Annotated in this window: 59 protein-coding genes and 3 pseudogenes; 35 read left to right on the top strand and 27 right to left on the bottom strand. The window is 63.5% G+C overall.

Going from position 1 to position 54,760, the window contains the following annotated elements:
• Positions 1-17: 17 nt before the first annotated feature.
• From IAI59_RS22370 to IAI59_RS22360, 3 genes are all read left to right on the top strand, one after another.
• Positions 18-425 (top strand): LexA family protein, encoded by a 408-nt coding sequence (locus IAI59_RS22370; RefSeq protein WP_207419844.1) that lies wholly within the window; start codon positions 18-20, stop codon positions 423-425.
• Between the two features lies 1 nt (position 426).
• On the top strand, positions 427-1,686 hold the full coding sequence (locus IAI59_RS22365) for a Y-family DNA polymerase (RefSeq protein ID WP_207419845.1): 1,260 nt from the start codon (positions 427-429) through the stop codon (positions 1,684-1,686).
• Positions 1,687-1,948: 262 nt separating this feature from the next.
• The gene (locus tag IAI59_RS22360) at positions 1,949-2,536 is read left to right on the top strand and encodes a PEP-CTERM sorting domain-containing protein (protein ID WP_207419846.1); all 588 of its coding nucleotides are present in this window, start codon (positions 1,949-1,951) and stop codon (positions 2,534-2,536) included.
• Between the two features lie 51 nt (positions 2,537-2,587).
• Here the strand turns inward: IAI59_RS22360 and IAI59_RS22355 are convergent, their stop codons facing one another.
• From IAI59_RS22355 to IAI59_RS22345, 3 genes are all read right to left on the bottom strand, one after another.
• Positions 2,588-3,070, bottom strand: a complete 483-nt coding sequence (locus IAI59_RS22355) for a thermonuclease family protein (RefSeq protein ID WP_207419847.1) — start codon at positions 3,068-3,070, stop codon at positions 2,588-2,590.
• Between the two features lie 149 nt (positions 3,071-3,219).
• Positions 3,220-4,122 carry a hypothetical protein gene (locus IAI59_RS22350; protein ID WP_207419848.1) on the bottom strand — a complete coding sequence of 301 codons (903 nt, stop codon included), beginning with the start codon at positions 4,120-4,122 and terminating at the stop codon, positions 3,220-3,222.
• Complete coding sequence (locus IAI59_RS22345) at positions 4,119-4,469, bottom strand: hypothetical protein (protein ID WP_207419849.1); 351 nt, start codon at positions 4,467-4,469, stop codon at positions 4,119-4,121. Before IAI59_RS22345 ends, IAI59_RS22350 begins: the two co-directional genes overlap by 4 nt.
• A gap of 414 nt (positions 4,470-4,883) precedes the next feature.
• Between IAI59_RS22345 and IAI59_RS22340 the strand changes: the two genes are divergently transcribed.
• Positions 4,884-5,231 (top strand): nucleotidyltransferase family protein, encoded by a 348-nt coding sequence (locus IAI59_RS22340; protein ID WP_207419850.1) that lies wholly within the window; start codon positions 4,884-4,886, stop codon positions 5,229-5,231.
• Positions 5,225-5,599: a HepT-like ribonuclease domain-containing protein gene (locus IAI59_RS22335; protein ID WP_207419851.1), complete on the top strand. Its 375-nt coding sequence runs from the start codon at positions 5,225-5,227 to the stop codon at positions 5,597-5,599. The genes IAI59_RS22340 and IAI59_RS22335 overlap by 7 nt, the downstream gene beginning before the upstream one ends.
• 351 nt (positions 5,600-5,950) lie before the next feature.
• Here the strand turns inward: IAI59_RS22335 and IAI59_RS23505 are convergent, their stop codons facing one another.
• Together IAI59_RS23505 and IAI59_RS22325 are read right to left on the bottom strand one after the other, a co-directional pair.
• On the bottom strand, positions 5,951-8,281 hold the full coding sequence (locus IAI59_RS23505) for a transposase (RefSeq protein WP_207419852.1): 2,331 nt from the start codon (positions 8,279-8,281) through the stop codon (positions 5,951-5,953).
• Positions 8,278-9,636, bottom strand: a complete 1,359-nt coding sequence (locus IAI59_RS22325; RefSeq protein ID WP_207419853.1) for an SOS response-associated peptidase — start codon at positions 9,634-9,636, stop codon at positions 8,278-8,280. The genes IAI59_RS23505 and IAI59_RS22325 overlap by 4 nt, the downstream gene beginning before the upstream one ends.
• 610 nt (positions 9,637-10,246) lie before the next feature.
• On the opposite strand from IAI59_RS22325, the gene IAI59_RS22320 reads away from it, so the two are divergent.
• Positions 10,247-11,218 carry an ADP-ribosylglycohydrolase family protein gene (locus IAI59_RS22320; RefSeq protein ID WP_207419854.1) on the top strand — a complete coding sequence of 324 codons (972 nt, stop codon included), beginning with the start codon at positions 10,247-10,249 and terminating at the stop codon, positions 11,216-11,218.
• Entirely contained in the window at positions 11,215-11,769 is a 555-nt protein-coding gene (locus tag IAI59_RS22315; RefSeq protein ID WP_207419855.1) for a cyclin-dependent kinase inhibitor 3 family protein, read from the top strand. The genes IAI59_RS22320 and IAI59_RS22315 overlap by 4 nt, the downstream gene beginning before the upstream one ends.
• 45 nt (positions 11,770-11,814) lie before the next feature.
• Here IAI59_RS22315 and IAI59_RS22310 read toward each other — a convergent pair whose 3' ends face one another.
• A complete protein-coding gene (locus IAI59_RS22310; RefSeq protein WP_207419856.1) occupies positions 11,815-12,492 on the bottom strand; it encodes a uracil-DNA glycosylase family protein in 678 nt (225 codons plus the stop codon).
• Between the two features lie 622 nt (positions 12,493-13,114).
• Here IAI59_RS22310 and IAI59_RS22305 point away from each other — a divergent pair.
• From IAI59_RS22305 to IAI59_RS22270, 8 genes and pseudogenes are all read left to right on the top strand, one after another.
• The gene (locus tag IAI59_RS22305) at positions 13,115-13,297 is read left to right on the top strand and encodes a hypothetical protein (protein ID WP_207419858.1); all 183 of its coding nucleotides are present in this window, start codon (positions 13,115-13,117) and stop codon (positions 13,295-13,297) included.
• Positions 13,298-13,457: 160 nt separating this feature from the next.
• The gene (locus IAI59_RS22300; RefSeq protein ID WP_207419859.1) at positions 13,458-14,447 is read left to right on the top strand and encodes a PGN_0703 family putative restriction endonuclease; all 990 of its coding nucleotides are present in this window, start codon (positions 13,458-13,460) and stop codon (positions 14,445-14,447) included.
• Between the two features lie 64 nt (positions 14,448-14,511).
• Positions 14,512-14,973 (top strand): hypothetical protein, encoded by a 462-nt coding sequence (locus IAI59_RS22295; protein ID WP_207419860.1) that lies wholly within the window; start codon positions 14,512-14,514, stop codon positions 14,971-14,973.
• A gap of 282 nt (positions 14,974-15,255) precedes the next feature.
• Positions 15,256-15,591, top strand: a pseudogene (locus IAI59_RS23245) (transposase); the annotation flags it as partial.
• 741 nt (positions 15,592-16,332) lie between these two features.
• Positions 16,333-16,815 carry an HVO_A0114 family putative DNA-binding protein gene (locus IAI59_RS22285; RefSeq protein ID WP_336512634.1) on the top strand — a complete coding sequence of 161 codons (483 nt, stop codon included), beginning with the start codon at positions 16,333-16,335 and terminating at the stop codon, positions 16,813-16,815.
• A complete protein-coding gene (locus tag IAI59_RS22280) occupies positions 16,812-18,581 on the top strand; it encodes a restriction endonuclease subunit S (RefSeq protein ID WP_207419863.1) in 1,770 nt (589 codons plus the stop codon). Before IAI59_RS22285 ends, IAI59_RS22280 begins: the two co-directional genes overlap by 4 nt.
• Positions 18,568-20,241 (top strand): AAA family ATPase, encoded by a 1,674-nt coding sequence (locus IAI59_RS22275; RefSeq protein ID WP_207419864.1) that lies wholly within the window; start codon positions 18,568-18,570, stop codon positions 20,239-20,241. The genes IAI59_RS22280 and IAI59_RS22275 overlap by 14 nt, the downstream gene beginning before the upstream one ends.
• A gap of 858 nt (positions 20,242-21,099) precedes the next feature.
• Positions 21,100-22,602, top strand: a complete 1,503-nt coding sequence (locus IAI59_RS22270) for a class I SAM-dependent DNA methyltransferase (RefSeq protein WP_207419865.1) — start codon at positions 21,100-21,102, stop codon at positions 22,600-22,602.
• Positions 22,603-22,846: 244 nt separating this feature from the next.
• On the opposite strand, the gene IAI59_RS23500 is transcribed toward IAI59_RS22270, so the two are convergent.
• The 3 genes and pseudogenes from IAI59_RS23500 to IAI59_RS22260 all read right to left on the bottom strand — a co-directional run bounded on the left by IAI59_RS23500 (position 22,847) and on the right by IAI59_RS22260 (position 24,559).
• Positions 22,847-23,239, bottom strand: a complete 393-nt coding sequence (locus IAI59_RS23500; RefSeq protein WP_207419904.1) for a hypothetical protein — start codon at positions 23,237-23,239, stop codon at positions 22,847-22,849.
• The gene (locus IAI59_RS23495; RefSeq protein ID WP_207419866.1) at positions 23,199-23,366 is read right to left on the bottom strand and encodes a class I SAM-dependent methyltransferase; all 168 of its coding nucleotides are present in this window, start codon (positions 23,364-23,366) and stop codon (positions 23,199-23,201) included. The genes IAI59_RS23500 and IAI59_RS23495 overlap by 41 nt, the downstream gene beginning before the upstream one ends.
• A gap of 369 nt (positions 23,367-23,735) precedes the next feature.
• Positions 23,736-24,559 (bottom strand): annotated as a pseudogene (locus IAI59_RS22260) (helix-turn-helix transcriptional regulator).
• 315 nt (positions 24,560-24,874) lie between these two features.
• On the opposite strand from IAI59_RS22260, the gene IAI59_RS22255 reads away from it, so the two are divergent.
• Positions 24,875-25,294, top strand: coding sequence for a hypothetical protein (locus IAI59_RS22255; RefSeq protein ID WP_207419868.1), 420 nt, complete (start codon positions 24,875-24,877; stop codon positions 25,292-25,294).
• A gap of 207 nt (positions 25,295-25,501) precedes the next feature.
• Here the strand turns inward: IAI59_RS22255 and IAI59_RS22250 are convergent, their stop codons facing one another.
• Positions 25,502-27,103 (bottom strand): ABC transporter substrate-binding protein, encoded by a 1,602-nt coding sequence (locus IAI59_RS22250; protein ID WP_207419869.1) that lies wholly within the window; start codon positions 27,101-27,103, stop codon positions 25,502-25,504.
• Positions 27,104-27,388: 285 nt separating this feature from the next.
• Between IAI59_RS22250 and IAI59_RS22245 the strand changes: the two genes are divergently transcribed.
• The gene (locus IAI59_RS22245; protein WP_207419870.1) at positions 27,389-27,784 is read left to right on the top strand and encodes a VOC family protein; all 396 of its coding nucleotides are present in this window, start codon (positions 27,389-27,391) and stop codon (positions 27,782-27,784) included.
• A 142-nt stretch (positions 27,785-27,926) separates the two neighbouring features.
• On the opposite strand, the gene IAI59_RS22240 is transcribed toward IAI59_RS22245, so the two are convergent.
• From IAI59_RS22240 to IAI59_RS22225, 4 genes are all read right to left on the bottom strand, one after another.
• Entirely contained in the window at positions 27,927-28,862 is a 936-nt protein-coding gene (locus IAI59_RS22240) for a sigma-70 family RNA polymerase sigma factor (protein ID WP_207419871.1), read from the bottom strand.
• A gap of 2 nt (positions 28,863-28,864) precedes the next feature.
• Positions 28,865-29,326: a carboxymuconolactone decarboxylase family protein gene (locus IAI59_RS22235; protein ID WP_207419872.1), complete on the bottom strand. Its 462-nt coding sequence runs from the start codon at positions 29,324-29,326 to the stop codon at positions 28,865-28,867.
• A gap of 187 nt (positions 29,327-29,513) precedes the next feature.
• Positions 29,514-29,981 carry a hypothetical protein gene (locus tag IAI59_RS22230; RefSeq protein WP_207419873.1) on the bottom strand — a complete coding sequence of 156 codons (468 nt, stop codon included), beginning with the start codon at positions 29,979-29,981 and terminating at the stop codon, positions 29,514-29,516.
• A gap of 223 nt (positions 29,982-30,204) precedes the next feature.
• Entirely contained in the window at positions 30,205-30,444 is a 240-nt protein-coding gene (locus IAI59_RS22225) for a hypothetical protein (protein ID WP_207419874.1), read from the bottom strand.
• Between IAI59_RS22225 and IAI59_RS22220 the strand changes: the two genes are divergently transcribed.
• Entirely contained in the window at positions 30,443-31,141 is a 699-nt protein-coding gene (locus IAI59_RS22220; RefSeq protein ID WP_207419875.1) for a ParA family protein, read from the top strand. The genes IAI59_RS22225 and IAI59_RS22220 overlap by 2 nt on opposite strands.
• Positions 31,142-31,692: 551 nt before the next feature.
• On the opposite strand, the gene IAI59_RS22215 is transcribed toward IAI59_RS22220, so the two are convergent.
• From IAI59_RS22215 to IAI59_RS22200, 4 genes are all read right to left on the bottom strand, one after another.
• A complete protein-coding gene (locus IAI59_RS22215; RefSeq protein ID WP_207444046.1) occupies positions 31,693-31,968 on the bottom strand; it encodes a hypothetical protein in 276 nt (91 codons plus the stop codon).
• 371 nt (positions 31,969-32,339) lie between these two features.
• A complete protein-coding gene (locus IAI59_RS22210) occupies positions 32,340-32,834 on the bottom strand; it encodes a DUF427 domain-containing protein (RefSeq protein ID WP_207419877.1) in 495 nt (164 codons plus the stop codon).
• Positions 32,831-33,205, bottom strand: coding sequence for a thiol-disulfide oxidoreductase DCC family protein (locus tag IAI59_RS22205; RefSeq protein WP_207419878.1), 375 nt, complete (start codon positions 33,203-33,205; stop codon positions 32,831-32,833). The genes IAI59_RS22210 and IAI59_RS22205 overlap by 4 nt, the downstream gene beginning before the upstream one ends.
• Before the next feature lie 117 nt (positions 33,206-33,322).
• Positions 33,323-34,384 carry an Ldh family oxidoreductase gene (locus IAI59_RS22200; protein ID WP_207419879.1) on the bottom strand — a complete coding sequence of 354 codons (1,062 nt, stop codon included), beginning with the start codon at positions 34,382-34,384 and terminating at the stop codon, positions 33,323-33,325.
• A gap of 121 nt (positions 34,385-34,505) precedes the next feature.
• On the opposite strand from IAI59_RS22200, the gene IAI59_RS22195 reads away from it, so the two are divergent.
• Complete coding sequence (locus IAI59_RS22195) at positions 34,506-35,402, top strand: LysR family transcriptional regulator (RefSeq protein WP_207444044.1); 897 nt, start codon at positions 34,506-34,508, stop codon at positions 35,400-35,402.
• Between the two features lie 19 nt (positions 35,403-35,421).
• Here the strand turns inward: IAI59_RS22195 and IAI59_RS22190 are convergent, their stop codons facing one another.
• Entirely contained in the window at positions 35,422-36,393 is a 972-nt protein-coding gene (locus tag IAI59_RS22190) for a Bug family tripartite tricarboxylate transporter substrate binding protein (protein ID WP_207419881.1), read from the bottom strand.
• Positions 36,394-36,814: 421 nt separating this feature from the next.
• Here IAI59_RS22190 and IAI59_RS22185 point away from each other — a divergent pair, with 421 nt between their 5' ends.
• Entirely contained in the window at positions 36,815-37,210 is a 396-nt protein-coding gene (locus tag IAI59_RS22185) for a DUF4112 domain-containing protein (protein ID WP_207419882.1), read from the top strand.
• A 599-nt stretch (positions 37,211-37,809) separates the two neighbouring features.
• Here the strand turns inward: IAI59_RS22185 and IAI59_RS22180 are convergent.
• Complete coding sequence (locus tag IAI59_RS22180; RefSeq protein WP_207419883.1) at positions 37,810-38,004, bottom strand: hypothetical protein; 195 nt, start codon at positions 38,002-38,004, stop codon at positions 37,810-37,812.
• A 250-nt stretch (positions 38,005-38,254) separates the two neighbouring features.
• Between IAI59_RS22180 and IAI59_RS22175 the strand changes: the two genes are divergently transcribed.
• The 8 genes from IAI59_RS22175 to IAI59_RS22140 all read left to right on the top strand — a co-directional run bounded on the left by IAI59_RS22175 (position 38,255) and on the right by IAI59_RS22140 (position 44,737).
• Positions 38,255-39,070, top strand: coding sequence for a hypothetical protein (locus IAI59_RS22175; RefSeq protein ID WP_207419884.1), 816 nt, complete (start codon positions 38,255-38,257; stop codon positions 39,068-39,070).
• Between the two features lie 762 nt (positions 39,071-39,832).
• Complete coding sequence (locus IAI59_RS22170; protein ID WP_207419885.1) at positions 39,833-40,000, top strand: hypothetical protein; 168 nt, start codon at positions 39,833-39,835, stop codon at positions 39,998-40,000.
• A 56-nt stretch (positions 40,001-40,056) separates the two neighbouring features.
• Positions 40,057-40,317 (top strand): hypothetical protein, encoded by a 261-nt coding sequence (locus IAI59_RS22165; RefSeq protein ID WP_207419886.1) that lies wholly within the window; start codon positions 40,057-40,059, stop codon positions 40,315-40,317.
• Between the two features lie 316 nt (positions 40,318-40,633).
• Positions 40,634-40,987 carry an ArsR/SmtB family transcription factor gene (locus IAI59_RS22160; RefSeq protein ID WP_207419887.1) on the top strand — a complete coding sequence of 118 codons (354 nt, stop codon included), beginning with the start codon at positions 40,634-40,636 and terminating at the stop codon, positions 40,985-40,987.
• Positions 40,984-41,406, top strand: a complete 423-nt coding sequence (gene arsC / locus IAI59_RS22155; RefSeq protein ID WP_207419888.1) for an arsenate reductase (glutaredoxin) — start codon at positions 40,984-40,986, stop codon at positions 41,404-41,406. Before IAI59_RS22160 ends, arsC begins: the two co-directional genes overlap by 4 nt.
• 99 nt (positions 41,407-41,505) lie before the next feature.
• Positions 41,506-42,801, top strand: a complete 1,296-nt coding sequence (locus IAI59_RS22150; RefSeq protein ID WP_207419889.1) for an arsenic transporter — start codon at positions 41,506-41,508, stop codon at positions 42,799-42,801.
• Between the two features lie 41 nt (positions 42,802-42,842).
• Entirely contained in the window at positions 42,843-43,553 is a 711-nt protein-coding gene (gene arsH / locus IAI59_RS22145; protein WP_237181062.1) for an arsenical resistance protein ArsH, read from the top strand.
• Positions 43,553-44,737 carry an MFS transporter gene (locus tag IAI59_RS22140; protein WP_207419890.1) on the top strand — a complete coding sequence of 395 codons (1,185 nt, stop codon included), beginning with the start codon at positions 43,553-43,555 and terminating at the stop codon, positions 44,735-44,737. Before arsH ends, IAI59_RS22140 begins: the two co-directional genes overlap by 1 nt.
• 92 nt (positions 44,738-44,829) lie before the next feature.
• Here IAI59_RS22140 and IAI59_RS22135 read toward each other — a convergent pair whose 3' ends face one another.
• The 3 genes from IAI59_RS22135 to ampC all read right to left on the bottom strand — a co-directional run bounded on the left by IAI59_RS22135 (position 44,830) and on the right by ampC (position 48,187).
• On the bottom strand, positions 44,830-45,513 hold the full coding sequence (locus IAI59_RS22135) for a PEP-CTERM sorting domain-containing protein (RefSeq protein WP_207419891.1): 684 nt from the start codon (positions 45,511-45,513) through the stop codon (positions 44,830-44,832).
• A 125-nt stretch (positions 45,514-45,638) separates the two neighbouring features.
• The gene (locus IAI59_RS22130) at positions 45,639-46,715 is read right to left on the bottom strand and encodes a helix-turn-helix transcriptional regulator (RefSeq protein WP_207419892.1); all 1,077 of its coding nucleotides are present in this window, start codon (positions 46,713-46,715) and stop codon (positions 45,639-45,641) included.
• 281 nt (positions 46,716-46,996) lie between these two features.
• Positions 46,997-48,187 (bottom strand): class C beta-lactamase, encoded by a 1,191-nt coding sequence (gene ampC, locus IAI59_RS22125; RefSeq protein WP_207419893.1) that lies wholly within the window; start codon positions 48,185-48,187, stop codon positions 46,997-46,999.
• 30 nt (positions 48,188-48,217) lie between these two features.
• On the opposite strand from ampC, the gene IAI59_RS22120 reads away from it, so the two are divergent.
• Positions 48,218-48,778, top strand: coding sequence for a hypothetical protein (locus IAI59_RS22120; RefSeq protein ID WP_207419894.1), 561 nt, complete (start codon positions 48,218-48,220; stop codon positions 48,776-48,778).
• Positions 48,779-49,710: 932 nt separating this feature from the next.
• Here the strand turns inward: IAI59_RS22120 and IAI59_RS22115 are convergent.
• Positions 49,711-51,021 carry a hypothetical protein gene (locus IAI59_RS22115; protein ID WP_207419895.1) on the bottom strand — a complete coding sequence of 437 codons (1,311 nt, stop codon included), beginning with the start codon at positions 51,019-51,021 and terminating at the stop codon, positions 49,711-49,713.
• Between the two features lie 230 nt (positions 51,022-51,251).
• On the opposite strand from IAI59_RS22115, the gene IAI59_RS22110 reads away from it, so the two are divergent.
• The 6 genes from IAI59_RS22110 (at position 51,252) to IAI59_RS22085 (ending at position 53,130) form a co-directional block, all read left to right on the top strand.
• Positions 51,252-51,611 (top strand): hypothetical protein, encoded by a 360-nt coding sequence (locus IAI59_RS22110; protein ID WP_207419896.1) that lies wholly within the window; start codon positions 51,252-51,254, stop codon positions 51,609-51,611.
• Positions 51,608-51,898: a hypothetical protein gene (locus IAI59_RS22105; RefSeq protein WP_207419897.1), complete on the top strand. Its 291-nt coding sequence runs from the start codon at positions 51,608-51,610 to the stop codon at positions 51,896-51,898. Before IAI59_RS22110 ends, IAI59_RS22105 begins: the two co-directional genes overlap by 4 nt.
• Positions 51,895-52,146, top strand: coding sequence for a hypothetical protein (locus IAI59_RS22100; protein WP_207419898.1), 252 nt, complete (start codon positions 51,895-51,897; stop codon positions 52,144-52,146). The genes IAI59_RS22105 and IAI59_RS22100 overlap by 4 nt, the downstream gene beginning before the upstream one ends.
• An 18-nt stretch (positions 52,147-52,164) precedes the next feature.
• On the top strand, positions 52,165-52,410 hold the full coding sequence (locus IAI59_RS22095; RefSeq protein ID WP_207419899.1) for a hypothetical protein: 246 nt from the start codon (positions 52,165-52,167) through the stop codon (positions 52,408-52,410).
• Positions 52,411-52,474: 64 nt separating this feature from the next.
• On the top strand, positions 52,475-52,723 hold the full coding sequence (locus IAI59_RS22090; protein ID WP_207419900.1) for a type II toxin-antitoxin system RelE family toxin: 249 nt from the start codon (positions 52,475-52,477) through the stop codon (positions 52,721-52,723).
• The gene (locus tag IAI59_RS22085; protein ID WP_207419901.1) at positions 52,723-53,130 is read left to right on the top strand and encodes a helix-turn-helix domain-containing protein; all 408 of its coding nucleotides are present in this window, start codon (positions 52,723-52,725) and stop codon (positions 53,128-53,130) included. The genes IAI59_RS22090 and IAI59_RS22085 overlap by 1 nt, the downstream gene beginning before the upstream one ends.
• Here IAI59_RS22085 and IAI59_RS22080 read toward each other — a convergent pair.
• The 3 genes and pseudogenes from IAI59_RS22080 to IAI59_RS22070 all read right to left on the bottom strand — a co-directional run.
• Positions 53,127-53,708 (bottom strand): DNA adenine methylase, encoded by a 582-nt coding sequence (locus IAI59_RS22080; RefSeq protein ID WP_336512633.1) that lies wholly within the window; start codon positions 53,706-53,708, stop codon positions 53,127-53,129. The genes IAI59_RS22085 and IAI59_RS22080 overlap by 4 nt on opposite strands.
• Before the next feature lie 77 nt (positions 53,709-53,785).
• Positions 53,786-54,514 carry an IS21-like element helper ATPase IstB gene (istB, locus tag IAI59_RS22075; protein ID WP_207419048.1) on the bottom strand — a complete coding sequence of 243 codons (729 nt, stop codon included), beginning with the start codon at positions 54,512-54,514 and terminating at the stop codon, positions 53,786-53,788.
• Positions 54,447-54,760 (bottom strand): annotated as a pseudogene (locus IAI59_RS22070) (IS21 family transposase); the annotation flags it as partial. The gene istB and the pseudogene IAI59_RS22070, both read right to left, overlap by 68 nt.

Genomic DNA, 54,760 nt, shown 5'->3' with positions numbered 1-54,760 from the left:
CCGCTTGAGCGCGCAGCATGACCCCGCCGCGTCATCCCGACCTCCCTCCGGAGGGCGCCTACACCGGCGCCGAGACCACCGGCTTCGTGTCCCCCGCCGGCGACCACTTGGAGGGGCCGATCGACCTGTCCGACGTGCTCGATCTGCGCCGGCCCAACCGCTACCCGGTGCGCGTGCTGGGCGAAGCCCTGGCCCGGCGGGGCATCCTGCCCGGCGACGTGCTGATCGTCGACGCCGCGGCCGAGCCGCGCTCCGGCGTGGTGGCCATCATCATGATCGGCGGCGAGGTGCTGCTGGGCCAACTGCGCTGGCGCGCCGGCCAATGGTGGCTGCGTTCCGGCCAAGCCGACCGCGATCCATTGTTGCTGGGCGAGGAGGCCGAAATCTGGGCTGTGGTGGCCAGCCTGGTGCGCGAGCGGGTGTGAGATGCCCGCCGTCTATGGCCTGATCGACGGCAACAGCTTCTACTGCTCCGCCGAGCGCGCCTTCGCCCCGACCCTCCGAACGCAGCCCGTGGTGGTGCTGTCCAACAACGACGGCTGCGCCATCGCCCGCACCCCCGAGGCGAAGGCGCTCGGCATCAAAATGGGCGACGCCTGGCATCTGGTGCGTGACCGGCGCGACCTGCGCGGGGTGCAGTGGCTGTCGAGCAACTACAGCCTGTACGGCGACATGAGCCGGCGGGTGTACGACGTGCTGGTGTCCCGCGTCCCCCGGGTCGAGCCCTACAGCATCGATGAGATGTTCCTGGACCTCGACCTGCCGGGCGACCTCACGGTGTTCTGCGCGGCACTGCGGCGGGAGGTGCGGCAGGTCGCGAAGATCCCCACCTGCGTCGGCTGGGGCCCGACCAAGACCATCGCCAAGCTGGCCAATGGCATCGCCAAAGACCACGCAGAACTAGGCGGGCTGTGCGACCTCACCGATCCAGAGGTGCGCACCGACTGGTACCGCCGGCTGCCGGTGGACGAGGTCTGGGGCATCGGCCGGCGCACCACCGAGAAGCTGAAGGCCAGCGGCATCGAGACCATCGCCGACTTCATCGCACTGGATGCTCGGGCGGTGCGCGACGGCCTGACGGTGGTGGGCGCCCGGGTGCAGATGGAACTACGCGGCGTGTCCTGCCTGCCGCTGCAGCTGCTGGCGGCCACCCGCAAGGGGCTGGCCTGTACGCGCTCCTTCAGCCGGCCGGTGACCACCTGGGCTGACATGCGCGAGGCGGCCGCGGCCTACGCGGCCCGGGCAGCGGAGAAGCTGCGGGCCGACGGGCTGGAAGCCTGCCACCTGTCGGTGTTCCTGCACACCAACCCGCATGAGCAGGGACGACAGTATAGCGCCAGCCGCGCCTGCCGCATGGAGCCGACCAGCGACACGCGCTCGCTGATCAGCGAGACGGTGCGGCTGCTGGAGCCGCTATGGCGGGACGGGTTCCGCTATGCCAAGGCGGGGGTGGTCCTCAACGACCTGGTGCCTGCGGGCGAGCAGCAGCGGCTGTTCGCCACGCGCAGCCCTCAGGCTTTGGCCAAGACCATGGGGGTGATGGATGCGATCAACGCCCGCTACGGGCGGGGGACGCTCAGGGTGGCGGCGACGGGCTTCACACGGAACTGGGCGACCCGGGCGCAGCGGCTGTCACCGCGCTACACCACGCGGCTGGAGGATATCCTGCGGGTGCTGGCCTACTGATCACACTGCCACTGAGGCCAGACCACCAGCAGGCAACGCGATGAGGAGTGCCGGAGGAAGGCATTTGACGCGTTTGCCATTGCCTTGGCGGCAAAGTTGCCAGCACACAGCAAGCATTAGGCGTACGATAACGTAACAGTTAATATTCTTTACACCTTCGCTGGCTGCAGAAAGTCCACTCACCATAACGCGGTGAAAACGAACCATTTATTGCTCAGGCATAGCTTTTGCACCTCTCACTGGATTCCGGGAGGGGATACACATGAAGTCGATTTTTGCTGCTGCTGGCCTGATGGCCGCAATCGCTGGCGCGCCGCTCGCTTCGGCCCAGGCCAACGTCATCTATACCTTCACGGGCACGACACAGGGCGCGCCCTCGCCCACGCTGACGGTGCTGGTGGAACTTTACAACGAGGTGGGCGAGAGCTTCAGCCTGAGCGGCGGGCCGAGCGCAGGCAGCGCGGCGGCGAACAACCTGCCTGGCACCAATCCGGGCCTGTCCACTGATCGCTTCATTGGCATCTCGGTTGGTGGCCGTGGGTCGGGCGAGTCCGTGTCGCCCTACTTCCTGCGTGGGGTCATCAACATGAACCTGCAGGTGGACAGCGCGGGCCAGGTGCTGTCGTCCAGCTTCTTCTACCTGGGTGACAGCTTCTCGACCAACTTCAGCGGCACAGGAGCTTCGGCCAGCGGTTTTGTGTCTCAGGACGAGACCCCGTGCCGTCTGGCTGATCAGAACTGCACGGTGACCGGCACCTGGGCCCTGACGGCAGTGCCGGAACCCATGTCGATCGCGCTGTTCGGTGCTGGCCTCGCCGGCCTGGCGATGGTCCGCCGCCGCAAGGCCTGAAGACAAGCTTGGAGTGCATGGCGGGCGATTCCGCTGTGTGCTCTACGGCGCTCAGTTCTGCCGCTGCTGGCGCCGCCATGCCCAGGGCGGCACCTGATCGCGCTCTGGCAGCGACCACAGCCCACACCGCGCGGCCCGGGCCTCGGCTTCCAACGGCAGCAACGAGCGATCGCGCAGGTATTGCCGGTATACCCAAGCATGGCCGCCGCGGACCAACTCGGCGTTCACGTCTACGCCGTTGACATAGACCCGGCCCACGGTGCGGCCGTAGCGATCGACGTCCATCACCACCACGCGGGCGTCCTGGCGGGCGGCCAGGGCACCCAGGGCCTGGCGGGCACGGGTGCCCCAGGGCTGCCGGGCTTCCGGCGTGTCGATCTCGGCCAGCCGCACCTTTACCTGCCGGCGATCCACCAGCAGAGTCAGGGTGTCGCCATCCGCGATGGCCACCACGCGGCCGCGCAGCTCCTCCGCCAGGGTCGGCGTGGAGGTCAGCAGACAGAGGACGAGGGCGGCACGGGAGAGGAAAGACATGGGACGCTCTGTACAACAGAGGTCCCCAAGCCGAAACGTAACGCCACTCTGCTGAAGCACGCCGATCCCAGCAACCAGCGCATCAGCACCAAGCCACGCTGGGCTCGCTGTTCAATCGCTTTGCAGCGACAGGCGGAGGCCCATCTGCGTCAGGTAACGGCTGCTGTCGCGCAGGCCCTGCAGCCGGGTCGCCCGGATGTGGTCGAGCGGCGCCGCACCCTGGAATGGCGCCGGACGCAGTGGTTTGGCCAGCCACGTCGCGGGATCGAGGCTGAGCTGGGCCAGTGCGCGTCGATGGCGAGCATGGCGGAGATCACCTCGGCCTCCTGGTCGCTCAGCTTGAAGCGAGGCCGGGTGCCTTTCTGCGTCAGCCCCCCGGCATGGCCGATCAGCTGCAGCGCCTCGAGGTCGGACAGCGGCCAGCGATCGACCAGCGCCCAGAAGCGGTTGGAGGTCAGTCCCGCTGAAGCGGGGTGGGGGGCCGGCTCCGGCGCATGCGCCGCAGCGACCTTGGGTGGCGAGGCTGCCGACGCGGTTCGCTTGCGGCGTGCCTCGGCTGCTCTAGCACGGCGCGCATTCTGCGCCGGCGCGGGAGGGGGTGTCGCGTCGACGGCAGGCCGCAGCGGGTCGGTGGTTGCCGCGGGGCCAGCCCCGTCCAGATCGACGCCAAAATGCGCTACAGCGCGCTGCAGCGCCTCGGCCAGGGTGTCGAGCGGCTCGCGCAAGGAGGCGGCGGAGGGTGGGTCAGGCAGAAACCCCTCCGGCTCCAGGGTGAACGGGGTGTCGTAGAACTTGTCGAGCTGTCGCAGCGCCGGCTTCAGCGGATTGCGGCGGTCGATGCGGCGGAGGTCGGGCGGCCTGATGTCACCCTGCTCGGATGCCACCACGGCCTCGGTCAGGCGAGAGTTGCCACTGTGCATAAGGCTGGCGGCGTTGCGGGTGCCGCCCGCCCCGGCTAGCGTGCGGGCATCCCGCGCATCGGCATTGGCCAGTCGCAACAGGCTGGCGATGGCCTGCCTTAGATCTGTCCGCGCAGCCGTGCGCGCTGTCATACGCCGGGGTGGCCGGGTGGTTCGGCCGGCGCCACTGCCAAGCCGAGCTCCTGGTGGACATGCGCGAACTGCGCCGGGTCCAGGTCGCGGCGCCGGGCGGCCAGCCAGCGCAGCGCGGTCAGGCCGGCTTCGGTAAAATGCGCCCGGGCCATGCGGGTGGACCCGGCGGTGATCGTCATCAGCCCGCGCTCCACCATGCCGTGCAGCGCCGCCGGCACCTTGGGCTGTCCCGCCAGCGGCCCGGTGCGCCAAACCCGCAGGTGCAGGCCGTCCACCAGCCGGGGCGGGCTGCCGAACCGCACGCAGAGTTTGCGGCGCAGCAGGTCGCGCTCGGCGGCGGTGAGCACCTCGAATGCGGGGGTGGAAGGCGCGAATGAGTCATACGATCACCAAGTCCTGCACCGGATCGTCGTATGCTCCGGGAATGACCGCCATTCGTCGCGCGACCTAAAGCGGAAGCCGGGCGAAGGTCACTGCCCGCCCTCGTTCACGCTCTGATCTCCGGGCGCTAGGGTAACAGGAGTATGGATCGGCGCCGGAGATTGGACACCGGTTGACAGTCAGGAGCCCCGTTTCAAAAAATTTCAGACACTTAAAATCTTGTGCAACCGGCTTGAACGTGCACATGTGCGCTTGGAGTCTGATTTATGCCGCCTTCTACGCATCCCAGTTCGCCGGCCTTTTTGTCCGTCCGTTTACCTCCCGTCACCCGTGACCGGTTGAAGGCGGCGGCCGCTTCTCGTGGCCAAACGATTCAGGGCTTGGTCGGCACCCTGGTTGAGCGCTTCCTGAATGAGGAGGCTGGCGCCGCTCCTGCTTTGGCTCCTGTTCTGGGTCAGCTGCGCCGCCACACGGACAGCCTGCGAGGTCGCGGCATTGCCACGCTCTCCGTATTCGGTTCCGTCGCACGTGGTGACGCTCAGCCAAACAGTGACATCGATCTGCTGGCCGATCTTGATCCAACGATGTCTTTGTCGCTCGTCGGACTGGCCTCGCTGCGCGCGGAACTCTCTGACCTTCTGGGAGCTCCGGTCGACTTGGTGGAGCGGCAGGCGCTTCGTCCGACCGTACGGCAGGCGGCCGAGCAGGAAGCTGTCAGAGCGTGGTGAGGGCGAGCCGGCGTGGCGTACAGGAACGGCTGAAGGATATCCGTGCCGCTGCCGAGGATGCGCTCGCTTTTGCAGGCGGGCTGGATGAGGCGGGCTTCGCGGCCCTGGCCCAGACGGATCGACGCACTTACCGGGCCCTGAAAAATGCCCTGTCCGAGATCGGCGAGGCAGTGAAGCTGCTGCCACCCGATTTGTTGGCGCGCCATCCCGGTATCGACTGGCGCGGCTGGGCCGGGCTACGCGACATGGTTTCGCATCAGTACTTCAGCCTGGAGTTACCCCGGCTGCGACCGGCCGTGGTCGACGAGATGCCGGCCCTGCTGGCGGTGGTGCGAGCGGAACTGGGCGAGGCCGCGTGTGAACTTTAGCGGCTGCGCGATCGCGACGATGATCTGATGACCTGGCCCTGTGGTCTAGGGACAGGTTTGACCAGCAGCCTGCGGTGCAGGGGTTGCGAACTCGTGAGCGGCTGCAACAAGCAATCCAAGCGGCATTCCACACCTTGCGCCGATACATCGCGGCCCAGGACGCCCTGCTGTCAGATGGACCAGCCTGACCACCCGCTATGGATCAGTTCCTAACTAATAGGCCAACGGCTCAATCAAAAAAATAAAATAAGATAGAAAAATCAGAGTTTTAAGAAAGGAAAACAATCCCACAAGTTGCGCATTCTGGTAGAGGTTTTGTTACCTGCACGCCGTAGGCTAGCTGTAGAGGCTTCACTTTTTGGGGCTGCGACCTCTGCTAGCAAGCTTGCCTCGCAAGATCTTGGATTGTTTGCTCTCCTGTGCCATCCCTGCCAAAAGCTCATCGTTGCCCGTCAATTTAGATCGGATGACGTCCTCACACTTCCTCGGTTCAGGCCTCACAGAAGTAGTGGGACGCTGTTGGAAGTTAGGAGCAAACTGCCTGCCTCGGCGTTGCTCCGCGATAGGCACCGGCTGAGGTTCGCTTGAGATCACCGACCCCGTTGCTATCGAGGTGGGTCTTACTTGCTTGGAGGTGCCTTTCATTTTCATTCCAGGTGTGGGCGCCCGCCCTTGCCATATCCGGAGTGATGCGCGCTGTGCCTTGAGGGGCCCGCGCCGCGGCCCATGCTCATACCCCGGATAAAGCCGACGTATATCGATCTGTCCCGTGCGGCATTGCGCGCTCAGCACTGAAGGAGCGGCCTCTTTTGTTTCTGCGCATCGCGTTTGACGACCACGTGGTGAAAGGGAATGGGTACAGCCGACGTAGTGGACACCCAAACCTGCCGGCGGCGCTCCCGGGTTCTGGTACCCATGGTGCATGACATGTTCGAGCCGGTGACCGTTTAATCCCGCCTGGGCAGGTAGCCGCATATGAGGTTTTGTGCCCTTGGTCACATAGTGGAACCAACGCCACTGACCATAAAGCGCATCATGATCCGGTCGACGTACCCGTTTTGCCAATACCTCTGCTGGTAAGCCATGCCGGAGGCCTGCGGCGCGGGCCACGGCCATCGGAAGAAACTCCTTGAAGCTCGCTGCCAAATCCGGCGGAACGTGTATCAGGAGGTGCGTATGGAATTTCTCTCCAGCCGGATGGGGGTTCTCATGGACCCAGACGAAATGCGAACCCGGACCATCAATGCCATGACGCCAGCGTCCTTTCTTTTGAAGTCCGAACCAGCGAGCCAGATCTCTGCGAAAGCGCTCGAAAGCCTTCTCTTGCGCCGTTAGGTCAAGTCCGTATGGTTTCAGGAGAAACCAAGCCACTGTCACGGTCGCGTTCATGACGAGCCCTTGTCGGTAGGCGAAGTACAGTGCGTCGTGTAGTCGCTTGAAGTCTTTCCAGCCCAAGAATGCTGCGGGTAACGGGGCTTTTAGGAAGTCATTCGTTAGCAGCCGTTGCCTTACCGGGCCGTGCCGACCGCCATAATAAAAATCCTTGGGTTTCGGCAGATGCTGTACGTAGATCTCGGGCCGACTGCTCTGCTCCATGGCTTCATCTTGCCATGGAGTTGGAGTCATCGCCCGGAGAAGCCCTCCTTGGGGTCCGAGGCCCGGCAGGATACGCGTAGGTCTTGCTGGCTCGCCCCATCCGCTCGCCCTGAGTTCCCAAGCTCGATGGTCCCCTGCCGTCCTGATCTTGTTTCGATCCTCAGCATCCTGAGGAAGACCCTCAATGTCAGACGGTGGCCGGAAACCTACCTTTATGAGATCCGATATCGTCAATTTCTGGTCGTCAGCATTTTCAGCCACTAACCGAGATGCTCGTCCCTCAGGCCGCTCCTCCGAGCCGCTACTTTGATATAGAGAAGCTTCGTCGAACTCGACATCCTTTTGATCCTGAGCCTCCTCTTCCACAGCTGACATCAGTCTCTCGATGTCCCCTGGTCCCAATATGGCTTCAAGATCAATAGGCGATTTACCTCCCTCCGCGGCCTCGCCATCGCTTTCTAAGCTTTCCAAGCTCTCTGGCCCGAGCATTTCCGTCAGATTGATCGATTGCCTTTTGGCTTCTGTACAAGAAACTTCCAGCAGCGTTGCCTGAAATGCAGATCCGAGGATGTCCGCCCAGTCGATCGGTGCCGCTTCTCCCTCCTCCTCCGAAGCGTGTGCCGAAAGTCCTACCAGTTCTGCGAAGGGAAGATCATTTGCTTCTTGCGTTTCTGTCACGCCGAAAGGCAGAGCTGATGCGTTTCTAGCCTTCCCAACGGCGGCAGTAGTCGTCCGGCGAGCAGCACGCTTCCGGGGAAATGCATGAGGCAGCAATGGCTTGACCCGATACCAGTGAAGCGACGATGCCCTAGGCAGATGTTTGCGCAGCAGCTTCTCGATGCAGATCCAGGTGGTCCCGCCCGGGATATTCTGCCAGTCGCGAAGGCGGCGCAGGCAAGTCATGCCGGATCCGCCGATGACGGCCGGGATGTCCTTCCATGGCTTTCCAGTTTGAAGGACCCAAACGATGCCGGCCAGAGCGATGCGGTCCGATATGCTCGGCCGTCCGCCCTTCGGTTTTACAGGCGCCGGTGGAAGCAGTGCCACCACGTCCTTCCAAAGATTGTCGTTGATATCTGTGTTCACGACAGTTCCTGAAACGTATCCGGCTCGCTCCCTGAACTAGATATCTGAGAGCAAATTTTTGAAGCAGCCGCGTCCAGTCCTTTCAGGATGCTAGGTGAAAGTCGCATGGCGCCTTCAATAGCTTTCCCCAGGTGCATCCCTTCCGGTCCATAACCGATGGTCGCCGCAGCGTTTGCGATGTCAAGCCAGTTGTAAGCTTCGCGCAACCATAAATCTTGCGCACGCCTGGTTTGTTGGAAAACTTCGCCTGATATTTGCCGCTCATTCGTCGACCATATTTGATCTGTCGAAACGATCCATTCGGACGTATCTGGCGTCACCTTCCAGGCGCATAATATTTCAAAATTTTCCCTCACCGCGTTGCAGAAGGCTGCGAGTTCGACCTTGCGCCCGTATCCATCTTTTGCATGATCATCGCGGTATGTGTTTGTCGAGATTCTCGCTCGACCCAGCGTGTCGAATAGGCTTTCGCCAACTGCCAGCTGATCAGCGAAAGAGGTTGTGATTTTGCGCAGGGCATTGCGATGCTGCAGAATGGTTGCATCGGCAATTCGATCATCAGGCGATTGATCATCATCCAGGTGATATCGTGTCACAATGATATCGAGCTTGGACTTCAGAAGACGTAACTCACGGCACCTGAGCTTGAAACTGGGTAGCGGATCTCCCGGAAATGTCTCGATCACCGGCTCAAGGAGATCGGACCCGTCCTTCGCTGACCAATTGCTGCGGCGGGATACCGGCCAAGCGTGGAAGGAGGCTGTCTCGCATGGCGATAGGATTGTTCTGGGGTCGCTGTCTACTTCACCGAGCCACGCCGGCCAGTCGGCGATGTCGACTGCTACGGGCATGCGGGCTTGCTGCCCAAACTCCGACGGTAGATCGTCGGTAGGTACGGTAATCAACGCGAAGGTCTTTAAGATTTCGCCAGACGATCGGCTCGACCCCGTATATAGGCCTGCCAATGCCAGTGCATGCCCATCGGCGCGCCTGAATGCAAAGGGCTGCGTGCGGCTTGGTAATAATGCGTTCAAGTAGAAAGCATCAGCTGGAATCAAGCACCTTTTATATTGAAGAAGTTTTTCCCATCTTGAATCTTCTCTGAAGATGTCCTCCACTTTTATGGCAAGCGGGGGCATCGCATTTTCGGTCTGTCGCCTCGTTTGCTGCAGCACCAACCCCCATGTGTACAGCTTTAAGGAGCGCGTCTGATGTTCCTTATTGAAACCGACTATAGGTGTTTCACGGTCACGCGACAGGTTCCAAGCAGGCTCGAAGCTCGGGGCTTCGCCGGTCGTTGCGAATATCTTTGATAGTGCCTCTGGCATTTTCGAGCAGACGTAGCGGTCGACCATGAAACGATGATTGCATCCTCTGTGCTGGCGGTCAGCCCTTGCCAAACGCTGCATCGGGTATGCAATAGTGAGGGTTCGAGACTGCGCAAATGCAATAACTCAGGCGTGTGGAAGACGCCATATTCTCGCACCCCCCCCTCCTAACACCACTACACTACCACTACGCCGTCCTCGCCCTCGCCACTTACCCCCCCCCTACTCACCTCCTACCCTCCTACCCTCCCACCACCGCCACGACGCTATCGCCACCATCCTCTCCCTCACCATCATCGTCGCCATCATTCCCTACGCTTCCATCACCCTCTCCCCCTCCCCTGCACCGCCCAGCATCTCCCTGGATCCCCCTCTCCAGCCTCGATCCTCCTCCCACCACAGCCGCACACCACCCAAGCTAGACAAATGGTCAAAACGACCCTTCCGCAGCCTGCCAACAGTTTGGAAAGAGCGGCTCGAAATCACATTCTTCCGCCCGGATGGGCCCTTCAAGCCATCCGACGAGCACCAGCACAGACCTCCGCTTCTCACCCCTCCTGAAGCGCCTTTGTCTCGCTCAACACTACATTTCTGCCCCGGCTCCACGAAGCCATCCGCACCATCACGGCAGGACATTATGACTCACACCCCTTTCCACTCCCTCGATGCCGCCCTCCTCGACCGCGCGACTGGCGCTCTGCTCGGCCTTGCCGTCGGCGACGCCTTGGGCACCACGCTGGAATTCACCGACCGCGACGAGGCCCCGCACCACACCGAGATGACCGGCGGCGGGCCCTTCAACCTCCGTCCTGGGCAGTGGACCGACGACACGAGCATGGCCCTGGTCCTGGCCGAGAGCCTGATCCGCTGCGGCACCCTCGACCCTCGCGACCTCATGGACGGCTTTGTCCGCTGGTGGCGCACCGGCGCCCACTCCTGCACCGGCACCTGCTTCGACATTGGCATGACCACAGCCGCCGCCCTCGCCGACTTCGAACGCATCGGCGATCCCCTTGCTGGGCCCACCGCCGAGGACACCGCCGGCAACGGCTCCCTCATGCGCGTGGCACCGGTCGCGCTCTTCGCGCTCCAGGATCCCCTTGCCGCAAGCCGCCTTGCCCGTCTGCAAAGCCGCACCACCCACGGCGCGCCCCAGGCCGTCGAGAGCTGTGACCTCTTTGTCGCTCTCCTCAGTGCCGCGATCCTCGGGGCCGATCGCGGCACCCTGCTCGCTCCCAGCGTCTGGTCTGGACACCCCGCAGTCGCCGCAGTCGCCGCCGGCTCCTGGCAGGGCAAGCGCCGCGGCGCCATCCGCGCCAGCGGCTACGTCATCCACACCATTGAGGCCGCCCTCTGGGCCATCGCCCAAACCCACACCTTCGAGGATGCCCTGATCCTCGCCGTCAATCTCGGCGAGGACGCCGACACCGTCGGGGCCGTCACCGGCCAGCTCGCCGGCGCGCTTTATGGCTACGCCGCAATCCCGTCCCGTTGGCTCGAGCCCCTCGCCTGGCGTGACCGGCTCACCGCCCTCGCTCCTTCCCTGATCACGGCCGGCGCCCGCGCTGGTGCCGGGGCTGGGATGCGCGGTGGGATCGACGCCTCATGAGGACGAGCCATACGCACCCGCTGCAGATCGCCGCAGTCTCCTGCCCCAATGGGGGCACGCTCGGCATCACCTTCTGTCCCGGCAAGTGGCAGGCTGCGGCTGCCACTGGTGCCTGGTCACGCGACCTCGCCGTGGACATCGAGGCCATCCGCGCCTGGGGCGCCACGTCTGTCCTCACCCTCGTCACTTCGGAGGAACTCCACGCGCTCCGCGTGCCCAACCTCGGTCACGCCTTTGCGCAGGCCGGGATCGGGTGGCACCATCTTCCGATCGAGGACGTCTCGACGCCCACGCCCGCCTGGGAGGCATCCTGGCTTGCCGTCTGGGAAGCGGTGCACGCTGCCCTCGACAGCAGCGCTAGGGTGCTGGTCCACTGCAAGGGCGGCCTAGGCCGTGCCGGCCTCGTCTCCGCCTGCATCCTCATCGAGCGCGGCCTCGCGCCACGCGCGGCTATCGCGGCGATCCGGGCAGTGCGTCCAGGCGCGGTGGAGACGCCCGAGCAGGAGCGCTACGTCCTCCGCATCGCGCGAAACCTTGCAGGGAAGGAGTGAGCGGCTCCGATTGCGACTGCAGAGTTGGGCTGTCCTGGCGCTCGATCAGAGTTCCTGCGCGAGGCGTGCCGATACCGGCTCGAACAGGCCGTTGCGATTGAGCCAGCCCGGGTGCTTCGTCCAGTAGATCGGAATGTCGACGACGCCATCTATCACGTCGAGAGACCGAACCAACGGGTCAACTCGGCGCCGGCCCTGCTCCGGACTTCCCGTGATGGCTGAGCGTATCTGGCTCGCGTACTCATTGGAAAGCAGGACGATGCTGGTCGGCCGCATCGTCTCGACGGCCTCGCGGAGCGCGTCCCGGCAGGCCGACACCTGACGTTCGAGCAGTTCGCCGTCAGGATTGCTGCTGGGCAACGGGCTGCCGATGAGGGCGAGATTTGTCCAGCCATAGTGCTCCGCCAACTGTCCGAGGGAGGCCGCCTTCCCGGTCCGGCGATGCAGTGCGCCCTCCAGGGTCTTCCGGATGAAGCGCCAGAACGGTCGGGCGCTTCCGATCAGGTTCGCGTACCCCTCAAATCGTGCGTGTGCCTCCTCGGCCGAGCGCATCGGCGCTTCCGGACCTCCGCCGATCGCCTGCCCGACGAAGAGGACGCGCGGCCCCTCACCTCGGCAAGCGCCGACCGGCATCATGACGTCGCCGCACGCGGACGAACCGCCATTCCCGTCGAACAGCTCAAGCAGGTGGCTGTAGGTCACCTCAGAAAGCAGCGCATCCATCGTCACGACCCTGTTCTGTCTGGCAGGAAACTCTGCCACTCCGTGCAAGGCTCCAGCATGTCCTCATTAACCTCGTCGGCATGAAGGTGACGACGGCCTTTATTCGTGAACCCGTCAAACACGAACTGCCGCGCTGCGAGGCCACCGCCAGGGCATCATCGCCGGAGGGGCGCGGTCGCGCTCATGCTCATGTGGAAGCCCAGCGCATCCTGTCGCAGCGCCGCTCGCTGCTCCTCCGGTAGCCGGGGCCATAGCGCCTAGAAGGCCTGCACGGCGGCGACGTGGCGGCGCCTGAGTCCGGCATCGGCGCAGATCACCAGGGCCACCGGATCGCCCAGCACGGTCGCCGCGGCCAGCCGCGGCAGTCCCGAGCCACCCCAGGCCGTGCCAGCGCCAGTAGGGCCGCTCAGGCGGCCAAGTGCGGCAGGGTGGTCCGGGGCGCGCGGGCCTCGAACAGGCGCCAGGGAGCCGGGATGGTCATGCGGCAACGCTTCATCCAAGCAAACGGGTGTGGACACCGTAAGCGTCCCCTTTTATATCGTCAATAAACGTCCCCGCTTACGAGGCCGCTTTGACAGGCTTTCCGTCCCCGGTTTATCCGTCTCGCATGGGTCGCCCGCCGATGAATCTCGAAGAGACCAAGGTTCGCCTCAACGGCGATCACAAGCGGCGCATCGTCGCCCTGGTCGGCGAGAACCAGATGGCCGCCTTTATCCGCGAGGCCGTCGAGGAGGCGCTGCAGCGTCGCGAGGCCCGCGCCCCGGCACCCGCCCCGACCCGGAACCGGCCGCCCGGCGCTAACTAGCGACGCGGCACCGCTACCCTTTTGTCTCCGGGCCGCCCGCCGGCCCACGCAGCACCCAGGAGCTGTCCCGCCCGCGCCGCCCGGCCATCCCCGGCGCGTGCCGCGCCTTGTGCGGGATCCTCGGCCCTTCGCCCTGCGCCACCCTCAGCCGGAGCCCCCGATGCGTCACGATCCCGTCCCCGTCCCGCTGCTGCCCCGCGCGCTGCTGCGCGCCCACCACTGCGACAAGCCGACTGATACGCGCTTTCGCGCCCTGGCCCGCCTGGCGCAGTCGCTGTGGCGCAGCCGCCAGGGCCTCGCCTGCGGCAAGGCCACCGAGCCCGGTACCGGCCGCCGCCGCCTCTTGGGCAGCATGCTCACCCCAGGTGCCGCCAAGGCCGGGGCCAACTTCGTCGATCCCGCCCTGCTCCCCCGCGTCCGCCGCGAACTCGTCTGGCGCGAGCCCGGTGCCGTCATCGAGGAGCAGCGCCTGTGGGGCAACCTGCTGTCCAGCCAGACGCTGGCCTTCTCGCTGTTCCTGCCGCTCAAGCACGACCTCGCCCTCGCCACCCGCACCCTCGCCCCGTTGTTTCCCGACCTCGTCGGCTGCGTCACTGGCATCCTGCTGGAGCACTCTCCCGGCCGCGGCCATCCCGCCTTCACCGGCGACCACACCGCCTTTGATGTGCTGGTCCGCTGCACCACCCCGGACGGCCTACCCGCCTTCCTGGCGATCGAGATGAAGTACTCCGAGGCACCCGGCGGACTGGCGACGTCGCCCATGCCGCTGCTCGACGACCTGTCCCGCACTGCCGGGCTGTACCGCGACCCGGACGCGCCCGCCCTCCGCGGTGGCACGCTCGGCCAGTTCTGGCGGCAGCAGCTCCTCGCCGCCGCCATGCTCCGCCAGGGCCCGTACCAGCAGGGGCGCGTGGTCGTGCTCGCCCCCGCCGCCAACAACGACATCTGGCAGGCGGTGGCCGCCTACACGGCGCAGCTCCAATCCCCGGAACCGCCCGCCTCGTCCTTTGTCGCCTTCACCCTGGAAACCCTGCTCGCTCAGCTCGACCAGGCTGGCGGTGCCGCGATTGCCGGCCCCATCACCGCCCGCTACCTCGACTTCACGCCCGCCTACGCGCTGCTGGACCAGCACCTCGACGGTCCCGCCTGATCCCCACGATCCAACCGCCGATCCCTGCCTTCGCAGATCCACCGCATCCCCCTGGAGCAACCGCATGACCCAACCCCGGCACCACAACCATTTCGCTGCAGCGTCGCACGCGACCACGACATCCGAGCCGCATGTCGGCATCTTCTGGATGCTCGCCTTTGCTGATCACCCCGCCCTCCTGGGGCACCGGGTGCCGCTGGCCCAGGGCGAACCCTATGGCGACTTCCTCACCCATGGCGCCCACTACGAACATTGGACCGCGCTCGCCGCGCTCGGGACCGACGAGTTGCTGCGACGCGGCCTGCTGACGACGCCGGCCTGGTCGGAATACGAGGAGTGGCCGCGCGGCCGCGTGATCTTTCACCGGCCCACGCAGCGCTTTGTCATCTACGCCGATCGCAAGATCCAGCACGCCTCGGCCATCGCGCTCATCAGGGCCAACTTCGGGGTGCCGGACGGCGCGTTCGATGTCCGCAGCGACGAGCACTACGTCAGCATCCGCGACGTCCCACACGGTCCCCCCTGAGGCTAAGCGTAGCAAGGTGCTGCGAGTCACACGAAGTAGCACGCGAGCAGCCCGCCCTCAGTGCTTCGCAGCCCAATACTCTCTGGCAGGCCAGACCGCCGGACGTCGAGAAGGGCCGCATCATCGTCGAGAATCCCGGGAGAACCTTACAGCCAAACAACTGAAGCTTGCCTCATCAGGCGAGGCCTCGCATTTTAGGGCCCACTCCATAACGGCTGGGGTTGGGTGAGCGGCGGGGGTTATGCGCGTTCGGAGGATGTCTGACGTCCTTCGAGGTAGCCTATGTGGACCCCTGCCGCCTGCGTGCAGCTTGCATCCGAGTCCCAGCTCTATGCAACTTACCTGACCGATGCCGAGTGGGCGGTGGTCGCGCCCTTCCTACCCATGCAGCACGCACAGGACGTCCCTGGTCCTGGCCGATGCGGCTTGTCGTCGATGGCATTCTCTACGTGCTTCGGACAGGCTGCGCGTGGGTACATCTGCCGCGCGACTTCCCGCCGTCCGGGCCAGTGCTTCGCTGGTTCCTGCATCTGTCGCGTTCAGGCACCTTCAAACGATTGGCCCATACACTCACCATATCTGATCACGAGCGTGTGGGTCGTGACGCTTCGCCGACGGCGGCCGTGATGGATGCAACAATAGGCTGGTTCGCCCCTCGTGCGATGTCCAGGCTCCCTCCGCACGCGCCTTTGCGACGTGGATGCGCACCGGAGCTCGTCAAGCTAATGCGCCCACGCCAACCGAACGATAGCGCGGGTCGCGATCCATCCACGATATTCGTGCTTGCTGAAGTTAGGTCGGATAGAGAAGTAGAAGCAGACATTGCATCACTACCGGAACAGGCCACTATTCCGCGACACCTACACGACGAGGGACACCTGCTTGCCTGTTCCCAAGTGACCTAGCCATCGAACCCGAAACATTGCCGGTAGATGCCCGACGGGCAGCCCGGGATCATCCCACCGTTCAATCGTCAGATCGACGTGGGGGGGCGCCTCCTGCCATGGATACGACAGATCACCATTGACTGTGTTATCAGTTACAGATAACTCATCATATGTGACAAATTGACCGAAAATTAAGCTTGGACCTGTTGCTCGAACTCGATGGCCAGAACACTGTCCGTGGACGCCGCTGGTCGGCATCAAGTCAAGTTTGTGGTCAGTCAAGTGGCGGTGGCGCCAGGAAGGTCCGAAGGCGTCGACAGCTCGCTCACGCTGCACGGCCCCGATGGCATGTGGTTGGTTGGCTTCGACAACGCCTACTTGGTGGCAGAGGGCGCTAGTCCCAGGTGCTGGCGGTCGACGAGGTCGGACTGCAAGAATTATCAATGGATGGTGCAGGGCTGTGAGTACGTAGATGCTACGACCCTACCCGGCAAACCTTAGCGGAGGTGGATGCAGTGCTGCGTGCGCAATGGGTGTTGCTATGAGTGTAACCGGTAAGGGCGGCGTGCTCCAGGTGGGGATTGCGGCCTACGAGGAGATGAAGGCGCGGACGATAGGTATCGCACGCGGGGAATGCCACCCCACTGCCGAAGAGCCGCGTGTCTGGTTTGCCTCGCTCGAAAGCTTTACCCGCGTGCTGTCGGACCGAAACCGCGAGCTACTATCGCTAATAGCCGAGCGAGAGCCGGCCTCGTTAGCAGAGCTAGCCATACTTTCAGGGCGTGCGAAGCCAAATCTGTCACGCACGCTGCGTACGATGGAGCGGCACGGGCTAGTGGAACTGCAGCGTGGCAAAGGTCGCATGCTAAGACCTCAAGTGCGCTACCATGGCATCAGGCTCGACCTCCCGGTTACCAGCGCTGCGCGTCGTATGGCAGGGCAGCGGACCGCATGACCATGCCGGAGAACGCCCAAGAAGGGCCAAGAGGCTGGGCCACCGTGACTGTGGGGCATGTAGGTAGCGTCCGCGTCGGTAAGCAGAAGTCACAAGGTGCGCAGACGGGACTGCACCCCACGCCGTACATCCGAGCCGCCAACATCACGCCTGCCGGTCTCGAACTGTCTGATCTCCTTTACATGGACTTCACTCCCGCTGAGCGGAGGACCTTCGACCTTCGGCAGGGCGACGTGGTGCTCACTGAGGCGTCTGGGAGCGCGGCGCAGGTCGGGCGGGCCGCTCTCTGGCCCAATGACGCACCCGCGTGCTGCTTTCAGAACACGGTGATCCGCTTTCGCCCCCATGCCGTCGCGCCGGGCTACGCCCTGATCGTGTTCCGGCACTTCGCAACATCAGGTGCCTTCGCTCGGACCGCGCGTGGGGTCGGTATCCAACACCTCGGCGTTACGCGATTGACTGCGCTTCCGTTTCCGCTTCCTCCCTTAGCGGAGCAGGACCGCATCGCTGGCGAGGTGCAGGCCCGTATGGATGGGATTGTGGAAGCGCGGGCCCTGCTGACATCCGCGCTCGCGAGAGTTCGTGAACAGGACCGAGAGATTGTCGCAGCGGCCGCACGAGGCCGGCTCATGCAGGAAAACGAGCCCGGAGGCCTGTCCCCAGCCGAACCGGAGCGCCCGCTTGCGACCATCACGCTGGATGGCGACCAGCATTCCCTGTTTGAGGGATCGCGCGGCGAAGGCGTGCGTGAACCCTCCGAAGGCGCGTGGACGGAACCCCTCCCGGTCGGGTGGCGCTGGGTGAGCGTCGCGGAAGCAGGCGAGTTGAAGCTCGGACGCCAACGCTCGTCTGGACGGAAAGCCGGCGGCAGTCCTATGGCTTACCTCCGTGTTGCAAACGTCCAAGAAGACGCCATTACCTTTGACGACCTCACATCTATGGATTTCACACCTGCTGAACAGGAGGCCTATGCGGTACGCTCGGGCGACATCCTGCTCAACGTAGGGCAGAGCCCGGAACTTATCGGACGACCGGCGCTCTTGCGTGAGGATCTCGGCCACCTTGCGTTCCAAAACCACTTGGCCCGCTTTCGTCCCAGACCCGGTATTGACGGCGAGTACGCCCTACTCGTGTTCCGGCACTACCTGCATTCTGGAGTGTTCCGATCGGTCGCAACTTGGTCCACCAATTTGGCGACCCTCGGATTAGGACGTTTAGCCGTCTTACCTTTCCCGCTGCCACCACTTGAGAGTCAAATCCGCATCGCTGCAGAAGCGCGTCGGCGGTTGGAAGCATCCCGCTCGCAAGCGGAGGCCATCAGTGCAGCGCTTAAAAGGATGCCCGGTCTCGAGGCTGAGCTGCTCTTGGCTGCGGTGACGGGTGCGCTGGTGCCCCAAGATTTTGCCGACGAGCCTGCCACGGAGCTTCTTGACCGCCTCGGTCCTGTGCCTGGTGATACCACCTTGCCCGTGCAGGGAAGGACCAGAGAACCGCCCGACGATGAGGAGCTTACAATGAATCCTAGCGCGATTCAGGATGACGACACGGTAGCCGCTGGTGGCCGTCTTGCTGCCTCGCTTCGCGCCGCCGGGCGACCTCTTCGTCTTCCCGAGCTGCTTGCTAGGGCTGGGTACGACGGCAGTGAGATTGACGATGTCGAACTCTTCTATCTCGCTTTGCGAGAAGAGCTAGGGAATGCCGTTCGCGTGCTTGGTGACGCGTCAGAGAATGCACTGTTGGAGAGCATGCCCGATGCGGCTGGATGAACTCACGGTCGGAAGTTTCAAAAACCTAAAGGACTTCCACATCGATTTTGATGAGGGTTCGCCGTATACCGTGCTCGTCGGCGAAAATGGAGCAGGCAAGTCGAATCTTATTGAGGCAATCACGATAATCTTTCGCAACCTTGATCTCGACGAGGCGGCAGCTTTTCAATACCGGCTAAAATACCGTTGCCGCGAGCACGACGTCGAAGTAATCGCCGACACAGCCGAGCAGTTCCCACGCTTTCGCGCCAGACCTAAGGGAACAGAAGAACCATACGCTGACTTGCCGCGGAAGCGTTTTATGGAAGTCGACGATGACGGACGGCCACTCTACCGACCCGCGTTTGTGTTCGGTTATTACTCGGGGCCAAGTGATAGGTTAGCTGGCCTCTATAGGACGCACGAGGAACGCTACTACCGTTGGATCATTAAATCACCAGAACAAAGAGGTGGGCGGGCTGTTGACGATCCCAACGCGCTGCGTCGCCTCTTCTACGCGCAGACGATGCATGGCCAGTTCGCGCTCCTTGCGTTCTTCATGGCACCGGGAGACGACGCCGAGCGAGACCGTGCGTTCTTACGTCAGCACCTACAGATCGACGGTCTTGACAGTGTGCTGTTTGCACTGAGGAAGCCTTCGTGGGGCAACGCCCGTAAAAAGGGGGGGGATGCACGCTTTTGGCATGCTGAGGGTGAGATACGGACATTCCTCGAGCGGCTCTACGAGGTAGCACTGTTGCCGGCGCGTATGGCTCGGCGCATCCCTGCGGATCTAGGCAGAGACGGGCCTGTGGAAGGACTTTACCTGTTTCTGCCGAAGGCTGAAGACCTTCACCAGGTGTATGAGTCCTACGGCGACCAATATGCCTTTTTTACAGCGCTGGAAAGCGCACACCTGTCGCGCGTAATCGGGGATCACGACGTCCGGACGCGGGTACGCTTGACGACAGAGAGCGGCGGCGGCGCCGTTACCTACCGCGAACTGAGCGAGGGTGAGCAGCAGCTCCTACTTGTATTGGGGTTACTAAAATTTACGGCGCGTGACGACGCCTTGTTCCTCCTCGACGAGCCGGACACACATCTCAATCCTGTGTGGAGCACACAATACCTGGAGTTTCTTGATCGCTTTATCCGCACGCGGGAGCGAGGAGAAAGCTGTCACATCATCATGTCTTCCCACGACCCGCTCGTACTCGCTGGGTTAGGGCAAACACAGGTTCGTATCCTTCGACGTGACACTGCTGGAAGAGCGATCGCTGAGCCGCCGATGAGTGATCCGCGGGGCATGGGTATTCAAGCGATCCTCGCAAGCGATCTCTTCCGCTTGCCAGCAGCAGGTTTGGACACGGAAACACAGCACGAGCTTGAGGAGCAAAGAAAACTAGCTGTAGAAGAAAATATTTCCGTCGAACAGCAACAAACGTTGCGAGATGTGACTGATCGGCTCAACCGGAAAGGGTTTTGGAAGAGCGATCGTGATCCCCTCTACCAGCTTTTCCTTCAAAGATTCCTTCCACAATGGATTGAGCGGGCGAAGCCCGAATGGCAAGAGGCGGTCCAAATATCGCCAGAGCATATGCAGGAGCGGGACGCTCTCGCCGACGAAATAGCGGCAGAGATTGCGGAGGAAGCTAAAGCCGAAAGGGCGGCCCGCGAGTGAGATATATTGACCTCGACCTCCTAGTGGGCCGTCCCGACGTTCAACCACTCATCGAGGCTACGGAAGCCGCCCGGCAAGCGGTCTCCGCTGCCGGAGACGCTGCAACCCGGCGGGCACTTATCGCAGCCAATCGAGGGCAGTGGGTGGCGTTTCGATCGGTGTTCCAAGCCGTGTTTGGTGAAAAATGTTGGTATACAGAGTCGCGCAATCCTGGCACCGATGATGACGTAGATCACTATCGACCGAAGGGCCGCATAGCCGAACGACCTGGGCATGGAGGTTATTGGTGGGAGGCCCTTCACTGGCGAAACTTCCGTCTGAGCTGCCATCGCGCAAACCGTTTGCGTGAGAACCCAGAGACGGGTGTCACACATGGCAAAGGCGACCGTTTTCCCCTGCTCGATGAGCAGGAACGCTGGAAGCGCCCAAGCGACGTTTGCCGCGAGCGTCCGACGCTGCTTGATCCGACCGATCCGTCCGATCCGCCGCTACTTACTTTCGAAATCGACGGACGGATAGCGATCGCTCCGGAGCATGCAAGCGATGCGACGGCTGCGAGACGTGTCGAAGATTCAAGGATCTACCTTCATCTTGATTGGCCCGCTTTCGTCAGTGACAGACGTGACCTCTACACTAGCGTGTTTTTAAAAGTGCTCGACGGCGACAGAGCCGACTTGGCTTTCCGACGAGGAGAGGTAGGAGCCAGAGACACCTTGAAGGCTATAGCGCGTGACCTTATTAGAATGGCACAGGACCGAGCTACGTACTCCCGGGCAGCTGTGGCTTATATTCACCGCTTCAGTGATCGTGACTGGATTAGGCGCTACGTTTTGAGACACATTCCGGCGGCTCGACTCAATGACTGAACCCAATGCTGCCTCTCTCGTGCGCAAACTATGGCAGTACTGTAATGTGCTGCGCGACGACGGCCTGTCGTACCCGGACTATGTCGAGCAACTGACATACCTGCTGTTCCTCAAAATGTCTGAGGAGCAGGGTTCAGAAGCGATTCCAGCAAAATTCTCGTGGTCATCACTGCTCAATCTCGATGCCGCAGCGATGCATCGGCATTATACGGTAGTTCTGTCTGCCCTTGGAAATTGCGGGGGCATGCTCGGACTCGTATTTAGCAACGCTAGGAATAAAGTTCGCGATCCGGCCAAGCTGCGCCTCCTCGTTCTTGACCTAATTGGAACCATGGAGTGGACGGGTCTCTCTGCCGATCTCAAAGGCGATGCGTACGAAGGTTTGCTTGAGAAAAACGCACGGGATACGAAAAGCGGCGCCGGGCAGTACTTCACTCCTCGCCCTCTTACAGAGGCGATCGTCGAGTGCGTTGATCCGCGCCCCGGTGAGGTAATCTGTGACCCAGCATGTGGCACCGCAGGCTTCTTGCTAGCAGCTCACCGGCATATTCAAGCAAAAAGCCTCACGCTGACTCGTGCCCAACGACGGCATTTGGCGACACGGGCGTTGCGTGGCACGGAGCTGGTCGAGGAAGTGGCACGCCTGGCTGCTATGAACCTTCTCCTGCACGGTGTTTCGGGGAGCGCGGACGACGAACTGCCAATCGTATGCGAAGACAGCCTACATCGGAGACCGCGGGCGAAGGCCGACGTGGTGCTCAGCAACCCGCCGTTCGGCATCAAAGGTAGCGTGACCTACGCAGCAGACGAACGGAGTGCCGCCCGTCCTCAGGACGATCTGACAATCGTTCGACCTGATTTTTGGGTTCGTACCGCCAACAAGCAGTTAAACTTTCTCCAACACATTTCCAGCCTGCTGAAGCCTGCGGGGCGGGCCGCGGTAGTCGTGCCGGATAACGTGCTGTTCGAAGGCGGAGCCGCCGCCTTGGTGCGACGGCGCTTGATGGAGATGCATGACGTACACACGCTGCTCCGACTGCCGACCGGCCTATTCTATGCGCAGGGCGTTAAAGCCAATGTCCTATTTTTCGACAAACTAACCGCCCGGTCGGAGTCGTCCAAGCCAGACCTTTGGGTTTATGACCTTCGGGCTTCAAACCGATTTACGCTTAAGACGAAGCCGTTGCAACGAAGTGACCTTGAGGAATTCATCCATCTGTATAGACCGGGCGATATTCAGGGGCGCGCGACGGTTGCCGCTTCGACAAGCAGTTCCGACCGGTGGCAGCGATTCAGTAAGGATGTAATCCTCGCTAGCGCCGATTGCCGCCTGGACCTAGTGCGTGAGGTGGATAAAGGCCCCAGCGATAGCTTGGGAACAGACAGGATCGACGAAATTTCGCGCTTGATCGCCGAGGATCTCACACGCGCCCTCCACCACTTGGCCCTCGTATCGCCCAGGAAGTCGGCCGTGAGGTACGAAGAGTCGGAGTAAGCAGAATGCTTGAGCGTGGGGCGGGGGTAAGAACCGAGGAACAAACAGCCGAATTGAGTTCCTGCCTGACACGCGCTTATCCCAACAGCCCCCTCTACGAGCCGCGAGCACATCACGGACTACAAGGTTCTCTACGATCTCGGCAGGATTCCAATTTTGGGGGGTGAAGCAGACATCTCGAGGCGTCCACTCTACAGCTGCTTCCCACCCTCCCCGGCGATAGCCTTTCAATGGACTATGAACTTCACCCTTCCCGAAGGGCAGTTGCCTTGAAGAAGGTGTAGCAGAAAGTTCCATCCCCCTCGGTCGTTCGGTGCAGAGCCTGGATGCCGGTATCGAAGGTTCCTGCCTCTATCTGTCCGGTCCGGACCGCCTCGTCCCGCACGCTCGCCACTATGGCGGTGAAGGTTCGGCGAATGAAGCCGTCCACCAGCTCCGGCCTGTTAACGTCCACATAGACCAGGTGAGGTGAGACGCGAAGACTGTGGAGGTCGGTTGCCGCGAGCAAGGGGTAGAGCTGCTGGCCGATCTCGGTGTCCCCACCCGTCACGCGCTGTAGCGCGACCTGGCAGCGGATGACGGCCCGGGCAGCAGGGTCATTGGGGTGGAGTAAGGGTAGAGCCGTGGTCGCCCTCAATGACGGTGAGGCTCCCGCCGGGCCGCAGCACCCGTTGGAGCTCGCCCAACGCCGCTGCCGGGTCGGCCAAGTGTTCCAGTACGAAACAGACGAAGACATGATCGAAGCTGGCATCCCCAAAGGGCATGAGCGCACGTCTCCCTGCCGGAACTCTGGCTGCGGCAGGCCGGCGGCTCAGATACGCGCCTCGGCCCCGGCCAGTGAACTTGCGGAAAGGTCAAGGCAGGTGAGGGGAGCGCCCGGGCTATTGCGGAGAAGCAGCACGGTCTGCGCTCCGACGCCGTATCCCACCTCCAGCACAGTACTGCCGGGGGGGTAGGCGGTGCCGTGGTGCAGCCGAATCTCCAGCGTCACCGCCTTATCATTCAGGCGCCGGCTCTCCGCTTCCTCATAGCCGTGGACGTACCCTGAGCGCATGGATGCTTCCCTTGTCACCGTGGCGCCATGCTACTGCCGGCTCGGGAGGGCGATCTTGAACGCGATTGCGCTGAGCTGCTCAAGCCACGGCGGCGCGGTAGCGGGCCGGAGTGACGCCAAGTTGGCGGCGGAAGGCGCGGGTGAGATGGCTCTGGTCCGGGAAGCCGGCCCCGGCCGCAGCCTCGGCGGGGCGCTGGCCGGCTGCTAGCAGCCGCTGGGCCAGGCGCACGCGCTGCTGCAACAGATAGGCGTGCGGGGTCACTCCCACGGCCCGCGCGAAACCGCGCAGCAGTTGGAAGCGGCTCACCCCTGACAGGGCGGCCAGTTCCGTCAGGGTGGCGGGGCGCTCCGGAGCCTCCGCAAGGCGTCGCAAGGCCAGGGCGACGGGGGGCGGCGGACCGGCGACGGGCAGCGGGCGGCTGCCGTGCCGGGCTAGGAGAAGGGCGAGCAGCCGCAATAGGCCCTCCTCCGTGCCGAGAGCATCGGGGATCGGCTCCGTCAGCGCGACGAACAGTTGTTCGAACAACGTCGCGACGAGAGGATCATGCAGGACGGGGCGGGTAATCTCCGCCTCCCAGCGCAACTCCTGGCGCAACGCCTGGGCGACCAGACTGGGATCGAGGTAGAGCATCCGCCAGCTCCGTGCCGCGCCGCGCACGGGATCGCCGTCATGCATTTCGCCAGGATTGACGGTGATGACGTCACCGGCGACCGCCTCGACATGCCCGATACCGCTCCATGAGCGATGCGCGCCCTCGGTTAGCACGCCGATGCCGAAACCATCGTGAGCGTGCCGGGGGAAGGAATGGTCGATACGAGGGCGAAAGCCTCGATGCTTGGAATAGAGGATCGGTACTGCTCTGCCCGATGAAGGCTGCCTGCCACGATCCTCCGCTCCCTCATCCAAGGCCCCCTGCCTTGCAGAACGATAGCCCAACGAGCGCCCGGCGCGAGACCAATGGTCTACTTCCACTCTCACCAAATCCTCCCGCCACCCCTTAAGACACGATAACCCCTGGAAGCGCGCGCCAAATGAGTCGTCAGGCGATGATCACCACAATCTGACTTCTGCCTACTCCAAGTGGTCTTACTGTGCCTTGGCATACGTCAAGGGCGGCGGGAAGCTCCGGAATGTCACATACCATTCCCGCCTCTGCGCCCTGGACGGATGCCTCTCCGCGCCCGAAGGTTATGTCGACGCGAAAGGCTCTGTGAAGCATGGTGAACGATGAGCAACTGTCCCTCGACGACGTGCCAGTCGAGGATGTGAATGCCGCCCTCCGCATCTTCCGCCGGTTACCATTGGAGCTGCTAGGCTTCCTGATCCTCTTGCCAGTCGTGGGCGTTGGCCTGTCCAAGCTCAGTACGATCCTGTCGCCTCCCTACGGCCTATACATTTTTGGCCAAGGGCTCGTGACATGGGGATTGCTGCTGATGCTGGTTCTGTTGTTCGGGCTGTTGTGGTCGCGAGGACGGCATATCGGGCGGCTGCTGAATGACCCAGTGATCATGGCTTCACCCGTCGTGAGCTTGCTATCGGCACCTGGAGTGCTGGCCGAGCGAGCCAACGCATTGGGCATGGAATGGAGTGGCTTTTACGGGCCGCTTCGTCCGCGCAAAAGGCTGACGAAAGCCTAGAACGCGTCGTCGAACATCCGTCGCGCTTTGTCTGTAAAGCACGATAATCGTTGCTTATCGTGATAGGACGTAACAAGCAGGCGTTTACCTTTTTGCTTGCTTCAATGGTCCTATCTCGATGCCGGGCGATTCTGACCCTGCGGTATTTTCAGCACACGACATGCCAATAAAAGGAAGGGACCGTAAGGCCCCTTCCCTCCCTTCCTGTCAGTCCTTTGCCGGCTGAGCGGACATAGCCAGCGTAGCCTCATCCATGCGTGGCTCGTAGTCGATGCCGGCGCGGGTGGCCCAGATGTTGGTCAGGGTGAACAGCGGCATGATCGCCACGTCGTCCATGGCCAGTTTCACCGCCTGGCGCAGCAGGGCGTCGCGCTGCATGTCGTCCAGCGTTGCCAGGGCGCGGTCGCGCAACGCGTCCAGCTCGGGGTTGGAATAGCGCCCCACATTGGCGGCGCCGGTGCCCGCCGCACGGTCATAGGTGCCCATGATGCCTACCAGCGCCGAAGAAGCTTCCGCGCTGCTGCTGCCCCAGCCACCCAGTCGCAAGGCGAAGTCCTGCCGCGCCGAGCGCGGCGAATAGGTGGTGGAGGGCAGCGCCTCCACCTGCGTCTGGATGCCGACGCGCGTCCACATCTGGGCCACTGCCTGCGCCACCTTGGCATCGTTGGGATAGCGGTCGTTGGAGGTGTGCAGGGTCAGGCGGAAGCCCTGCGGAAAGCCCGCCTCGGCCAGCAGGCGCCGTGCGCCTTCTGGATCATAGGCCGGCGGCAGGACCTCGGGGTTGTAGCCGCCGGTGCCGGGCGGCAGCCATTGCCCTGCGGGCTGGGCGGTACCCTCCATCACACGCTCGGCCAGTGCATCGCGCTGGATGGCCATGGTGAAGGCACGGCGCACCCGAAGATCGTCGAAGGGGTTGGCGGGCAGCGGCTGGCCGGCGTTGTCCGTAACAAAAGGCAGGTTGCCGCGGCGGGACCGGTCGAAGTTCAGGAAGATGACGCGGGCGCTTTGCGCCTCGGTGATCCGCACCGCCTCGCTGCGCCGCAGCCGGGGCAGGTCGGCGGCGGGCACCTGGTCAATCATGTCCACATCGCCCGATAGCAGCGCGGCGCTGCGCGCGGCGGCATTCGGGATGAAGCGGTAATGCACCTGCTCCCAGGGCTGCGCGCCAGCCCAATAGGCATCGTTGCGAGTGAACTCGGTTCGGTCGCCGACGCGGTAGGAGCGTAGGCGGTAAGGACCGGTGCCGATGGCGGCCTTACCACTGTTGTAGTCCTCGGTCGCGGCCCCCTCACCCACATGGCGCGAGACGATGGAGAAGGAGGAGAAATCGGACGGCAGCAAGGGATAGGCCGTTTTGGTGTGGACGCGCAGCGTCAGCGGGTCGACCACTTCGACCCTTGTGACGGTGCGCACGAAACCGCCGAAGCCGCCCGGGCTGTTGGGCACGCTCGGCAGGCGCGCCAGTGAGAAGGCGACATCGTCGGCCGTGAAGTCGCGCCCGTCATGCCATGTCACGCCGGGACGTAGCTTGAACTCCCAAACGGTGTCCTCCACCGGCTTCCAGCTTTCCACCAAGCCGGGGGTCATGCGGCCCTGGGAGTCGTGGTTGATCAGCCGGTCGAAGACATGCAGCGTCAGGGCGTTGGCCGTGCCCGAGTTATAGAAATGCGGGTCCATCGAGATGGCAGAGCCGCCCACGGCGATGGTCAGGTCGCGCGCCGCGACCGGGTCCGCCGCCAGCAACACGCCTAACCCCAGTAGCCCGGCTAGGCGGGCACGTGATCCGCAGGTGGTGATGAATGGGTTCATCGTTTGGCGCTCCTCGGCTCTGATCCTACAAGAGGCTAGGACGGCGGCCGCACCACGACCACCCAGCCCCAGGTCACCAGGGGCGTGGTATTCCCGGCTTATTGTGCTTGGCTGTAGGGAGGCCACAGCTCACTCCATTGATTGTGTCGCCAGTCGATCTGAAGCAATCGTTGTCGCTTGTCGGTAGGGTGTTCAGGGTAGAAGCTGCTACCAACAGCAGGCTGCATGAGATCGTAATCAAGACGCACCATCGCAGTTGGTGTCGATGTTTTAGGGAGAGAGATTTTGCTGTTTCATACGATGGTGGGATCCAACGATATCCAACAATCCAAGCAGTTCTATGATGCGCTGCTCGGTACGCTGGGCGTCGGCGAAGCGACGATCAACATGGCAAGCAGCGGTCACACCCGGCTCTTCTACCGCAGTGACCGCGGCGCAAATTTCATCGTGACGAAGCCCATCAACAACGAGCCCGCGACGGTTGCTAACGGCAGCACTGTCGCTTTCTCATGCGACTCACCCGAGCAAGTCCGTCAGTTCCACGATGTAGCAGTCGCCAATGGTGGCACCTCGATCGAGGACGGGCCAGGACCACGCCAGTCGGCGATGGGGACGATCCATCTGGCGTACGTTCGCGATCCCGACGGCAACAAGCTATGCGCCATATACCGCCCTTCGTAATATTGGGCTGGTAAAACCTTCCCGCGAATGATGGATTGGTCAGGAGGCTGCCGCTCTACTGAGCGGCAGCTTGCCAGTAGAAGCCAATTTTCCTAGACCCATGTCTAACCCCGGAATGGGCTGGTCATACTGAGGCAAACTGTTAACTACAGTTGGTGACAGCATCTTGCTGACCAGCGGCGAATGTTTCGCTGAGTCGAGCTTGGACAGCCCCGAGCTTCTCTGGGTTCCGCACCACATAGATCGCCACGATCCTGCCATCCCGCACGTCCAGCGCCGTGGTTTGTGGCAGGCCATCGGCTTCCAGCGTGATGTAGCCTGGCAAGCCGTTGACGCGGCCGAGGTGCAGCAGTGGGACGTGCGAGAGCCGCCCCTTACGGGACAGCCCTGCAAAGAAGCGCGTGACCTTGTCGACCCCGTGGATCGGGTTCAGGGCGGCGTTACGGATGCCGCCGCCATCCGTGTGCAGGACCACGTCACCGGCCAGGAGCTGTTGCAAGGCAACTTCGCTGCCGTCGCGGGACGCCGCGAAGAAGGCCCGGGCGATGCGCTGGGCGTCCTCCTCGGTCACGGTCTGGCGGGGGTGTGCTTCGCCCAGATGCACGCGGGCGCGCGTGGCTAGCTGGCGGCAGGCGGCCTCGCCGCGGCCCAGCAGGGAGGCGATCTCGGCGAAGGGTGTTTCGAACAGGTCGTGCAGGATGAAGGCGGCGCGTTCGGCCGGTGACAGCCGCTGCAGGGTGAGCAGGAAGGCGACGGAGATGTCCTGGGCCCGCTCATGGGCGGCCTGCTGTGGCGGCTCCTCTGGTCCCAGGATGGGCTCCGGTAGCCAGGGGCCGACATAGGTTTCCCGTCGATGGCGGGCGGATTTGAGGTGATCCAGGCTCAGCCGCGCCGCGACCTTGAGCAACCAGGCGCGGGGCGTGGTGATCTGCGCCCGATCCGTGGCGTTCCAGCGTAGAAAGACCTCCTGGGTGATATCCTCCGCCGTGGCAAAGGAGCCGGTCATGCGGTAGGCGAGCCCAATCAGCTCGGCGCGCAGCGGCGTGAAGTGCGCTGCAGGATCGGGCTCACCGGTCACGCTCAGGCAGCCGCGGTGATGGGGTGCCGGGCGGGCACGCTGCGGAAGCCGATGGCCAGGCGGTTCCAGGCGTTAATGGTGCCGATCAGCACGGAAAGCTGCACGATCTCCGCGTCGGAGAAGTGGGGGCGCAGCCCGTCATAGGCTGCGTCCGGTGCATGGGTCTCGGCGACCAAGGTCAGCGCTTCGGTCCAGGCCAGGGCGGCGCGTTCGCGGTCCGTGTAGTGCGGTGCTTCCTGCCAAGCATCCAGCAGCAAGAGCCGCGCGGCTGTTTCACCAGCCTTCATGGCGTCGCGGGTGTGCATGTCGATGCAGAAGGCGCAGCCGTTGATCTGCGAGGCACGGGTCTTCACCAGCTCGATCAGGCTGTGCTCGAGGCCGGCAGAGGTCACGGCCTTCTCCAGGGCCATCATGGCGTGCAGCAGTTGGGGTGCGGCGGCGGCGTAGTTCAGGCGGGGGGTCATGGCGGCTGATCCTGTCAAAGGTTCCGCGCATAAGACGAGATAGCGACGCCGGATGTGACGTGCCGGGCAAAACTTTGGCCGAGATCGGCAGAGGTTCGAGCAGATGGCTCCGCTGCGATTGCCCTCCCCCAAACAGTCGTTTGATCAATGGCCTACTCGCAGTCCCGCCCTCAACGACCGTTCAAGGCTATCCAACACCCTCGGACATCTGTGCCAGCCCCCACTTCGCGGCTAATGCGACATGCTCTGTCTCCAAAAGCGGTGTCCCCCTACCCTGCTGACACCTCTCCTGAGCCTTCTTTTTTATCTGAGAGACTTCGGCTGACCGGGCTTCGGTATCGCTTGGCGACCACTGTGCTGGGCTGGCGAAGAGATAGGCCGAGGTCCACTGACACCAGCGGCCGCCGACCACCAGGCCGCGGCGGACGTGACCCATGATGCCGGCCGCCTCGATACGCTCGAGCGCCAACTGCACCGTGGAGCGGGCGCAGCCTGCCCAGGCGGCCAGCTGGCCGATCGAAGGGTCGCAAACGCCGTGCCGCGATGGCCCGCGGTACAGCAGCGTCCACAGCACGATGATGCCGGTGCGGCGCAAGGCGCCGCCATGCAGGCCAGGCCGGTGGGTGAGCCGCTCCAGGCGACGGGCGGCGTCCATGATGCTCCGGCGATCGGCATCGCCGAGGCGCTGACGCTGCCAAGCGGCAACGCGCACGGACCCGGCACGGGCCGGGCGTGAGGATACAGGCATGCCCATGCTCCTGGGCCGCCAACAGGACGCAGTTTCCCGTTCCGCGAATCTTGCGGTTGAAAGCGCAGACGCCTATCTTAGGAGCAGCACTAGGCTCCGGTTCCGCCCTGGCAGGCGGGATAGGTCATATTCACGGGAAGGGGTTGTTCTGGCAGTTCTGCTGGGGCGACCCCTTTTCCTTTGTGGCGCCGGAGATTCGAGGCCACGCCTCAGCATGGCTTCCAACACGCCTAAGATCAACATCTTGCGTAACAGCAATCCCATCTAAACCATTGAACTCTAATACTTCCGGATAACCGATAAGTCGGATATCCGATTTTCCGACATATCGGTTGACCGATAACCCGACATACCGGATCATCTCAGCCATGGCACCTCAAATCCTGGCTTTAGCCAGCACAAAAGGCGGCGTAGGCAAGACCACGCTCGCTTTTTGCCTCGCTACTGAATTAGCGCGCCGACTATCCGATATGTCGGATAGTCGGCAAGCCGATATACCGGATAGTCGGATGGTCGAATGCATTGATGCGGATCCGAATCAAACTCTCTATCAAGCGATTCGCCGGGGCAAGGCGAGGGGCGTCAGGGCTGAGGTAGCAAACGGGGAGACGCTTCTGGCGGCCGTTGCTGAAGCAAGTAAACGGGCTGGGCTGATTGTCATCGATCTGGAGGGCACAGCCAACCAGGCGATGCTCTATGCATGTGGCAAAGCAAACCTCGTCCTGATCCCGGCTCAACCATCACTCTTCGATGTGGTAGAGGCGATGAAGACCCATGCGGTAGTAGAGCAGGCGGCTGATCTGACGCGAAGGGAGATCACTACTCGCGTGGTTCTCTCTCGCACTCCGGTACTTCGACAAAGGGTAGTGGACCATAGCCGCAAGCAGTTTGCCGAACGCGGCTTGCCAATTCTGTCCACTGAACTGATGGAACGGACGGCGTTCCGGCTGATGACTTATACTGGCACCCCGCCATGGGAAGATGACCCAGAAGGGGGGGCTGCCGGCAATGTGACTGCGATTGGTGATGAGGTAGCAAAACTACTTGGATGGACGGACAATGGCTAAGCGCCCTGCGATCCCCTTGCCTGACCTAAATGACGATGAACTACGGCAGCGGCTGCAGCCGCTAGCAGATAGAGTGCTGCCCAGCATGCCAGCAGCTGCTTCAGTCCGCACTACCAAGCCTAAACGGCAGGGTATGGAGTTCGCGTTGCCTGAGGCTGTCGCTGTAGAGCTCAAGACCCGAGCAGCAAAACGCCAGATCTCAGCTACAACGCTGATACTCGAGATTCTTCGTGATGCAGGCTTCCCTGTAGTGGCAGCGGATTTTGTAGACCTACGAAAAATGCCCAGGAAGTCTCTCTAGGCAGAAGTTCGACATATCGGCTATCCGATTATTCGGGTTTCCGACATACCGGTAGTCCGACATACCGGTAGTCCGACCTGCCGGGGGATCGGCTATTCGAATATTCGGTTAATCGGCTTACCATGGGCATTCTGCGTAAGATAGAATCTCGCCGAAAAGGCAAAAAAGGGGGAATTCTCTCTAGCTGTTCTTACTTCGCGAACAACGCCAGTAGCGGCACCAGCGCCGCGATCGCCACCGGGATCGACCATTACTGCATCAGGCTCCAGAACAGTTTGCGCCGGCGGTACAACAGGACGCGCTCGTTGGAACGCGGGTCCAGCAATTCTTGCGGGGGCGCGCTGTTCAGGCGCTTGTCGACCACCCAATTGGCCGCCGCCATGCCGCCTGCGAAGACAGCCAGGAAGGCTAGGTCCGGCCACCCGGCGGCGGTCAACACCGCTTGCAACAGGCCGCCCATCACCACAGAGGTGATGAGCACGATGGACACCACCAAGATGCCCCATCCCGACCAGATCAAGAACATGCCGCGATGATCTTAGATGGCTCTGGCAATGATGCCCGGTCACGCTGAAGCTGCGCGCCGCTGCACCCTGACCCTGTGCATTCGGCAAGAGTGATGGCCTAGCCGGATCCCCAGCGATAGGAGGCCTGCCACCTCCCTATGATCGATTCTCTGATCGCCGAGCTGAAGCTAGATTTCTGCGGCGCCTCGACGAGCGGGATATCCACAGATCACGGGGACAGAGCTGTGGATCAGCCGGTGGATGAGGTGTGCGTGGCTTGCCGGGACAGGGACCAACGGCCAGCGGCGCCCTGCTCTCTGCAGCACGCTCGGGGGTAAGGTAGGGGTAGCGCCAGGGTTGATCCCACATCGCGGGCGGTGGGCTTGACCCGCTACCAGCCGAGGCTTCCCGGCCCGCCTTTGAAGGGCCCCGCCACGTGCGAGGTGATCCAACCGCCGTAGAACCCGCCGGGCTGCGGTGTCACCCGCTCCCCGTCGACCTCGCAGACATCCAACAGTGCGGCGTAGAAGGCCAGATACCCCGCGAGGGCCTGAAAGGCCGGGGTGGGCCGTGGGTAGCTCCAGGCAATCTCCGGCAGCACGATGCCGTCCAGCACCAGGTCGAAATATACCGCCTGGCCCTTCCACTCGCAGAGAGACCGGCGCGAGGACGGGCGCAGCCGGGTCATCGCCACGTCCTGGGGCGGCAGGTAGTAGCTGGGCGGATGACTGGTTTCCAAGGTGCGGACGCTGCGCCGGCTGTCTGCGATGAGGAGGCCGGCATGCTGGATGCGGATGTGCCGCGCGCAGGCTTCGGCCACGGCGGGGCGGGGAAACGTCCAGACGCTTTCCTGCCCGGGGCGGGCGGGATCGGGTACCACGCTCATCGCGAGGCTCCGGGGGAGGGGGTGTGCCGCCGCATCCAGCGCTGCAGGGCAGGGCGGCCGCGCAGGAAGCCCCGGTAGGCGCGCTCCAGCAGCCACAGCACCGTGGGATGGCGCGCGATCAAGCCGAGGGGCCGCAGCACGGGGATGGCCCGCCACATGGCGGCGAAGGCGGCGGCGCCCGACAGCATCTGACCGTCCTCCCGGGCATGGAAGCGCGCCAGCAGGGCCGCCCGGTCGAGCGGGCAGGCGACCTCCGGCGTGGCGACATCGATGAAGGCGATCGCGCCGCGACGGTCGAGCCGCCGCATCAGCGCGATCTCGCGTTGGCACAGCGGGCAGGACCCGTCGTACCAGACCTGGAGCTGGGACATGTTCTGGCAGATGGAGTGGCCGGCGCTGTTGTCACCCCACGGCGCCAGCCTGTGCTGTCGATGGACCATAGTAACAATGAACAGGACACCGAGCCCCGGGCGCCCGACGACCCGGCATCATGCCAATCTGGCTGGCCAACTTCCCGGTATCGGAACTTGGCACTGAATGGCTGCTTGAGCGAGGTCTTCCAACGTCTTCCGCGGCAGTGACAATCCTTCGCGACGATAGCGCACCTCGTTCTTCGCCTCGATCTCACCAGGATAGAACACCTCGTCGCAGCCCGGCACGCGCGGCACGGCCTTGAGCTGCTCAACCATACGCTCCATGCGCTCGGCGAAGGCATCCACTGGCCCAAAGGCCGCAATGTTTAGGGCCAGGAACATGTGGCCGCACCGGCTGCGCCGTTCCGCCTGATAAGGTCCGCTGACCTCGTCCAGGATGCCGCTACCGGATAGCACGCCAGACAGCACGTCCATCATCACCGAGATCGCGTAGCCCTTGTGCTCTGCCATCGGCTGGATCACGCCGTTCAGCGCCGTTACAGGGTCCGTCGTCGCCCTGCCATCCTCGTCGATCGCCCATTGGCTGGGGATAGGCCGCCCTTTCTGCCGGGCCAGGAAGATCTTGCCGCGCGCCACCACCGTGTTGGCGATGTCGAGCATCATCGGCGCGTGCCGCCCAGCCGGTGCAGCGATGGACCAGGGATTGTTGCCAACCAGCTTCTTGCGCCCGCCCCAGGGAGCCATCGCCGGGCTGCCGTTGGTGGTGAGCATGCCGATGCAGCCCTCCGCGGTGGCCATGCGGGTGAAGTAGCCGAGCGCGCCATGATGATTGGAATTGCGGACCGAGACGACGCCCACGCCATGTGCCTTGGCGCGGCGCACCGCATCCTGCATGGCCTGCACGGCGACCACCTGCCCAACACCATCCTCAGCGTCCAGCACGGCGATGGCGCCGGCGTCTACCAGCTTACGCGGCTGGGTCACCGGCCGCATGACGCCGCTGCGCAAGCGGTCGATGTACCAGGGTGCACGCATGACACCGTGCGAGGAGTGCCCCCAGAGATCCGCCGTCACCAGCGTCTCCGCCACCAGTTGCGCATCCTCCGCCGGCAAGCCGTTCGCCCGGTATAGGTCAGCGACGAAGTCACGCAGGGTTTCGGCGGGTACAAGTGTCATCAGGATGCATCCTTGGTCGGTTTCGCGGGGAGGGGGCGATGGCGTGGTGTGTCGTAGGCAAGTGCGTCTTCCGCACGGACTGGCCCGGCGTTACTCATGCTGGATGAGCATAAATTTCGAGGTGCTGGACCTGCAGGCCCTCATGGCGGTACTCGACCTGCGCAGCTTCAGCCTGGCGGCGGCGCGGCTGAACATGTCGCAGCCGGCGCTGAGCCGCCGGATCCAGCGATTGGAGGCTAGACTGGGTGGGCCTCTTTTGGAGCGCACGACACGCCATGTGGCGCCCTCCGTGCTCGGCCAGCAGGTCTTGCCGCTGCTCCGGCGCGCGTTGAACGAAATGGAGAACGCGCTGGACGGCATCGAGGATCTGGGTGGCCAGGACCGCGGCTGGGTGGTCGTGGCGTGCCTGCAGACAGCGGTGCCGTACTTCATGCCGCCGGCCCTCGCCGCCTTGCGTGCCACGCACCCGCGCGTTCGCGTGCGGATCCTCGACATGACGGCCCAGGAAGCTTTGCAGAGCGTGGCGTCGGGCGAGGCCGACTTCGCCATCACGCTGGTCAATGCAGTTCAGGACACGGACTTGGACGTCCAACCGCTGCTGGACGATCCCTTCGTGCTGGCTTGCGATGCCGGGCATGCACTTGCGCAGTGCGAGCAGCTGCTGTGGCGGGAGCTGGTGGACTATCCCGTGATCGTCGCGGCGCGCACGAGTGTGCACCGTCCTTTGATCCAGGAAGCCCTGGCCCGCACCGGGTTGCGCCTGTCCTGGAGCTACGAAGTGCTGCACATGTCGAGTGCCTTTCACCTGATCCGCGCGGGGCTGGGCGTTTCGGTGTTGCCGCGCATCGCCATGCTGTCCGCCGGGCAGTCGGACCTGCGGGCGATCCCATTGCTGGAGCCCGTCATCCACCGGCCGATCTCCATCGTTCATCGCCGCTCCAGGCCCTTGTCGCCAGCAGCCCAATGCCTCGCTGCCCTGGTACGTCGACACCGCGGCCAGGACAGCGAAGGAACCTAAGGCGCCACGCTTAACTGGCTCAGACGAGGCCAAGCTCCGTCAGCACCGTCGTGGTGCTCGCCACTTCCTGGGCCAGGAAGCGGCCGAACGCCTCGCCCGGCAGCCAGGCGTCGTCCCAGCCGCGCTGCTGCAGGGCTTCGCGCCATTCCGGCGTGGCGTGCATCCGTTCCATCAGCGTTACCAGGGCCGCCTTCTGCGCTGCGGTCAGACCGGGCGCGCAGAAAACGCCGCGCCAGGTGGGCAGTGCGACATCCAGCCCGATCTCCTTGAGGGTCGGCACGTCGGGTCCGGCGCGCCGCTCTCCGGTAGTGGCCAGTGCGCGCAGTCGCCCGGCGCGCACTTGCTCGCCAAATTCGGAGATACCGGAGATGGCCGCCGTGACCTGGCCCCCCAGGACTGCCGCGAGCGCCGGGCCGCCGCCGGAATAAGCCACGTAGGACGCCTCCCGTGCGGAACGGCCCAGCGCCTTCAGGATCAGCCCCAGGGTGATGTGTTCCGTGCCGCCAGCCGAACCGCCGGCCACCGACACCGCGCCGGGGTTCTCCTTCAGGCGAGCCAGCAGATCCTGCATGGTCCTAAGGGGGGACTCCGGCGGCACGACGAAGACGCTGACCTCCTCGGTCAGGCGCGCAACCGGCGCCACGTCCAGCACGCCAGCCGGAGACTTGTTGGCGATGGCGGCCCCGACCATGACGCTGCCGGCCACCATCAGGCCCTCTGGCCGGCTGCGGTACTGCGCCAGGAAGCGCGGCAGGCCGACGGTACCGCCGGCGCCCCCGACATTCTCCACCTGCACGCTGCCAACCAGGTGAGCCTGGCGTGTCACATGCTCAATAGCGCGGCCCAGCCCGTCCCAACCGCCGCCGGGATTGGCCGGGATAAACAGCCGGAGGCTGGGGTAGAGCGGCTCGGCCTGCGCCGACGTGCTGCTCAGGCCATAGGCCAGGGCAGGAAGGGCGAGGGCGGACTTCAGCACATGCCTGCGGTTCATTATGGACGTTCCCAACCGTGTTTCTGCCGCCCCTTGTAAAACGACCGAGTGCTTGGTGGGGCAGCAGGGCATCTCCGGGGTTCTGAGATAGACCTAGGCTGTTTGCGGTAAGACGATAAATGCGCGGATTCAAGGATTGATGCGTCGAACGCATCGTTGCCTAGTCTGCCAGGGGCGTGCCGAAGTGTCATTGCCCGGTTCGCTCTGGGAAGCAGACGGTGCTTCGGGCGAGGCCTGGCCTCTGGGTCCAGTGGCTCATCCCACGGAAGCCCGACTGAGATACGGCCTACAGTGCCAAATTAAGGCACCTCGCCGTCCTCTTCTGCATCAGGACGATAAGCCACTACTGACGGTGCCAATGTCCGATATGGAGCGTTATTCTGCTAGCGACCTATCCCATTGGGTCACGCAAGGGAGCACCATGCCTCGCTACAATTCTGCGGCTGTCCCGTCGAACCAGCCGATCGTCGTCAGTCGGTCGCAGACCCGCCTGGATGCACTGGCTGGCCTGCTCGATAGCAAATGGCGGGTTCCTGGCACGGGCATCCGCTTTGGTGCTGACGCTCTGATGAGCCTGGTGCCTGGCGTGGGGCCGGCAGTGTCTACGGTCGTCTCAGCGTATATTATCTGGGAGGCCCGCAAACTGGGCGTCTCCACCGGCACACTGCTTCGCATGATGGGTAATGTCGGCCTGGATACGCTGATCAGCTCCGTACCCCTGGCCGGCTCTGTCGGAGACGTTTTCTTCCGAGCCAATCTTCGCAACATGGCGCTGGTGCGGAGACATCTGGCTCAGCGGGATGTTCTGCCACGCTGAATGTGATCCGCCGGAGGAAGAGCTGCGAATGGACGAGTTCGGCCTTCCAAAAGGCAGGCGGTGGTAACCAGTTGTCGCTTAGTCTTCCGGGCCTGATAAGCTGTTATCGCATATCAAGAATCGTCGACTGGTGTCTGAGAAGGGTGGGTCGCCGGAGTTAGCTGCTTGCGCGGCAATGCTGGATGCGCTTTCCCGGGCGGCTATTCACAAGCCGTCATCTCCAAAACGCTGCAGCCGGGTCTGGCCGAAAGCAGGCTTTCTACTTTCCACTAGAGTGCTTGAGAAGCCGCCGTTAGAGCATCGGCCATCCTCAGCCGCCTCTGACCCAGCGGACAGACTTCGCGGGGACGGCAGGGGCGCCGTCAGGTCTCCTCGATGAAACGGTCGACGATCACGATAAAGACGGGGATCGCACGCCATTGTCGTCGGTCCCTTGTCATTGTCTTGCCGGAGGCGATGCTGATTATGTAGCTGCCGCCCGGACGCCTCGGTGAAGCTGCCCGCCGGCCCATCCTATTGGTGGCAGGAGCGGTGCAGCGGCGTAAGCCCTGCCGTTCGGTTGAATACTGCTTCCACAGCCACTGCCTGCTTGCCTGCCATCAGTGGCTGGCGCGCAGTGACTGGACTTGCCGCCCTCGCAGAGCCATGCAGCCGATGAAAACGAGCCCGGCCGGCTTGCGCTTGGCTTCCGCCAGAAGATCGCCGCACGCTGCGGACGCGGCCGGCGGCGTTGCGCGGGCCGGACCGCCGGGCCATGCGACGCTCGCCATGGTCGCGGCGGCGATCGCCGGCAACTAGACGCGCCTCTTGCTCGTACCACAGACGTTTCGGCGAGCTGTGGCTTGGCTTGCAGGGTGGTTCCGGGCTTCACTTTCGCCAAGCATAAGGCTTTGATGGCGCCGGACACATCAATCCTCCGGAAGCTCCGGTTGGCTGTGCCTGGGACAGGCCGCGAGATGACCACTCTCGACCCAGGCCTGATCTCGCCGGCCGTTGCACCCCTGTGGCAGAATGCCCTCAAACTGCCGGCACAGCACTGATCCGATGCGCAGACGCTCCCTCATCCTCGGCACCGTGCTAGCCGCCGAAGGCGTGCTCCTGTCGCATGGAAGCCCGGAACCTGCCCTGGACGACTTGGTCGCATGGGCCAAGGCGATCGGAAGACGGCACGGTTTGCTGATCGGCTTCGGTAATCCAGCGCAGTTCTACACGCCGCCATTTGGAGCAACAGACGCCGTCATCCCGAGCTGTGAGGCGGATCCGGTCGTGTTCGACAATCTCCGCCCTGCACTCGACGGCATCGCCACTTCGCTCGCCCTCTATCCTCCTGGGTTCATTGCGAAGTATTGCCGGGCCATTTTCATTTGTGGAAACCTGCGCTGTGAAGGGGTAAGCGCCGGCGGTACATATGGGCCTGCCTGGATTATCTTGTCTGCCAACCCGGTGTTTGGGCCGGGCGGCATCCACGAAACGGCGCGGCTTGGTGTACATCACGAGTTCAGCTCGCTTATCCTGGCACGGTCTCCGGCATTGGTGCCGCGCTGGATAGCAACTCTGCCTGTCGGCTGGCAGAGTATCGAGAGCACGCGCGATGCCCTGCTTCAGGCAGGCGACGAGGGGCACGACGGTTTTCTGTCGTCCTACGGGGCGACCTCGGTGGAAAACGATTTCAATACTTACGCCGAGACCGCGTTCGGAGATCCACCCAGGCTCGTCGAACTTGCCAGGACATCCCGAACAATACGACAGAAGGCCACTCTACTGCTTGGCCTCTATATCTCACTGGATGAGCGCCTGAACGCGACGTTCCGGAGCTTTGGTCTCGGCGAACTGCTGGCGGAGAGTGGTGATCACCCCTGAAAGCCAGTTCGTGAAGGCCACTTGGCCGACGCAGCAACCACGTCCACCTGGATCTGCCTTGAGACGGCCGATGAGACATGTCCGATTTTGGGCAAATAGCGATGACAAGCGGACTGCTGGAGATCGGCGTGAAGCAGTCGCTTACATTGGCAGCGACGCGATGTCTGCCCCTACTCTCGTAGCCAACTTTGCGCCAAGAAGTATCAATATCGTGGAAGTGTCGGTTGCTGACATCCTTAACGGCGGCGAACTGTGGCACCAGGACGCCCCCTGCAGGTGAGGCCCGATATTGACGGGCCATAGCGACGGAAAGACCACCAGCGTATCCCCACACCGATGACAGCGCCGCCGCTGGCCTGGCGGCGCTGTCATGGCGGGATCCAACAAGATTAGCTGCCGAATGGCACCTGCGGCATCGGTGGCAGGTCGGCTTTGTCGATGGCGATCCGCGCTGCGACGTGTGCGATGATCAAAGCGGATAGGATAGCTAGGGCGGACAATTCGAGCATGGGGAGCATCCTTATATTGTCCTCCCCAACCTTGCTTGAGCATGCGTTGCTGCGGTGCAGCATGGCAAGAGATATTTACATAAAAAGAAAATCTGGAGTGGGACGTCTAATCGTAAGTGCATGAAACAGGGCGCAGGACGCATCTTCAATCATCAAGCACGATAACCGGTAGTGAAAGGGCAGGGGAGGGCACCTGCTGGCGTGAAAGAGTCTCTGACTTGGGGGAAATAGTTATCCAATGGAAAGGCAGGAGATGAGTGGGACCCTGCTTGGCAACAGCTCCGGCAGCATTCTGCTGATGATGCGGCTGCCCGGCCGACCGGATCTGCCTAGCAATGTTGGAGCGGTGCTGAAGCCCAAGCGTTCAGCAAAGTTTGCTCTGGGGCGCGCGGGGCGTGGTGCTAAACCATTCCTGCAGTAACGACTGCAATGGGAGAAACGTGGATGATAGGCAGAGGAATCTTCGGCAGCCGCGAGGTGGCGCTGCCCAGCGAGGTCGCCGTCTATATCACGGAGGATGACAGCGGCGCGCTGGTGGGTGTGGTGCTGCCGCCCGGGGCCAAGGCCAACCCCGCAACGCCGGGCGACTTGCCAAGCAGCGCCGGTACGGTGCAGCGCAGCGCCGCGCTTGCGATCGACGATGGAATCCGGAAATCTCAGGCGCTGATGGCGCCGCTAGTCATCATTGACCCCTTCGGAGTTTGGAACGCCGATTGGGGGGAGTTGCGCCCACACTAAGGGTGGCCTTTCCTTACAAGCAACGCCTCAGTCACCTCCGAAGGGGGCGTGCGACAGTCCCGTGCCAATACCCTCCATCTTTTGTACCCACCCGGCCACAACGTCAGTCGATAAAGAGCTGGCCTTCCATCGGGAGAGCTATCGGAGAGCCGGTTTTTCTCGTCTAGCCGTGCTACATGCGGCAACCATCGCTATCAGCTGCGAAGGCACGATAAGCAGTTATCGCCCGCCTATCGTCGCTGGCCAATGTGGGAGAAGGGTGGGAAGCAGACCTAAAGAGCTAGACACATACCAACATATCTGAAATCCTAGATATATGGATAGTGAGCTTGCAATCTCTGCTCTAGGCGCCCTCGCGCAAGGCACACGCCTAGAGACCTTCCGCCTGCTTGTGAAGCACGAGCCACATGGCCTCCCTGCGGGGGAGGTGGCCCGCCTGCTTGATGTGCCGCAAAACACCATGTCGTCGCATCTGGGCACTTTGGCACGAGCTGGGTTGGTACGGTCTGAGCGACAAAGCCGCTCCATCATTTACCGCGCTGAGCTGGACCGACTGCGCGACCTGATGCTGTTCCTCGTCAAAGATTGTTGCGGTGGGCGCGCTGACCTCTGCGCCCCTCTGATAGCCGCCCTGACGCCCTGCTGTCTCCCGGACAAGGTGCTGCAATGACCATCACCATCTACCACAACCCGGACTGTGGCACGTCGCGCAACACCCTGGCCCTGATCCGCAACAGCGGCGTGGAGCCAGAGGTGATTGAGTACCTGAAGACGCCGCCGAGCCGGGACACCCTGCTCGATCTGATGCAGCGAGCTGATCTGACGCCCCGCGCCCTGCTGCGTGAAAAGGGCACGCCCTACGCCGATCTGGGGTTGGCCGACCCATCGCTGACAGACGACCAGCTGTTAGATGCGATGATGGCGCATCCCATCCTTATCAACCGCCCCCTGGTGGTGACACCGCTGGGCGTGAAGCTGTGCCGCCCCTCCGAAGCCGTGCTCGACATCCTGCCCGACCCGCAGCGCGCCGCCTTCACCAAGGAAGATGGCGAGAAGGTCGTGGACGCCGCAGGGCGCCGCGTAACCTGACACTCCGCTCCGACTAGCGCCCACTTCGCCCTTCATTCTACCGCGGCGGCTTGACCAAGCCGCCGCGCACCTGCCCGCACGCGCGGGCCTAGGACAGCCATGCTCGCTCTGCTGATCTTTTTTGCCACCCTGGTCCTCGTGATCTGGCAACCGCGCGGCCTTGGTATCGGCTGGAGTGCCATGGGCGGTGCCGTCCTGGCCTTGCTGACCGGAGTGGTCGGCTGGGCCGACGTGCCGGTGGTCTGGCACATCGTATGGGATGCCACCTTCACCTTCGTGGCGCTGATCGTCATTTCATTGTTGCTGGATGAGGCCGGGTTCTTCCAGTGGGCTGCTCTGCACGTTGCCCGCTGGGGCGGCGGCAGCGGTCGACGCTTGTTGCCGCTAGTGGTGGTGCTCGGCGCCGTTATCGCCGCATTCTTCGCCAATGACGGCGCGGCGCTGCTGCTGACGCCGATCGTCGTGGCCATCCTGCTGCGCCTGGACTTTTCGCCCGCCGCAACGCTGGCCTTCGTGGTGGCGACCGGCTTCGTGGCTGACACCACCAGCTTGCCCCTGGTGATCTCCAACCTCGTCAACATCGTGTCCGCCAACTATTTCGACATCACCTTCAACCGCTACGCGGCGGTGATGGTGCCGGTGAACCTTGTGGCGCTCGTGGCGACGCTCGGGGTGCTACGGCTGGCCTATCGGCAAGCGCTGCCGGCCCGCTATCCCCTGGCTCAACTCGAAACGCCAGCCAACGCCATCCGTGATCCGCTGATCTTTCGCGCGGCGTTTCCGCTGCTGGCCCTGTTGCTGGCGGCCTACTTCATTCTGGCTCCGCTCGGTGTGCCCGTGGCGGCCGTGACCGGTGCCGCCGCCCTGGTCCTGCTTGGACTGGCGCTGCGCGGCCGCGTTGTGCCAGTGGGCAAGGTGCTGCGCGGTGCGCCGTGGCAGATCGTCGTGTTCAGCCTTGGCATGTACCTCGTGGTCTACGGCCTGCGGAATGCCGGATTGACGGACTACCTGGCCGGTGCCCTGGTCTGGCTGGCCGGTCACGGGCCATGGATCGCGACGATCGGCACCGGCTTCGGCGCCGCGCTGCTATCGTCAGTGATGAACAACATGCCGGGCGTGCTGGTGGGGGCGCTGTCCATTGAAGCAGCGCAAGGTATCCCAGACGCGACGCGCGAGCTGATGATCTATGCCAACGTGATTGGCTGCGACCTCGGCCCCAAGTTCACGCCCATCGGCAGTCTCGCCACGCTGCTGTGGCTGCACGTGCTCGGCACCAAGGGTATCCGCATCAGTTGGGGCCAGTACATGCGGGTGGGCCTCGCCATCACCCCGCCCGTGCTGCTGGTGGTGCTCGCCGCCCTGGCCTTCTGGCTGCCGCTGCTCGGTCCGGCATGACCGCGACCGGCCTCAGCCTCGATCCAAGGAAAGACATCTTGATGAGCGAGGATACCGCTGCCGAACCCATGCCGGCGCTGCGGACCGAATTACTGGCCCCACCCGACCTGTCCCGCCTGGAGCCTGCCGCGCGTGCGATGCACCCGCCGCGCATCCTGTTGCTCTACGGCTCGCTTCGCGAACGCTCGTTCAGCCGCTTGCTGGTAGAGGAGGCCGACCGCCTGCTGCGGGCCATGGGTGCCGAAACCCGGATCTTTGACCCACGCGAGCTGCCGGTCGCCACCAGCGTCCCGAAGGACCATCCCAAGGTGCAGGAGCTGCGCACCCTGTCACTGTGGTCTGAGGGACACGTCTGGTGCTCTCCCGAGGTCCACGGCGCGGTAACGGGGGTGTTCAAAAACCAGATCGACTGGCTGCCGCTGGAGGAAGGCTCTGTGCGCCCGACCCAGGGCCGCACGCTGGCCGTGATGCAGGTGTGCGGCGGCAGCCAGAGCTTCAACGCCGTGAACACCCTGCGCCTGCTCGGTCGCTGGATGCGCATGGTCACCATTCCCAACCAGTCCAGCGTGCCCAAGGCTTATGAGCAGTTCGATGACGCCGGCCGCATGAAGCCAGGACCGCTCTACGACCGCGTGGTGGACGTGATGGAGGAATTGGTCCGCTTCACCCTGCTGCTGCGTGACCGGGCGGACTACCTGGTGGATCGCTACAGCGAACGGAAAACCCACTTCAAGCTGCCGGACGCGCTGTGATGCCAGCGGCTGGGGGCAGGAGCCAACGCACCGTCGTCCTGGCGCTGGGCACCGCACAAACCCTGGCCTGGGCCTCCACCTACTACCTGCCTGCCGTATTGGCCGATCCCGTCTCTGCTGAACTCGGCCTGTCACGGGAATGGTTCTTTGGCATCTTCTCGGCCGCCCTGCTGCTCTCGGGCTTGCTTGGACCAGCTGCCGGGCGGGCCATTGACCGGCGGGGCGGGCGCAGCGTGCTGGCGCTATCCAACCTCATCTTTGCTGCTGGGTTGGTGATCTTAGCCGCCTCGACGGGCATCATTGGGTTGTCCATCGCCTGGATCGTGCTGGGTGTCGGCATGGCATTCGGTCTCTACGATGCCGCCTTCGCCACCCTGGCAGGGCTGTATCGCGCGGACGCCCGGGGAGCGATCACCGGCATTACTCTCCTGGCCGGCTTTGCCAGCACGGTCGGTTGGCCGGTCACGGCGCTGTTCACCGATGAGCTGGGCTGGCGTGGTGCCTGCATCGTCTGGGCCGTGTTGCATCTGGCGCTGGGCCTGCCGCTGAACCGGCTGCTAGTGCCGCCGGCTCCGCCGCCGGAGAAGGTGCCCGCACCTGAAGCGGCCGGCGGTCCCGCGCCCTGGGCCATGATCGTCCTGGCAGGGATATTTGCGGCCACACTGTTCGTATCGGCTGCCCTGGCAGCGCACCTGCCGCGCCTGTTGCAAGCGGCGGGCGCCACACCGGCCGCCGCCGTAGCGGCAGCGGCCCTGCTCGGGCCGGCGCAGGTCATGGCCCGGATGGTAGAATATAGCCTCCAGCGGCACCTCTCGGCCCTGGCGGCAGCACGGATGGCCACGGCACTGCATCCGCTCGGCGCCCTGGGTCTTGCGGCATTTGGCGCGCCGGCTGCGGCAGCCTTCGCCCTCCTGCATGGTGCTGGCAACGGGATGCTCACCATCGCCAAGGGCGTGCTGCCTCTGGCCCTGTTCGGAGCTGCTGGTTACGGCATGAGGATCGGAATGCTGTCAGCCCCGGGGCGCGTGCTGCAGGCCGCCGCACCCCTCGTGTTTGGCATCGTACTGGACCGCTTCGGACCGGTTCCTGCTCTGCTTGTGTCTGGCGGGCTTAGCATGGCGGCGCTGGCCGGCCTTCTCGTGCTTCACTCAGGTGCGCCTCTCAAAAGCTGTAGGTCAGCTTAGGGTGGAAAGCGGTCCTTGGACCGACGCCGTCGACCGCGCGCCAGCCGGAGCTGGCGCCATTCCGCGCCATCGGTCCCAGTAGCCGCTTCAGGCTAGGCCACCTCGCGCCGCCGACGCGTCACCAACAGGCCGAGCGCTCCCATCGGCAGGGCCAGCAGTGCCAGCGTGCCGGGTTCGGGGACGGTCACGGGCGCCGCGATCGGGGTAATCACGAAGAATGGCAGGCGCGCGTAGTCCGTGCTTTCCAGTGTATTCAGCACCGCTTGGCCACCGATGGCGACGTTCCGTCCACGGAAGCAGTAATAGGCGTTTTCGCTGTCTGTTCGAGATACACTGGAGCCGCCCAGGCCAATCGTGCCGTCATTTGCCAAAATGGAGACGTTCTCCAGCAAGACGCTGCAGATCGGATCTCCGGTACTTACCGTGTAGAAACTCGCCGGCAGGCTTGGGAAGGCCTGTCCGAAGTCGCTGAATACCGAACTGCCATCGACCGCGTTCCTCAGCGCAATGCCGGAGCCGATCGCGGCGAAACCGTCCGCCCGCCCGGTGCTCTCGTCCTGAGTGATCGGCAGCAGGAAGCGCCCGGGGTCGCCGGCTACCGCCTGCGTCTGCCCAACGGCGGCAAAGCTGCCACCCTGGCCGGTGATGAGATTGTAGTAGGCGCTGCCGATGCGGACATCCAGCGTGCCGCCCAGGTAGGGGCCGGCCTGTGCCGTGCCGGCCGATCCCGAAGCCAGTCCCAGGGCCAGCAGGCCCGCCACGATCCATCCGCGCATCGATCCGCTCCCGTGTTCGTGCGCTGTCGCTAGCATGGAACTACGGGCGCCGTACCGCGCCGCGGCGGTGAAACAACTCAGTGGGTGCGATTGTTGCCAGATCTGTCACCGAATTGCGTGATCCGTTACCTGCTCCCGCGCGTCCGCTGCGGCCGTTCGCCGAACCGCCGGGCGTAAGCGGCGGCGAAGCGGCCCACATTGCTGAACCCGTGGCGGCGCGCTACGGCCGCCACCACGTCCTCGCCCCGGTGCAGCGCCGTGCGCGCCAACTCTAGCCGGATGCCGAGTAGCGCCGCGTGCGGCGTCGTGCCCCGGAACGCCCGGAACGCGTTTTGCAGGCTGCGCAGGCTGCACCCGACAGCTAGTGCCACATCGGCCAGGCGAATCGGCTGCGTGGCGTGGGCGCGCATGAAGGCTTCTGCCTGGCGCAGGTGCCGTGGCGCGGTGTCCGCCCGCTGCCGGGCCAGCCGCTCGCTGTGGCTGTGCGGCAGCCCCGCCAGCACCGTGTGCACGAACAGGTCCGTGAACCCGGCCAAAACCAATGGCTGCACGCCCATGCCGTCGGCGCACTCGAACTCCGCGGCCGCGTGGTCCAGCAGGCGCCGCACTGAAGGGCCGGCGCCGGTTGTCCAGTCGACTACCGGCTGGAATGCCAGCGCACCGTGTGGCACATCGTCCAGCAGCATCACTAGCGCATCCTGAATCGCCGCACCTGCCACCCACAGGTTGGTGCGCGCTGTCCCATTTGCCGTGAGCGCCCGCGTGCCGCCCTGCCCCCCGTGGATCAACCCACGCTCTGGCCGTCCCTCCACCACCTCCGGCGAGTTCGGCACGGACAACGACATAGCCCCGGTGTGCAACGTGCTGAAGCAGAAGGCTGGGATGCCTGGCTCGTGGATCAGCACCTGAGTGCCAAGGCGCTCCATTACCTGGCTCACCTGCAGCGTGCCGGCCGCACGCAGCACGTGCCGGGATAGCGGCGGCCCAGCCTCAGCCGCCGCGGCCGGATCGCGCAGCCGGTAGCAGTGCCGTTTATTGCTGTCCGGCAGCCGCTCGCTCAGAGCGTGGAAGTCTGCCGCGTCGGCGATCTCGATGGTAGTTAGCCGTGTCACTGTTCCGAAGCGCCATGCCAAGTCGCATGGCAAATTCGCACGACGGGCGTTGGACGAACAGACCGCGGATGCCGGCGGCGGGTTGAACATGGGATTTGTGGGCGCTACCCGCGGTGTTCCTGCTCACTGGTGCGCGACCTGGGTTGCGGGACGAGCCATTCAGCAGGGCGGTGCATCAACCACCGTCTGCGATGGACCGACTGTCTGCTTTGGGTCGGCGGCGGACATGCCTGATGCCAATGGATCATGGATCATGGCACTAGGACTCGCCCCAGGTTTCAGGCCCGATATTGAGCTATCGCGTGCCGAAAATTCCTGATCAATGTCGATGGAGGGGAGGGCCGACCTTGATGGCCGACTTCCGGTACCACCTACTCGGCTGGCACTCCCTCCACATCCAGCGCCGCGAAGATCTGCTTGGCAAGAGTGAGCCTTATGGCTGTCGGATGGTTGCGGTTCGCCATCAGAACAAGCCCGATCTTTCGGCTGGGTATGAAAGCAACGTAGGCTCCAAATCCGTTTGTGGCCCCGGTTTTGGTGATGAGGCTGCTGGCCGGCGGTGTCTGCGGCGGGTCGAGGCGGGTAACCGAGGTGGGCTGGAGCACCATCGCGTCGCCGTTGCCAACGGCAAGGTCTCTTTCCGAGACCGGAAGCGGATACCATTCCCAAATCAGCGCTTGGGTCATTGGGCCAGCTTGGAACTGACCAACCTGCGTTGCTGCGAGCGCTCTCTGCATCGTAGGGCTCAGATCAATCTGCCCAAGATGCGCTTGCACGAAGCGCAGCAGGTCCCGCGCTGTCGTTCGAACGCCGTAGGCTTCCATGGCGAGAGGCGCTAGCGAGACCCTGGTCGGCTGTCCGTTGCGTGTGTAGCCTTGTGCGTAGTGCGACTGCTCGGCCTGTGGCACGTCGTGGAAAGTGTGCTGCAAACCGAGCGGCGTCGTGATGTGTTCTCGCATCAGCATTGCGAACTGCCCGCCCATCGCGCGAGCTGTTACCAATCCGAGGAGGCCTATGCTGGGATTGGCGTAGGTGCGCACGCTGCCTGGCGGTGAGGGCGGCGCCCACCGACGGAAATAGGCCATCAGACTAGCGTTCGTCGCTACGTCCTCAGGGAGCTGCAGCGGCATTCCTCCGCTGGTATGGGTCGCAAGGTTGAGAAGCGACACTTGGTCGAGGGCGCTGCCCTTGAGTTCGGCGATGTAACGGCCGGGTGCGGCATTCCAGTCTAGCACCCCGGTCTGTGCGGCGTAGGCCGCCAGTGCCACGGTGAACGTCTTGCTGATCGAGCCAACCTCGAACAGCGTGCGCTCGTCGACAGGGGAACCCGTCTCCTTCGAGGCCACGCCATAAGAGAATACTCTTGCACCCTCAGGCGTGACGATGCCGACCGCCAATCCAGGTGCGTGGGTGTGCTCCATGAACGCATGAGCCGCAGCGTTGACCCGTTTCTGATCTGGGATCTGCGCGAAGACAGGCGCTGTCGTCAGAGTGAAGAGGGCGCACAACGACAAACAAAATTTTCCGCGTGCCTTCGCTGCCTTTGCCTGACCCAAGCTCAAGTGATGTCCTCCTTTACAGGGAGGCGGCGTATGCGCTGTCTGCTGACAGGGCACAAAGGACGAATTCTTGTCCGTGCCCCTAGAAAATCTAAGGCATTGCTTGAGAAGAGCCCCGGTCAGGAAGGTGGCGGAGACCTGTTCATATCGGTCCTTGGCATGCCTGCGGCATCGGACCATGGCACCAGGACGCCCTCCGCGGGTCAGGCCCGATATATGCAGGTTATCGTGCGTAGGGCTGTGGCGGTGACCCGCAATGTTCTGGCACCGTACCAGATCGTGATGGTGCTGGCCGCAATCTTAACTGCTAAAAGGCTTCGTGGCGTGGTGCGCCCATCTAGGAAGAGCGCCATGTCGAAAACGATCAGCTACGCCGTAGCAGCGGACCTCGTGGAAGCGTATGCGGCAGGCGCGGAGGGATCGCTTCAGGCCGCATTGATGGTTCTCGTCGCCGGGCTCCGATGGAAGCAGAAATATGACGGTGATGATGAGGAGCCAGCATTGATCTCCGACGCCTATGCGCTGGTGTTTCCTATGCATAAACGCTGTTTCCGCGACCTGGCGGATGTCCTGCGATCTATGTCGAACTCATAGATCACCACGCGCGCCACTGGATCGCGAGCCGCCCCTATGAGTTATCGGGCTTTCGATGGTGCCGGTAGAGGCTCAGCAGGGTGGGAAGAAGACTTCCCTCGGCGTCAGAAGCTGAAGGAAGTTGCCCGCTGGCACATGCCGGGATCGACGTCTGCGCCAGTGAGGGCCAAAGCCACAGCGCAATTTGTGACGGACAGGTGTCCTGACAGGGCGGCCGCGAGGGCCACGGCACCGCCAAGCTCCACCACCAGCCCAAATTCCTCGAAGGCCACGCGCGAGCGCCTCGGCGTCGCTCACCCCCAGACCACCGCCCAGACGGGAAGCATTGATCGAGAAAATCAGAACTCCCGGCATCGGCATCAGCACGGCGTCACAGATGGAAGCTGCGCCCAGCGCATTGCCTAGCCACGTCCCAGCCGCAAGGCTCCGCGTCGTGTCGTCAAAGTCTTCCGGCTCTACGGCAAAGCCCCGTGGCAAAAGGGAGCAGGGTTTATAAGGCGAGAGCACAGCCGGCTGTCAGGCCACCACCAGCGCAGCAGACCAGAAGCGCGTACGGCACTGCCCCCATCGCTTTAGCATTGCTTTGTTCGGCGTGGGCAATATCGGCCTGGGCTTTGCGCAGCGCGCGCGGAACGCCAGCCGCCAGGTCTAACACTCCGCCGCCTGATGGGCATCAGGACAGCCGGTCCTTTGGGCGGTTCTTCTGCTTCTCGGGGGCGGTATCGCCTTCGCCCGAAGATCGTAGAGCTAAGCACGGGGATCAAAGACCCCGGGTCAGCTCGTGCTCCAGCCATCAAAGTTGGTTCAACAAGAGTCAGCGCAGCGCTGGCTCTAATTCGACAGAAGCGTGCCTAGACGGCACGCTTCCGCGCAGATTGTAACGCCTCATAGACTTTGAAGTAAGCCAGCCGAGGTTCTAAAAGATATTATGTTTAGTTCGCGCCCATCGCGTAAAGCTGCTGCATGATATTTGCGACATCTGCGGTCGTGCCAGTTACGATGTAAGCTCGAAACTCATTTGTCCCCACATTCAGGTTAAAGTTCTCAGCGCGGACGCCCCACTTTGTCGAGTTTACAGTGCCCGGATCATCATCAATGAAATTGGCTAGAGAGAGCCGGGTAATCCTGCTGCCGGTGCCCGCACGGTCAGTGACCGCATACACGCCCATTGCAGCGCTGCCGACGTCATTGCCGATGATGACACCCCCATATCCCTGCGGCGGAATCCACCTGACCTCATTCGCTTCGCCAACGCCAACGCTGATTTCGCTCAACGGATTGCTGGAGAGCGGATCATACTGGTAGAACCGTTTAAACTGCTCATTCAGATACGCCGTCGGCACTTCAACATCAGAAGCAAAGAACGGTGTAACCGTGCCAACAATCGTCTTATACTGAGCAACTTGCGGCATACCATTCCAGCCCAGTGTCAGATCCTTGCCAATCTGGATTCCCTGATAAAGGTAGAGATGATCGACATCGTTTTTAGGAAACGGACCAAAAGGCGGCGGCAGCAGATAATCGATCGGAACGGCGCGGGTCTGATGGACATTTCCACTGACATTCGCCAGAACGCAGGGCGAACCATGGCGAAATAGTACCGGATCACCCCCCACATCGTTGGAAATGAGGCTGCCAGCTTCAATAGGGTTGAAAAAACGACCGTCGCCAATTGGGCTGAAAATATCAGCCTGCATATAGCGGCCGTAATCGCTGGTGTTGATGAAGTTAATACCGTTCCACCACCATCGAGCGACTGCGCCTCCCGCAATCAAATCGGACTGCTCGGTAATCGCACCACCGCTACAGGTCTGAAATGCCTCTACTTCAGTGCGATAGCGCATATAGCCGTAGAGATTACCGATCGGACCGTCATCGCTGTATCCAGCGATCCCGGTGCCGGTCGCTACGGTCGCATGATCGCTACCATTATAGACCCGCCGAATGCCGTTCAGACCCGGCAGCGATCCGGGGTTCGTGAATGGATAGCCCAATACTCCTTCATTGGTGTACCCCCCCTCGTTGGGCAACGCCGACGCCATATGATCCGGGCCGCTGCTCAGGCGGAAGAGGGGCGGAAGATCCGCAAACTGACCGCCTGCTGGAACATAGAAATTCTGGCCCAAGCCGGGATACTGCCGGTATTCGGCGTAGCTTCCGGTTGTCATGTAATCGTTGCCGCCGACATTCGCTTCCCACAATACATTCCAAACGGAATAAGGAGGGGTGCTCGATCCAGACATTTCTTTGTCCTCGTTTATGGGCAAATATTACCAGAGCGGTTTGTTCAACTTTGCATTCTCCCTCCGATCACTCGTGGGAATTCGCGATTTTGCTAAACACCACCGTCTGCGAAAGGAAAGATGACCTATTTGTATGGAACAAAACAAGAACAAAAAGCCCGAAATTTTTCGTGTTGTTCTTTTTTTGTTCCAAGCAATAGGATGGATGTCCCACATGGAGTCTTCCGGCCATGGCAAAGCTCGCCCGCCGCCCGACCACCCCGCCACCCAGCCCCCGCGCGCCCGCCGACCCCGCCAAGGCGGCCCTGCAGCGCATCTCAGCCCTGATCGCCCGGGGCTTCGACGCCAACCGCCTGACACGCGAGGCCGCCGACGTGCTCAACGGCTGGGCCACCACCATGGAAGCCGATGACCTGCGCGAGCTGCTGGACGAGGTGCATGGCCAGCTGGCCGAGGGCGTGGAAGCGGCCGAGGACGCCGGCAGCGAGATCGAGGCGGACGACGCCGCCAGCACCCGCGCACATCGGCGCAGCGTCAGCGCCCTGGTGGCGGCGCGCGACGCCTTCGGCCTGGCAGTGCAGCGGCTATGATCCCCGACCTGGTGCGCGGCCCGCTGCTGGACGACGCGCAAGTGCAGGCGATCTGCCGCAAGATCGAGGCGGCTTTCCTGCCGCGCCGCTGCTGGGTCAACATCACCGAATCACAGGAGCTGGACTTCGAGGTGATGACCTTGCAGGGCGACCCGGTGGTGTCCTGTAGCTCCCACCCAATCGAGACCATCGCCAACCCGGCCGACCTCGACAGCCTGCTGTTCGAGGCCAAGCTGGTGGCCGCAGAGCATGGCCACGCCTTCGACCGATCCATTCAGCGGCCATGACGCCGCAGCAGTTCCGCGCCTGCGTGGACCAGCTCCGCTGGCCGCAATGGCGCTTGGCCGAAGACTTGGGCGTGCCACAGCTGAAGGTGCGGAAATGGTCGGCGGGGGTGGAAGCCGTGCCCGAGGTTGTCGCGGTGTGGATTCGTGACCTCGCGGGCCGGATTGAAGCAGCCTACGCCCAGTGCCCGCCGCCGGCCGTGCCGCGCAAGGCGTCGGGCCGAAAGCCCGCGTCGGCTGAAGCGGAGTAGGTCAGGGAGGCCGCCGCCATGGCCGCCGCACGCATGGGCCAACCCTGCCCGGGTGATCGCATCTGGTACCGCCAGGACTGGATGCTGCATGTTCGCTGCACCTGCGGCCACGGCGCCAGCCGACCGGTCTGGCGCTGGGCCGCGGACGGCTGCATGGACAGCCGCCGGCCGATCTGGGAACTGGTGGCGCGCATGCGGTGCAGCCGCTGCGGCGGCAAGGCGTCCAGCACCCAGCTCACCGAGCCGGAGCGGCAACGCAGATAATTCGCTGACAGCTAATTATCCTCTTGTCTGCATGTTAGCTATCAGCTAATTAATGGCTATGACGTTGATCCTGACCCGCCCCGCTCTGAAAGACCTCGGCAACGTGCCGAAGCGGGAGCGCGCTCAGCTGACCGCCCGCCTGGAAGCCATCGCCGCCGCCCCGACCGGCAGCCACGGCAACGTCATTGCCATGAAGGGCGAGCCGGCCGGCCGCCTGCGGGTGCGCCAGGGCGACTGGCGCGCCATCTTCACCATCGACGGCGACGATGTGGTAGTCATCCGCATCCGCCATCGCAGAGAGGTTTACGACTGATGGCCCACATTGGACCCCTGGCCGAGACGGCCGACACCGTGACGCTGCGGCGCGCGGACTTCGAAGCCCTGGTGGCGGCGGCCGAGGACGTGGCCGACCGCGCCAGCTTCGCCGCCTTCGAGGCGCGCGTGGCGCGTGACGGCATGGCGGCGGTCAAGGCGGATAGCCTGACCCTGCAGGAGGCGGTGCGCATCCTGGACGAAGGCGAAAGCCCGGTGCGGGTGTGGCGCGAGAAGCGCGGGCTGACCGGCCGCGCCCTGGCCGCGGCAGCGGGTGTCAGCCCGGTGTATCTGTCGGAGATCGAGAACGGCAAGAAGCCAGGCAGCGCCGCCGCCATCGTGGCGCTGGCCAAGGCGCTGCAGGTGGATGCCGGCGACCTGCTGCCGCCGGCCGCCACGGACGACTAGCCTTCGACGCCGAACAGGCCGAAGGCGACCGGCTCCACGTTGCTGATCAGCACCTCGGCCGCGTCCTGGCCGGTGCCGGAAATCGTGTAGGTCGTCTCGATTCCTTCAATATGGAATCGCCCGAAGACCTCCCGCACGCCCGGTTCATCATTCAGGCTCATGACGAACTTGCCCTGGATGCCGGCGAGCTGGTCCGCCAGCCGCGCGAAGTCGGCCGGATCGAACACCCCTGGTCCGTAGTCCCGCTCGCAGCCCCAGTAGGGCGGATCGAGGTAGAACAGCGTGTCCGGACGGTCATAGCGGGTGATCACCTCGGCATAAGGTAGCCGCTCGATAACGACCGCGGACAACCGCTCGTGGATCTCCTCCAGCACGGCGCCCAGCTTGGTCACGTCGAAGCGCGCCGGCACGCCGGGCGACACACCGAAATTGCGGCCGGTGATCTTGCCGCCGAAGCAGGTGCGCTGGAGGTAGAGGAAGCGGGCGGCCCGTTCCAGGTCGGTCAGGGTGTCCGCATTGGCCGCCTGCAGCCGCTCGAAGTCCGCCCGGCTGGTCAGCTGCCAGCGCAGCATGTCCATCAGGGTGTCAATCGGCGTGCAAAATTGACCCTGGATCGGCGCGCAAAAATGACCCCGGTTGCGGGCGCGGTGATGGGCTAGTTGCGGTTTCTGAACCGCCAGCTGGCGTTGCCGGTCTCGATGATGTCGCAGTGGTGCGTCAGGCGGTCGAGCAGCGCGGTGGTCATCTTGGCGTCGTTGAACACCGTCGGCCATTCCGCGAACAACAGGTTGGTGGTGACCAGGATCGAGGTCTGCTCGTACAGGCGGCTGATCAGATGAAACAGCAGTTGACCGCCTGACTGGGCGAACGGCAGGTAGCCGAGCTCGTCCAGCACCACGAGGTCGAGACGGGTCAGCTGCTCGGCCAGGCGGCCGGTCTTGCCTGCGCGCGCCTCGGCTTCCAGGCGGTTCACCAGGTCGATCACGGTGTAGAACCGCGCCCGCCGCCCCAGGCGGATGCAGCTCAGCGCGATGGCCACGGCCAGATGCGTCTTGCCCGTGCCGGTGCCGCCGACCAGCACCGCGTTGCGCTGATCATCGAGGAACGCACCGGTGGCCATCTCCCGCACCAGCCCCTCGTTGATCGGGGTGTCCGCGAAGTCGAACTCGGCGATCTCCTTGATCAGCGGCAGCTTGGCCACGCCGACCTGATAGCGGATCGAGCGCGCCTGCTTCTCGGTAATCTCGGCTTCCAGCAGAGTGCCGACCAGCTGCTGCGCCGGATACTGCCGCTTGAGCGCGGTGCTGAGCAGCTCGTCATAGGCGGCTTTCATGCCCACCAGCTTGAGCTCGCTCATCAGCTCCAGCACCTGATGTCGTTCCATGACTTTGGCTCCTGAGGGTGTCGTAACGGGCGCAGTCGGCGATCGGCTCATGCCGCAGCCGCAATGCGTCGGGGGTGGCGATGTCCGGCGGGGTGGTTGCGGGACGCTGGCGCGACAGGGCGTTCAACACCACATCGCTGCTGCACAGGCCTGCCGCGAGCGCCTCGGCGCAGGCGGCCTCCACGGCGGGCAGACCGTCCAGGGATACAGCCTGCAGGATGGCCACCATCTGCCGGTCGCCATCCG

Source organism: Roseomonas haemaphysalidis (assembly GCF_017355405.1).
Classification (GTDB): Bacteria; Pseudomonadota; Alphaproteobacteria; order Acetobacterales; family Acetobacteraceae; genus Pseudoroseomonas; species Pseudoroseomonas haemaphysalidis.
This window is presented reverse-complemented; position numbering and strand designations above follow the sequence as displayed.

Coding starts and splice junctions, on each gene's coding strand:
- IAI59_RS22250 (WP_207419869.1), bottom strand. CDS start 27,103: ATGAACCCATTCATCACCACCTGCGGATCACGTGCCCGCCTAGCCGGG.
- IAI59_RS22285 (WP_336512634.1), top strand. CDS start 16,333: ATGCTACGACCCTACCCGGCAAACCTTAGCGGAGGTGGATGCAGTGCT.
- IAI59_RS22140 (WP_207419890.1), top strand. CDS start 43,553: ATGCCAGCGGCTGGGGGCAGGAGCCAACGCACCGTCGTCCTGGCGCTG.
- IAI59_RS22120 (WP_207419894.1), top strand. CDS start 48,218: ATGCGCTGTCTGCTGACAGGGCACAAAGGACGAATTCTTGTCCGTGCC.
- IAI59_RS22370 (WP_207419844.1), top strand. CDS start 18: ATGACCCCGCCGCGTCATCCCGACCTCCCTCCGGAGGGCGCCTACACC.
- IAI59_RS22085 (WP_207419901.1), top strand. CDS start 52,723: ATGGCCCACATTGGACCCCTGGCCGAGACGGCCGACACCGTGACGCTG.
- IAI59_RS22185 (WP_207419882.1), top strand. CDS start 36,815: ATGCCTCGCTACAATTCTGCGGCTGTCCCGTCGAACCAGCCGATCGTC.
- IAI59_RS22190 (WP_207419881.1), bottom strand. CDS start 36,393: ATGAACCGCAGGCATGTGCTGAAGTCCGCCCTCGCCCTTCCTGCCCTG.
- IAI59_RS22130 (WP_207419892.1), bottom strand. CDS start 46,715: ATGTTCAACCCGCCGCCGGCATCCGCGGTCTGTTCGTCCAACGCCCGT.
- IAI59_RS22295 (WP_207419860.1), top strand. CDS start 14,512: ATGACCCAACCCCGGCACCACAACCATTTCGCTGCAGCGTCGCACGCG.
- IAI59_RS22080 (WP_336512633.1), bottom strand. CDS start 53,708: ATGGACATGCTGCGCTGGCAGCTGACCAGCCGGGCGGACTTCGAGCGG.
- IAI59_RS22355 (WP_207419847.1), bottom strand. CDS start 3,070: ATGTCTTTCCTCTCCCGTGCCGCCCTCGTCCTCTGTCTGCTGACCTCC.
- IAI59_RS22110 (WP_207419896.1), top strand. CDS start 51,252: ATGGCAAAGCTCGCCCGCCGCCCGACCACCCCGCCACCCAGCCCCCGC.
- IAI59_RS22320 (WP_207419854.1), top strand. CDS start 10,247: ATGACTCACACCCCTTTCCACTCCCTCGATGCCGCCCTCCTCGACCGC.
- IAI59_RS22255 (WP_207419868.1), top strand. CDS start 24,875: ATGGTGAACGATGAGCAACTGTCCCTCGACGACGTGCCAGTCGAGGAT.
- IAI59_RS22235 (WP_207419872.1), bottom strand. CDS start 29,326: ATGACCCCCCGCCTGAACTACGCCGCCGCCGCACCCCAACTGCTGCAC.
- IAI59_RS23495 (WP_207419866.1), bottom strand. CDS start 23,366: ATGCCCTTTGGGGATGCCAGCTTCGATCATGTCTTCGTCTGTTTCGTA.
- IAI59_RS22270 (WP_207419865.1), top strand. CDS start 21,100: ATGACTGAACCCAATGCTGCCTCTCTCGTGCGCAAACTATGGCAGTAC.
- IAI59_RS22360 (WP_207419846.1), top strand. CDS start 1,949: ATGAAGTCGATTTTTGCTGCTGCTGGCCTGATGGCCGCAATCGCTGGC.
- IAI59_RS22215 (WP_207444046.1), bottom strand. CDS start 31,968: ATGTTCTTGATCTGGTCGGGATGGGGCATCTTGGTGGTGTCCATCGTG.
- IAI59_RS22225 (WP_207419874.1), bottom strand. CDS start 30,444: ATGGCTGAGATGATCCGGTATGTCGGGTTATCGGTCAACCGATATGTC.
- IAI59_RS22280 (WP_207419863.1), top strand. CDS start 16,812: ATGACCATGCCGGAGAACGCCCAAGAAGGGCCAAGAGGCTGGGCCACC.
- IAI59_RS22205 (WP_207419878.1), bottom strand. CDS start 33,205: ATGTCCCAGCTCCAGGTCTGGTACGACGGGTCCTGCCCGCTGTGCCAA.
- IAI59_RS22170 (WP_207419885.1), top strand. CDS start 39,833: ATGAGTGGGACCCTGCTTGGCAACAGCTCCGGCAGCATTCTGCTGATG.
- IAI59_RS22220 (WP_207419875.1), top strand. CDS start 30,443: ATGGCACCTCAAATCCTGGCTTTAGCCAGCACAAAAGGCGGCGTAGGC.
- IAI59_RS22350 (WP_207419848.1), bottom strand. CDS start 4,122: ATGACAGCGCGCACGGCTGCGCGGACAGATCTAAGGCAGGCCATCGCC.
- IAI59_RS22105 (WP_207419897.1), top strand. CDS start 51,608: ATGATCCCCGACCTGGTGCGCGGCCCGCTGCTGGACGACGCGCAAGTG.
- IAI59_RS22365 (WP_207419845.1), top strand. CDS start 427: ATGCCCGCCGTCTATGGCCTGATCGACGGCAACAGCTTCTACTGCTCC.
- IAI59_RS22300 (WP_207419859.1), top strand. CDS start 13,458: ATGCGTCACGATCCCGTCCCCGTCCCGCTGCTGCCCCGCGCGCTGCTG.
- IAI59_RS22100 (WP_207419898.1), top strand. CDS start 51,895: ATGACGCCGCAGCAGTTCCGCGCCTGCGTGGACCAGCTCCGCTGGCCG.
- IAI59_RS22160 (WP_207419887.1), top strand. CDS start 40,634: ATGGATAGTGAGCTTGCAATCTCTGCTCTAGGCGCCCTCGCGCAAGGC.
- IAI59_RS22175 (WP_207419884.1), top strand. CDS start 38,255: ATGCGCAGACGCTCCCTCATCCTCGGCACCGTGCTAGCCGCCGAAGGC.
- IAI59_RS22135 (WP_207419891.1), bottom strand. CDS start 45,513: ATGCGCGGATGGATCGTGGCGGGCCTGCTGGCCCTGGGACTGGCTTCG.
- istB (WP_207419048.1), bottom strand. CDS start 54,514: ATGGAACGACATCAGGTGCTGGAGCTGATGAGCGAGCTCAAGCTGGTG.
- IAI59_RS22115 (WP_207419895.1), bottom strand. CDS start 51,021: ATGTCTGGATCGAGCACCCCTCCTTATTCCGTTTGGAATGTATTGTGG.
- arsH (WP_237181062.1), top strand. CDS start 42,843: ATGAGCGAGGATACCGCTGCCGAACCCATGCCGGCGCTGCGGACCGAA.
- IAI59_RS22275 (WP_207419864.1), top strand. CDS start 18,568: ATGCGGCTGGATGAACTCACGGTCGGAAGTTTCAAAAACCTAAAGGAC.
- IAI59_RS22095 (WP_207419899.1), top strand. CDS start 52,165: ATGGCCGCCGCACGCATGGGCCAACCCTGCCCGGGTGATCGCATCTGG.
- IAI59_RS22325 (WP_207419853.1), bottom strand. CDS start 9,636: ATGGTCGACCGCTACGTCTGCTCGAAAATGCCAGAGGCACTATCAAAG.
- IAI59_RS22150 (WP_207419889.1), top strand. CDS start 41,506: ATGCTCGCTCTGCTGATCTTTTTTGCCACCCTGGTCCTCGTGATCTGG.
- IAI59_RS22315 (WP_207419855.1), top strand. CDS start 11,215: ATGAGGACGAGCCATACGCACCCGCTGCAGATCGCCGCAGTCTCCTGC.
- IAI59_RS22310 (WP_207419856.1), bottom strand. CDS start 12,492: ATGGATGCGCTGCTTTCTGAGGTGACCTACAGCCACCTGCTTGAGCTG.
- IAI59_RS22200 (WP_207419879.1), bottom strand. CDS start 34,384: ATGACACTTGTACCCGCCGAAACCCTGCGTGACTTCGTCGCTGACCTA.
- IAI59_RS22210 (WP_207419877.1), bottom strand. CDS start 32,834: ATGAGCGTGGTACCCGATCCCGCCCGCCCCGGGCAGGAAAGCGTCTGG.
- IAI59_RS22230 (WP_207419873.1), bottom strand. CDS start 29,981: ATGGACGCCGCCCGTCGCCTGGAGCGGCTCACCCACCGGCCTGGCCTG.
- arsC (WP_207419888.1), top strand. CDS start 40,984: ATGACCATCACCATCTACCACAACCCGGACTGTGGCACGTCGCGCAAC.
- IAI59_RS22305 (WP_207419858.1), top strand. CDS start 13,115: ATGAATCTCGAAGAGACCAAGGTTCGCCTCAACGGCGATCACAAGCGG.